General features: G+C 70.9%; 52 protein-coding genes and 1 riboswitch (2 of these 53 cut by a window edge). Of the genes, 25 read left to right on the forward strand and 27 right to left on the reverse strand.

Annotation, left to right across the window (positions count from 1 at the left end; translation table 11 throughout):
- From ACIBK3_RS02300 to ACIBK3_RS02315, 4 genes are all read right to left on the reverse strand, one after another.
- Positions 1-148 carry the start of an NlpC/P60 family protein gene (locus ACIBK3_RS02300; protein ID WP_399360983.1) on the reverse strand. It extends 875 nt beyond the left edge of the window, so only the first 148 of its 1,023 coding nucleotides appear in the window; it begins with the start codon at positions 146-148; its stop codon lies beyond the left edge, outside the window.
- A gap of 278 nt (positions 149-426) precedes the next feature.
- Positions 427-1,467, reverse strand: a complete 1,041-nt coding sequence (locus ACIBK3_RS02305; RefSeq protein ID WP_399360985.1) for an NlpC/P60 family protein — start codon at positions 1,465-1,467, stop codon at positions 427-429.
- A gap of 209 nt (positions 1,468-1,676) precedes the next feature.
- The gene (locus ACIBK3_RS02310) at positions 1,677-3,020 is read right to left on the reverse strand and encodes an NYN domain-containing protein (RefSeq protein WP_399360987.1); all 1,344 of its coding nucleotides are present in this window, start codon (positions 3,018-3,020) and stop codon (positions 1,677-1,679) included.
- A 33-nt stretch (positions 3,021-3,053) separates the two neighbouring features.
- Complete coding sequence (locus ACIBK3_RS02315; RefSeq protein WP_399360989.1) at positions 3,054-3,293, reverse strand: hypothetical protein; 240 nt, start codon at positions 3,291-3,293, stop codon at positions 3,054-3,056.
- Positions 3,294-3,479: 186 nt separating this feature from the next.
- Here ACIBK3_RS02315 and ACIBK3_RS02320 point away from each other — a divergent pair, with 186 nt between their 5' ends.
- Both ACIBK3_RS02320 and ACIBK3_RS02325 read left to right on the forward strand, forming a co-directional pair.
- A complete protein-coding gene (locus tag ACIBK3_RS02320; protein WP_399360991.1) occupies positions 3,480-4,223 on the forward strand; it encodes a rhomboid family intramembrane serine protease in 744 nt (247 codons plus the stop codon).
- Positions 4,220-4,501 carry an Lrp/AsnC ligand binding domain-containing protein gene (locus ACIBK3_RS02325; protein WP_030939387.1) on the forward strand — a complete coding sequence of 94 codons (282 nt, stop codon included), beginning with the start codon at positions 4,220-4,222 and terminating at the stop codon, positions 4,499-4,501. The genes ACIBK3_RS02320 and ACIBK3_RS02325 overlap by 4 nt, the downstream gene beginning before the upstream one ends.
- A 25-nt stretch (positions 4,502-4,526) precedes the next feature.
- On the opposite strand, the gene ACIBK3_RS02330 is transcribed toward ACIBK3_RS02325, so the two are convergent.
- The 6 genes from ACIBK3_RS02330 to ACIBK3_RS02355 form a co-directional block, all read right to left on the reverse strand.
- The gene (locus ACIBK3_RS02330) at positions 4,527-5,888 is read right to left on the reverse strand and encodes an aminotransferase class V-fold PLP-dependent enzyme (RefSeq protein WP_399360993.1); all 1,362 of its coding nucleotides are present in this window, start codon (positions 5,886-5,888) and stop codon (positions 4,527-4,529) included.
- A gap of 177 nt (positions 5,889-6,065) precedes the next feature.
- Positions 6,066-6,182, reverse strand: a riboswitch (SAM riboswitch).
- 74 nt (positions 6,183-6,256) lie between these two features.
- Complete coding sequence (trpD, locus tag ACIBK3_RS02335) at positions 6,257-7,321, reverse strand: anthranilate phosphoribosyltransferase (protein WP_399360995.1); 1,065 nt, start codon at positions 7,319-7,321, stop codon at positions 6,257-6,259.
- 135 nt (positions 7,322-7,456) lie between these two features.
- Positions 7,457-9,115: a cytochrome bc complex cytochrome b subunit gene (locus tag ACIBK3_RS02340; protein WP_399360997.1), complete on the reverse strand. Its 1,659-nt coding sequence runs from the start codon at positions 9,113-9,115 to the stop codon at positions 7,457-7,459.
- On the reverse strand, positions 9,112-10,170 hold the full coding sequence (locus ACIBK3_RS02345; RefSeq protein WP_399360999.1) for a Rieske 2Fe-2S domain-containing protein: 1,059 nt from the start codon (positions 10,168-10,170) through the stop codon (positions 9,112-9,114). The genes ACIBK3_RS02340 and ACIBK3_RS02345 overlap by 4 nt, the downstream gene beginning before the upstream one ends.
- A complete protein-coding gene (locus tag ACIBK3_RS02350; protein ID WP_399361001.1) occupies positions 10,167-10,976 on the reverse strand; it encodes a c-type cytochrome in 810 nt (269 codons plus the stop codon). Before ACIBK3_RS02350 ends, ACIBK3_RS02345 begins: the two co-directional genes overlap by 4 nt.
- A gap of 62 nt (positions 10,977-11,038) precedes the next feature.
- A complete protein-coding gene (locus ACIBK3_RS02355) occupies positions 11,039-11,659 on the reverse strand; it encodes a heme-copper oxidase subunit III (RefSeq protein WP_030671261.1) in 621 nt (206 codons plus the stop codon).
- A gap of 190 nt (positions 11,660-11,849) precedes the next feature.
- On the opposite strand from ACIBK3_RS02355, the gene ACIBK3_RS02360 reads away from it, so the two are divergent.
- On the forward strand, positions 11,850-12,251 hold the full coding sequence (locus ACIBK3_RS02360) for a hypothetical protein (protein WP_399361003.1): 402 nt from the start codon (positions 11,850-11,852) through the stop codon (positions 12,249-12,251).
- Between the two features lie 23 nt (positions 12,252-12,274).
- Here the strand turns inward: ACIBK3_RS02360 and ACIBK3_RS02365 are convergent, their stop codons facing one another.
- The 4 genes from ACIBK3_RS02365 to coxB all read right to left on the reverse strand — a co-directional run bounded on the left by ACIBK3_RS02365 (position 12,275) and on the right by coxB (position 16,762).
- Positions 12,275-13,537 carry an Ig-like domain-containing protein gene (locus ACIBK3_RS02365; RefSeq protein ID WP_399361005.1) on the reverse strand — a complete coding sequence of 421 codons (1,263 nt, stop codon included), beginning with the start codon at positions 13,535-13,537 and terminating at the stop codon, positions 12,275-12,277.
- Between the two features lie 131 nt (positions 13,538-13,668).
- A complete protein-coding gene (locus ACIBK3_RS02370; protein WP_399361007.1) occupies positions 13,669-14,067 on the reverse strand; it encodes a cytochrome c oxidase subunit 4 in 399 nt (132 codons plus the stop codon).
- Positions 14,064-15,806 carry a cytochrome c oxidase subunit I gene (ctaD, locus tag ACIBK3_RS02375; RefSeq protein ID WP_398656932.1) on the reverse strand — a complete coding sequence of 581 codons (1,743 nt, stop codon included), beginning with the start codon at positions 15,804-15,806 and terminating at the stop codon, positions 14,064-14,066. Before ctaD ends, ACIBK3_RS02370 begins: the two co-directional genes overlap by 4 nt.
- On the reverse strand, positions 15,803-16,762 hold the full coding sequence (coxB, locus tag ACIBK3_RS02380; protein ID WP_399361009.1) for a cytochrome c oxidase subunit II: 960 nt from the start codon (positions 16,760-16,762) through the stop codon (positions 15,803-15,805). The genes ctaD and coxB overlap by 4 nt, the downstream gene beginning before the upstream one ends.
- 257 nt (positions 16,763-17,019) lie before the next feature.
- Here coxB and ACIBK3_RS02385 point away from each other — a divergent pair, with 257 nt between their 5' ends.
- Entirely contained in the window at positions 17,020-18,396 is a 1,377-nt protein-coding gene (locus ACIBK3_RS02385) for a cysteine desulfurase/sulfurtransferase TusA family protein (protein ID WP_399361012.1), read from the forward strand.
- A gap of 1 nt (position 18,397) precedes the next feature.
- Here the strand turns inward: ACIBK3_RS02385 and ACIBK3_RS02390 are convergent, their stop codons facing one another.
- Positions 18,398-19,372, reverse strand: coding sequence for a carbohydrate kinase family protein (locus tag ACIBK3_RS02390; RefSeq protein ID WP_399361014.1), 975 nt, complete (start codon positions 19,370-19,372; stop codon positions 18,398-18,400).
- 158 nt (positions 19,373-19,530) lie between these two features.
- Here ACIBK3_RS02390 and ACIBK3_RS02395 point away from each other — a divergent pair, with 158 nt between their 5' ends.
- Complete coding sequence (locus ACIBK3_RS02395; RefSeq protein ID WP_399361016.1) at positions 19,531-19,764, forward strand: hypothetical protein; 234 nt, start codon at positions 19,531-19,533, stop codon at positions 19,762-19,764.
- Positions 19,765-19,936: 172 nt separating this feature from the next.
- Positions 19,937-22,084 carry a hypothetical protein gene (locus ACIBK3_RS02400; RefSeq protein ID WP_399361018.1) on the forward strand — a complete coding sequence of 716 codons (2,148 nt, stop codon included), beginning with the start codon at positions 19,937-19,939 and terminating at the stop codon, positions 22,082-22,084.
- Between the two features lie 124 nt (positions 22,085-22,208).
- Here ACIBK3_RS02400 and ACIBK3_RS02405 read toward each other — a convergent pair whose 3' ends face one another.
- Positions 22,209-22,565, reverse strand: a complete 357-nt coding sequence (locus ACIBK3_RS02405; RefSeq protein WP_030582488.1) for an iron-sulfur cluster assembly accessory protein — start codon at positions 22,563-22,565, stop codon at positions 22,209-22,211.
- Positions 22,566-22,863: 298 nt separating this feature from the next.
- Between ACIBK3_RS02405 and nadA the strand changes: the two genes are divergently transcribed.
- Both nadA and ACIBK3_RS02415 read left to right on the forward strand, forming a co-directional pair.
- Positions 22,864-24,048, forward strand: coding sequence for a quinolinate synthase NadA (gene nadA / locus ACIBK3_RS02410; RefSeq protein WP_399361020.1), 1,185 nt, complete (start codon positions 22,864-22,866; stop codon positions 24,046-24,048).
- 447 nt (positions 24,049-24,495) lie between these two features.
- Positions 24,496-25,230, forward strand: a complete 735-nt coding sequence (locus ACIBK3_RS02415) for a pectate lyase (protein WP_399362072.1) — start codon at positions 24,496-24,498, stop codon at positions 25,228-25,230.
- Positions 25,231-25,297: 67 nt separating this feature from the next.
- Here the strand turns inward: ACIBK3_RS02415 and ACIBK3_RS02420 are convergent, their stop codons facing one another.
- From ACIBK3_RS02420 to ACIBK3_RS02440, 5 genes are all read right to left on the reverse strand, one after another.
- Entirely contained in the window at positions 25,298-28,396 is a 3,099-nt protein-coding gene (locus tag ACIBK3_RS02420) for an efflux RND transporter permease subunit (protein WP_399361023.1), read from the reverse strand.
- Between the two features lie 162 nt (positions 28,397-28,558).
- On the reverse strand, positions 28,559-29,242 hold the full coding sequence (locus ACIBK3_RS02425) for a response regulator (protein ID WP_399361024.1): 684 nt from the start codon (positions 29,240-29,242) through the stop codon (positions 28,559-28,561).
- Positions 29,239-30,468, reverse strand: a complete 1,230-nt coding sequence (locus ACIBK3_RS02430) for a sensor histidine kinase (protein WP_399361026.1) — start codon at positions 30,466-30,468, stop codon at positions 29,239-29,241. Before ACIBK3_RS02430 ends, ACIBK3_RS02425 begins: the two co-directional genes overlap by 4 nt.
- A gap of 144 nt (positions 30,469-30,612) precedes the next feature.
- Entirely contained in the window at positions 30,613-30,891 is a 279-nt protein-coding gene (locus ACIBK3_RS02435) for a hypothetical protein (protein WP_399361028.1), read from the reverse strand.
- 33 nt (positions 30,892-30,924) lie between these two features.
- Entirely contained in the window at positions 30,925-31,692 is a 768-nt protein-coding gene (locus tag ACIBK3_RS02440; protein WP_399362075.1) for a PspA/IM30 family protein, read from the reverse strand.
- Positions 31,693-31,933: 241 nt separating this feature from the next.
- Here ACIBK3_RS02440 and ACIBK3_RS02445 point away from each other — a divergent pair, with 241 nt between their 5' ends.
- Positions 31,934-32,566 carry a DUF3043 domain-containing protein gene (locus ACIBK3_RS02445; RefSeq protein ID WP_399361030.1) on the forward strand — a complete coding sequence of 211 codons (633 nt, stop codon included), beginning with the start codon at positions 31,934-31,936 and terminating at the stop codon, positions 32,564-32,566.
- An 83-nt stretch (positions 32,567-32,649) separates the two neighbouring features.
- Positions 32,650-33,351, forward strand: a complete 702-nt coding sequence (locus ACIBK3_RS02450; protein WP_399361032.1) for a class I SAM-dependent methyltransferase — start codon at positions 32,650-32,652, stop codon at positions 33,349-33,351.
- 80 nt (positions 33,352-33,431) lie between these two features.
- Here the strand turns inward: ACIBK3_RS02450 and ACIBK3_RS02455 are convergent, their stop codons facing one another.
- Positions 33,432-33,647 carry a hypothetical protein gene (locus ACIBK3_RS02455; RefSeq protein WP_030939433.1) on the reverse strand — a complete coding sequence of 72 codons (216 nt, stop codon included), beginning with the start codon at positions 33,645-33,647 and terminating at the stop codon, positions 33,432-33,434.
- 191 nt (positions 33,648-33,838) lie between these two features.
- Here ACIBK3_RS02455 and ACIBK3_RS02460 point away from each other — a divergent pair, with 191 nt between their 5' ends.
- Entirely contained in the window at positions 33,839-35,041 is a 1,203-nt protein-coding gene (locus ACIBK3_RS02460; protein WP_399361035.1) for a bifunctional adenosylcobinamide kinase/adenosylcobinamide-phosphate guanylyltransferase, read from the forward strand.
- Positions 35,042-35,219: 178 nt separating this feature from the next.
- On the opposite strand, the gene ACIBK3_RS02465 is transcribed toward ACIBK3_RS02460, so the two are convergent.
- Positions 35,220-35,963: a class I SAM-dependent methyltransferase gene (locus ACIBK3_RS02465; protein ID WP_399361036.1), complete on the reverse strand. Its 744-nt coding sequence runs from the start codon at positions 35,961-35,963 to the stop codon at positions 35,220-35,222.
- Positions 35,964-36,101: 138 nt separating this feature from the next.
- On the opposite strand from ACIBK3_RS02465, the gene cobT reads away from it, so the two are divergent.
- From cobT to ACIBK3_RS02480, 3 genes are all read left to right on the forward strand, one after another.
- On the forward strand, positions 36,102-37,271 hold the full coding sequence (gene cobT / locus ACIBK3_RS02470) for a nicotinate-nucleotide--dimethylbenzimidazole phosphoribosyltransferase (RefSeq protein ID WP_399361038.1): 1,170 nt from the start codon (positions 36,102-36,104) through the stop codon (positions 37,269-37,271).
- Between the two features lie 217 nt (positions 37,272-37,488).
- Positions 37,489-39,231 (forward strand): phosphatidylglycerol lysyltransferase domain-containing protein, encoded by a 1,743-nt coding sequence (locus ACIBK3_RS02475; protein ID WP_399361040.1) that lies wholly within the window; start codon positions 37,489-37,491, stop codon positions 39,229-39,231.
- Positions 39,228-39,926 (forward strand): hypothetical protein, encoded by a 699-nt coding sequence (locus tag ACIBK3_RS02480; RefSeq protein ID WP_399361042.1) that lies wholly within the window; start codon positions 39,228-39,230, stop codon positions 39,924-39,926. The genes ACIBK3_RS02475 and ACIBK3_RS02480 overlap by 4 nt, the downstream gene beginning before the upstream one ends.
- On the opposite strand, the gene ACIBK3_RS02485 is transcribed toward ACIBK3_RS02480, so the two are convergent.
- Positions 39,866-40,630 carry a hypothetical protein gene (locus ACIBK3_RS02485; RefSeq protein WP_399361044.1) on the reverse strand — a complete coding sequence of 255 codons (765 nt, stop codon included), beginning with the start codon at positions 40,628-40,630 and terminating at the stop codon, positions 39,866-39,868. The two genes, ACIBK3_RS02480 and ACIBK3_RS02485, sit on opposite strands and share 61 nt — an antisense overlap.
- A 131-nt stretch (positions 40,631-40,761) precedes the next feature.
- Here ACIBK3_RS02485 and ACIBK3_RS02490 point away from each other — a divergent pair, with 131 nt between their 5' ends.
- From ACIBK3_RS02490 to ACIBK3_RS02530, 9 genes are all read left to right on the forward strand, one after another.
- Positions 40,762-41,538: an adenosylcobinamide-GDP ribazoletransferase gene (locus ACIBK3_RS02490; RefSeq protein ID WP_399362077.1), complete on the forward strand. Its 777-nt coding sequence runs from the start codon at positions 40,762-40,764 to the stop codon at positions 41,536-41,538.
- Between the two features lie 201 nt (positions 41,539-41,739).
- Positions 41,740-43,278, forward strand: coding sequence for a leucyl aminopeptidase (locus tag ACIBK3_RS02495; RefSeq protein WP_399361046.1), 1,539 nt, complete (start codon positions 41,740-41,742; stop codon positions 43,276-43,278).
- 451 nt (positions 43,279-43,729) lie between these two features.
- Complete coding sequence (lpdA, locus tag ACIBK3_RS02500) at positions 43,730-45,118, forward strand: dihydrolipoyl dehydrogenase (RefSeq protein ID WP_399361048.1); 1,389 nt, start codon at positions 43,730-43,732, stop codon at positions 45,116-45,118.
- A 60-nt stretch (positions 45,119-45,178) separates the two neighbouring features.
- Complete coding sequence (gene sucB / locus ACIBK3_RS02505) at positions 45,179-46,981, forward strand: 2-oxoglutarate dehydrogenase, E2 component, dihydrolipoamide succinyltransferase (RefSeq protein ID WP_399361050.1); 1,803 nt, start codon at positions 45,179-45,181, stop codon at positions 46,979-46,981.
- Between the two features lie 225 nt (positions 46,982-47,206).
- Entirely contained in the window at positions 47,207-47,830 is a 624-nt protein-coding gene (locus ACIBK3_RS02510) for a GntR family transcriptional regulator (protein ID WP_399361052.1), read from the forward strand.
- A 263-nt stretch (positions 47,831-48,093) separates the two neighbouring features.
- Positions 48,094-50,805 (forward strand): pyruvate dehydrogenase (acetyl-transferring), homodimeric type, encoded by a 2,712-nt coding sequence (aceE, locus tag ACIBK3_RS02515; protein WP_399361054.1) that lies wholly within the window; start codon positions 48,094-48,096, stop codon positions 50,803-50,805.
- A 100-nt stretch (positions 50,806-50,905) separates the two neighbouring features.
- On the forward strand, positions 50,906-51,886 hold the full coding sequence (locus ACIBK3_RS02520; RefSeq protein ID WP_399361056.1) for a helix-turn-helix transcriptional regulator: 981 nt from the start codon (positions 50,906-50,908) through the stop codon (positions 51,884-51,886).
- Between the two features lie 56 nt (positions 51,887-51,942).
- A complete protein-coding gene (locus ACIBK3_RS02525) occupies positions 51,943-52,461 on the forward strand; it encodes a DUF4240 domain-containing protein (protein ID WP_399362079.1) in 519 nt (172 codons plus the stop codon).
- 81 nt (positions 52,462-52,542) lie between these two features.
- The gene (locus ACIBK3_RS02530; protein ID WP_399361057.1) at positions 52,543-53,103 is read left to right on the forward strand and encodes a carboxymuconolactone decarboxylase family protein; all 561 of its coding nucleotides are present in this window, start codon (positions 52,543-52,545) and stop codon (positions 53,101-53,103) included.
- Positions 53,104-53,106: 3 nt separating this feature from the next.
- Here ACIBK3_RS02530 and ACIBK3_RS02535 read toward each other — a convergent pair whose 3' ends face one another.
- Together ACIBK3_RS02535 and ACIBK3_RS02540 are read right to left on the reverse strand one after the other, a co-directional pair.
- A complete protein-coding gene (locus ACIBK3_RS02535) occupies positions 53,107-53,307 on the reverse strand; it encodes a hypothetical protein (RefSeq protein WP_399361059.1) in 201 nt (66 codons plus the stop codon).
- 89 nt (positions 53,308-53,396) lie between these two features.
- Complete coding sequence (locus ACIBK3_RS02540) at positions 53,397-54,212, reverse strand: peptidoglycan recognition protein (RefSeq protein ID WP_399361061.1); 816 nt, start codon at positions 54,210-54,212, stop codon at positions 53,397-53,399.
- A 203-nt stretch (positions 54,213-54,415) separates the two neighbouring features.
- On the opposite strand from ACIBK3_RS02540, the gene ACIBK3_RS02545 reads away from it, so the two are divergent.
- A complete protein-coding gene (locus ACIBK3_RS02545; protein ID WP_399361063.1) occupies positions 54,416-55,600 on the forward strand; it encodes a MarP family serine protease in 1,185 nt (394 codons plus the stop codon).
- Positions 55,601-55,726: 126 nt separating this feature from the next.
- Here the strand turns inward: ACIBK3_RS02545 and ACIBK3_RS02550 are convergent, their stop codons facing one another.
- Positions 55,727-56,215 carry a GNAT family N-acetyltransferase gene (locus ACIBK3_RS02550; RefSeq protein ID WP_399361065.1) on the reverse strand — a complete coding sequence of 163 codons (489 nt, stop codon included), beginning with the start codon at positions 56,213-56,215 and terminating at the stop codon, positions 55,727-55,729.
- Positions 56,216-56,285: 70 nt separating this feature from the next.
- Here ACIBK3_RS02550 and ACIBK3_RS02555 point away from each other — a divergent pair, with 70 nt between their 5' ends.
- Positions 56,286-56,381, forward strand: partial view of a TIGR01777 family oxidoreductase gene (locus ACIBK3_RS02555; RefSeq protein ID WP_399361067.1) — the beginning only. The gene runs 801 nt beyond the window's last position; the window shows 96 of its 897 coding nt (coding positions 1-96); the start codon lies at positions 56,286-56,288; its stop codon lies beyond the right edge, outside the window.

The raw sequence follows: 56,381 nt of genomic DNA on the forward strand, positions 1-56,381 counted from the left end.
CCTCGGCACGGGTGTCCTCGTGCGGTGCGGCGACGGCCGAGGTGGCCGGCAGGCCCCCGAGGGCCGCGGCCGCGGCTGACATGACACAGAGCGCTGCACTGGCGCCCCGGTCGAACCCGGACGGTGCAAGGCGGCGATGGGACCCCACGGGAAGCCGCACTCCTTCCGCTGGCGGACAAGGAAACGCGGCAGACAGTAGCCCCGCGGAGGGGCCCTCACCAACGACCTCCGTGGGCGCGCAAACGGGACGCCCCGCCTCTGACGCAGGTCACGGGCGGGGCGCGGGCTCAGCTCAGCTTGTCGTGATTCGCCCGTTCGGGCGGTACGGTGTCCTGATCTTGGACTCGGACCGAGATCTGGCGGACCGTGATCCTGGGCTGCGATCCTGGGACCGAGATCCTGGACCGCGATCCTGACCGACCGGGGTCAGACGCGGACGCCGAACATGAACGGGCCGCCGATCGTGCCCATCGACTCGTAGCGGACGACCGTGCCGGTGCGCGGGGCGTGGATGATCTGGCCGTTGCCCGCATAGAGACCGACATGGTGCAGGTCGTTGAAGAAGAACACCAGGTCGCCGACCTTGAGCTGACTCTGGGAGTAGATCCGCGTTCCTATGGTGGCCTGGGCCTCCGAGGTGCGCGGGATGCCCACGCCGGCCTGGGCGTAGGCCCAGGAGGTCAGGCCCGAGCAGTCGTAGGAGGCGGTGCCGGTGGCGCCGTAGAAGTACGGCTTGCCGAGCTGGCTCTGGGCGGCCTGGAATGCGGCGGCGGCGCGACCGGAGCCGGCGGGGACGTTGCCGAGGTCCACACGCTGGGCCGCGTCGCGGCTGGCGCGGTTCTGCTCGGCGGCGAGGCGGGCCTTCTGAGCGGCCGTCAGCGAGTTGAGGAGCTTCCGCGCCTCGGCCAGCTTGCTCTGGACCTGCTGCTTCTTCTTACCCAGCTCGGTGCGGGTGGAGGCGAGGTCCTTGAGCTTCTCGGACGCCTCGGAGCGCTCCTGGGCGAGCTCGCGCTGCTTCTCCTGGATCTTCTTCAGCGCCTCGACCTGCTGGGCGCTGAGCTGGTCGGCGGTGGACGCCTTGTCCAGGTAGTCGTCCGGGTTCGACGACAGGAAGAGCTGGAGGGAGGAGTCGATGGAACCGGTGCGGTACTGGGCGGCGGCCGCCAGGCCCATGGAGTCGCGCAGCTCGTTGAGCTCGCCCTGGCCGCGGGCGACGTTGTCCTGGATGGTGGAGATCTCCTTCTGGAGCTTCTCCTGCTTCTCCTTGGCCCCGTTGTACTTCTCGGTGGCCGCCTCGGCGTCCTCGTAAAGCTTGTCGACCTTGGACTTGACCTCGTCCATGCTCGGCTTCTCGCTCGGCGCCGCGTTGGCGGCGTTGGCGCTGAAGGCGACAGCAGCAGCAGCGGCAGTGGTGAGCACGGTCACACGAGTACGGCTCGGCTGCTTGGGTCGACGGTGGGACGCCACGGAGGTGAACTCCTTCTTTTAAGTGATCACCTGCTCGGAGGTTCGAGGCGACCTTAGTGACCTTCCTGTGATCAGATCAAATCCTCACAGGAAAAATCTCGTCACACCCTGCATTCTTTGCACTCAAGTCACAGGAGGTGATGACCGCTTGACGCTGCGCTGCGCGACAGTTCAGTCAAATCGGGCATTGAACCTCTGTGTTGGTGTTTTCAGGACAGTCGCTTGAGAAGCACCGCAGAAGCGACCGGCCGCGCCCCCGCCCTGGCCACCCCGTCGGCGACCTCTCGGTCGGTCGACGCGACGATCACCGGACGACCCGGGGGCTCCGCGCGCACCAACTGGCGGATCAACTCGTCGGCGGTGATGCCCGGTTTCGAGAACAGCACCCGCACTCCGCGCGGCGGCGCCAGCAGCACCGGCGCGACCAGCTCGGCCCCGTCGAAGACACACGTCACCTCGGCCCCGGTCTGCGCGGCGAGCTGCGAGAGCTGCCCGAGGAGCCTCAACCGCTGCTTCTCCAGCGGCATTTGAGGATAGCCGGTCTTGGTCACGTTGTAGCCGTCGACGACCAGATGGGCCTGGGGCAGCACGAGCAACTGGTCGAGGATGGCGGGGTCGTTCTCGGACAACGCCCGTGTGGCGATGTCCTTCGGGGTCATTCGTCCCGGTTCGACCGCGTCCACGGTCTGGGCCGGCCGTACGGAGACGGGCGGCAGCGCGAGTTCCCGGCGCAGCCCTTGCGTCGCGTCGAGCAGGGTGTCCAGGAGCAGCCGTACGCGCATGTCCTCGACGCTGCGTCCCTCGCGGGCCGCCCGGCGGGTGGCCTCCAGGGAGGACTCCACCTCCCCGAGACGCGCCTTCAGCCGCCGCGACTCGCTCTCGGCGGCCGAGATCTGGGCCTGCCCCTCGGAGCGGACGGTCTCCATCTCGGCGTGCAGCTTGCGCAGCGCCGCCTCGCCGCGCTTCACGTCACTCAGGGCGGCGCGCAGCTTGCGATGCAGCGACTCGGCTTCCTTCCTGGCCGAATCCAGCTCACCGCGCAGCCGCTCGGTCTCGCCGCGGGTCTGCTCACGGGCCCGGTCGAGTTCCTCGCGCAGCCGCTCCAGTTCGGCCCGGCTCTCCTCGTCGGCGCGCTCGGCGTCGGCCCGCAGGGCCTCCTCGCCGGCCGCCGTCACCAGCTTCACCCAGCCCGTGGGCCGCAGTACGTAGGCCGCGGCCGCCACGTCGAGCGGGTCCGCGGCCGGGGGCGGCGAGCCGGAGTCCAGGGCGCCGGAGAGTTCCGGCTGGGCCTCTCTGAACTTCTCGCCGATCCGCTGCCGGAACAGCGGATCGGTCTCCAGAGCGGCCGCCATCGCGTTGCCGGCGAACTTGGCCCGCCGGTTCGGCGCGAACCGGGCGTACTGCCGCAGCTGCGCGGGCAGTTCGACGAGGGTCAGCCCGCCGAAACCGTCGGAGACGATCTGTACCACCCTGCGGCGCACTCCGTCGGGCAGCGGACGGTCGAGCACCTCAGCGGCGCCGTCGCCCGGCTCCCCGCCTGTGGTCTCCACCATCCTCACCCCATCGCCTCAGCGGGGCCCGCTCCCTCAGGAGCCGGCGCCCGGCCTGTCCACGAGTTCCACCTGGTCCACGGCATTGCACCAGCGGCAGCGCACCGAGTCGATGGTCTCACTGACCACCTCGCGCTCCTCGACCTTCGGCTCTCCGGCCAGGTCGAGGTGGACGTACTCGACGACCTTCGACGAGCGCGTCACATCGAAGCGGGTGAGGTTGCCGCAGAGGGTGCAGCGCCACCGCGTCGTGGCGGTCGGCAGGGGAACCGTCATCGTGACTGTTCGCTTCCTTCTGGTCTCGGTACCGCTGGTGCCGGTACTTCCAGTGTCGAGGACGCCCAGGGCTCCGCGACGCATATGGCTCGTTACCCTACGGCCTGGCGAGGACTCGCCGCTCGGCCGTCCACGGCGGCGAGGCGGTCTGTGTCGCTGCGTCCCCTTACGTCATGCTCTGTGTTCATGATCAGCAACTGGAGCGAGACGATCGGCAGGGCGAGCAGATCGGTCCGGAGGTCGCCGGCGCCGGTGACGTACGGGCTGATCGCCCTGTGCTCCCTGATCTTCCTGATCGGTCCCGCCTCGGGCCTCGATCCGGCGTACGGCTCCGGCGAGGCGCTGCTCACTGCGCAGCGGGCCTATTTCCACCGCTGGGGCGTGGTCCCGGCCGAACTGTTCGAGGGCTCGGCGCGCGCCGCGCTCACTCCCGCCACGGCCCTCTTCGTCCACGGGAGCTGGGTGCACCTGCTGGGCAACATGCTCTTCCTCTACGTCTTCGGGGTGATGACCGAGGAACGGATGGGCCGCGTCCAGTTCACCCTCTTCTACGCCGGCTGCGGCTACCTCGCCCTGCTGGGGTACGCCGCCGCCAACGCGGGCTCCGAGCAGTCCCTGGTGGGCGCGTCCGGGGCGATCTCGGCGGTCCTCGGCGCGTTCCTCTACCTGTTCCCCGGGGCCCGGGTGACCAGTCTTCTGCCGTTCCTCTTCTTCCTGCCGCTGCGCTTCCCGGCGTGGGTGGTGCTGCCGTTCTGGGCGGCGCTGCAGTGGCTGGCGGCCGGGCGGGCGTCCCAGGGGCCGGGAGTGGCCTACCTGGCCCACCTGGTGGGCTTCGGGGTGGGCTTCGGCTACGCGTGGGTGCGTTTCGGGCGTGGGACTAAAGTGAGGACCGCCCCAGCTCCGGCCCCCGAGGGAGAGAACCAGCCGTGATCACCGCGATCGTGCTCATCAAGACCAGCGTGGACCGGATTCCCGAGATCGCCGAGTCGATCGCCGCGCTGGACAGCGTCAGCGAGGTCTTCTCCGTCACCGGTACCTACGACCTGATCGCGATGGTCCGGGTGAAGCGGCACGAGGACCTGGCGGAGATCATCCCCGGCCGGATCAGCAGGATCCCGGGCGTGGAGGCGACGGACACGCACGTGGCGTTCCGTACGTACTCACAGCACGACCTGGAGGCGGCGTTCGCGATCGGGCTGGACTCGTGAACACCGCCTCACCAGCAGGTTCCGCTCAGACCGCGGGGACGCAGCGGCCGTCCTCGGTCCGGTAGCTCCACCGCGCGCCGTCGGTCACCAGTTCCCGCACGGCGTTCACGAACCGCTCCACGTGCTCGTCCGGCGTTCCCGCGCCGAAGCTCACACGGATGGCGTTCAGGGACTTCTCGCCCGGGGCGGCCTCGGGGGCACCGCACTCGCCCTGGGCCTCGGGGCCGGTGCCGAGGAGGGTGCGGACCAGCGGGTGGGCGCAGAACAGACCGTCGCGCACCCCGATGCCGTACTCGGCGGACAGGGCGGCGGCGAAGTGGGAGCTGTTCCAGCCGTCGACGACGAAGGAGATCACGCCGACGCGCGGGGCCTCGTCGCCGAAGAGGGACAGGATCCGGACCTCGGGCACCGCGGCAAGGCCGGCCCGCACCTTCCCGATCAGGTGCTGCTCCCGGGCTACCAGGGTGTCGAAGCCGGCCTCGGTGAGCGCCTTGCAGGCGGCGGCGATGGAGTAGGCGCCGATGACGTTGGGCGACCCGGCCTCGTGCCGCGCGGCGCTCTCGTGCCACTCCACGTCCACTCCCCCGTCCTCGCGCCGGGCGACCTTGCGGCTGGCGCCGCCGCCCGCGAGGTACGGCCGGGCCTCGCGCAGCCAGTCGGCCCGGCCGGCCAGGACGCCGGAGCCGAAGGGGGCGTACAGCTTGTGTCCGGAGAAGGCGACCCAGTCGACGTCGAGGTCCCGGACCGAGACCGGGTGGTGCGGGGCCAGCTGGGCCGCGTCCAGGACGATCCGGGCGCCGTGCGCGTGGGCGGCGGCGGCCAGTTCCCGTACGGGCCACAGCTCCCCGGTGACGTTCGAGGCGCCGGTGACGCAGACCAGGGCCGGGCCGTGCGGGTCCCGGGCGGCGAGGGCGCGCTCCAGGGTCGCGACCGCCTGGCGCGGAGTGCGCGGGGCGTCGAGGTAGGTGACGTGGGCGTCCTGCCACGGCAGCAGCGAGGCGTGGTGCTCGGTCTCGAAGACGAAGACCTGGCAGTCGGCGGGGAGCGCGGCGGCGAGGAGGTTCAGGGAGTCGGTGGTGGACCGGGTGAAGACCAGCTGGTCGTCGGCGCGGCAGTCCAGGAACTCGGCGACCGTCCGGCGGGCGTTCTCGAAGAGGTCGGTGGACAGCTGCGAGAGGTACCCGGCACCGCGGTGGACGCTGCCGTAGTACGGGGCGTACGCCGCCACGTCGTCCCAGACGCGCTGGAGGGCGGGGGCGCTGGCCGCGTAGTCGAGCGCCGCGTAGGTGACCTCGCCACCGGTGACGAGCGGGACGGTGACATCCCGGCCCAGAACGGGCAGCGGGGCACAAACAGTCTGAGCGGCGGCAGCGGTGGAGACGGACATGGCTGAACTCCCGTACGAGGCAGGCGTATTCACCACGCGAGCGACTGAGGCTCAAGCGCGGGAAGGATGAAGGGGGATGCGGAGGCGGGGCTCTGCGGCCCTATCGCATTCGCTGGCTCACGGAAAGCTCCTCGACGACCAGGACCCCTGGCCGCGCTCACTCAAACGAGTGCGAGGGGTCCGCGCTTGCCGTAGACCTCGCTGCCTACGGCCTGGTCTTCACCCGGGGCACCCCGCCACGGACGGAGGGTTGCCGGACAGTCGGCCGGGGCCTCATGACTGTCACTCATGACCTGGTCAGAAAAAGTACGTGAGTGATCGCTGTCCCGCAACCCGTGTCCGGATGGCGGGACATGCGCGCGCGGTCGTCAGGCGTTACTGGCGGACGCCCAACGCTCCAGCGTCCGCTTGGCCGCGCCGGAGTCGATGGCCTGGGCCGCCTTCTCCATCCCGGCCCGGATCTGCTCGGTCAGCGGCGCCCCGGTCGGCTCCAACGCCGCAAGACCGGCCGCCGAGTTCAGCAGGACGGCGTCCCGCACGGGGCCCTGCTCCCCGTCCAGGAGGCGGCGGGCGACCTCCGCGTTGTAGGCGGCGTCGGCCCCTCTGAGCGCCTGGACGGGAACCAGGTCGAGGCCGACGTCCCGCGGGTCGAAGGCCTCCTCGGCGACCTTGCCGTCGCGGACGATCCACACTCGGGAGGTGGCCGTGGTGGTCAGCTCGTCGAGGCCGTCGTCGCCGCGGAACACCAGCGCGGACGAGCCGCGTTCGGCCAGTACGCCGGCGATCAGCCCCGCCATCCGGGTGTCGAAGCAGCCGACCGCCGAGGCGGTGACCCGGGCCGGGTTGGTCAGCGGACCGAGCAGGTTGAACGAGGTCGGAATCCCCAGGTCCCGCCGGACCGCGCCGACGAACCGCATCGAGGGATGGAACCTGGCCGCGAAGCAGAAGGTGATCCCGGCCTCCTCCACCACCCGCGCCACGCCCTCGGGCGACAGCTCCAGGTTGATGCCGAGCTGCTCCAGCACGTCGGAGGAGCCGCTCGCCGAGGACGAGGCCCGGTTGCCGTGCTTGACGACCTTCGCCCCGGCTCCCGCGATCACGATGGCCGACATCGTGGAGATGTTCACCGTCCTGGCCCGGTCGCCGCCGGTACCGACGATGTCGACGGCCGGACCGGGGATGTCCAGTGGCTGCGCGTGCGCGTACATCGCCTCGACCAGGCCGGTGATCTCCTCGACCGTCTCGCCCTTGGCCCGCAGCGCCACCATGAAGCCCGCGATCTGGGCGTCCGTGGCCTCGCCGCTCATGAAGCGGTCCATCGCCCACGCCGTGTCGGCGGCGCTCAGGTCCCGCCCGCCGAGCAGCGCGCTCAGTACCTCGGGCCAGGAACGGTCCGCCGCGGTGTCGCCTCCAGCGGGGGTCACAGCGCTCATAAGCCGCTCCTGGCTCAGTCCCGGACTGCGGGACACGGTTCTCGTCGGCTCCACCCTATCCAGCGCCGGGCACGGCGAAGGGCCCCCGTCCGAAGACCGGACGGGGGCCCTTGCCGTGGTGTGGCGACGCGGTGATCAGTGGTGGCCGTGGCCGCTCGTGATCTCCTTGTACTCCTCGACGGTGGGCTTGGGGATCTGGGCCTCTTCGCCGTAGTACGCCTCGCTGAGCTTGGCGCGCAGCTTCTCGGAGCCCTTCGCCTTGCGCTCGACGCCGTTCTCGTCGACCGTCGGGCCGATCTCGGCCGGACGGTACTGCTCGTGCGCGGTGAGCGTGTGCAGCTGCTCCTGGCTGAGCGGCTCGTGCACCTCGATGAACTCACCGTGCGGCAGGCGCTTGATGATGCCCGACTCGCGGCCGTGCAGCACCGTCTCCCGGTCGCGGCGCTGCAGACCCAGGCAGATCCGCTTGGTGACGACGAACGCGATGACCGGTGCGACGAAGAACGCGATGCGGACGAACCAGGTGATGGAGTTGATCGACAGGTGGAAGTGGGTGGCGATGAGGTCGTTGCCACCACCGATCAGCAGCACCATGTACCAGGTGATCCAGGCGACACCGAAGGCGGTACGCGTCGGGGCGTTGCGCGGGCGGTCCAGGATGTGGTGCTCGCGCCTGTCGCCGGTGACCCAGGCCTCGATGAACGGGTAGACCGCGATCGCGACCAGGACCAGCGGGAAGATCACCAACGGGACGAAGACGCCCAGGACGAGCGTGTGACCCCAGAAGTTGATCTCCCAGCCCGGCATGACACGGATCAGGCCCTCGGAGAAGCCCATGTACCAGTCGGGCTGGGCGCCGGTGGACACCATGTCCGGACGGTAGGGGCCCATGGCCCAGATCGGGTTGATCGAGGCGATCGCCGCGATGGCCGCGATGACACCGAAGACCAGGAAGAAGAAGCCTCCGGCCTTGGCCATGTAGACCGGCAGCAGCGGCATGCCGACGACGTTGTTGTTCGTCTTTCCGGGGCCCGCGAACTGCGTGTGCTTGTGGTAGAAGACCAGGATCAGGTGGCCGACGACCAGGCCGAGCATGATGCCCGGCAGCAGCAGCACGTGGATCGAGTAGAAGCGGGCCACGAAGTCGCCGCCCGGGAACTCGCCGCCGAAGAGGAAGAACGACAGGTACGTGCCGACGATCGGCACGGACAGGATCGCGCCCTCCATGAAGCGGACACCGGTGCCGGAGAGCAGGTCGTCCGGGAGCGAGTAGCCGGTGAAGCCGGTGAACATACCCAGGACGAACAGCAGGAAGCCGAACAGCCAGTTGACCTCACGCGGCTTGCGGAAAGCGCCCGTGAAGAAGACGCGCATCATGTGCACGAACATGCCGGCGAGGAAGATCAGCGCCGCCCAGTGGTGGATCTGCCGGATCAGCAGACCACCGCGCACATCGAAGGAGATGTGCATGGTCGAGTTGAACGCCTCGGACATCAGCTGGCCCTGCAGCGGGATGTAACTGCCGTGGTACTCCACCTCGTTCATCGACGGGTGGAAGAACAGCGTCAGGTACACACCGGTGAGGATGATGATGATGAAGCTGTAGAGGCAGACCTCGCCCAACATGAACGACCAGTGGTCGGGGAAGATCTTGCGCATGTTGGACTTGGCCAGGGAGTAGATCCCCAGGCGGCCGTCGGCCCAGTCGGCGACCTTCTCGCCGGCCGGTGCCTTCCCGCGAGAGCGGCCCGTCGCGTCCGCGGACGGGGTCGTGTTGCTGGCTGAAGTGCTCATCCGCGCTCCCAGAATGCAGGACCGACGGGCTCTTCGAAGTCGCTGAGCGCCTCGAGGTAGCCATCGTCATTCACGCCGATCCGCAGCTGCGGCAGGGCGTGACCGGCGGGGCCGAAGATCACCCTGGCACCGTCGGACAGGTCGAAGGTGGACTGGTGGCAGGGGCAGAGCACATGGTGCGTCTGCTGCTCGTACAGGGAGATCGGGCAGCCCACGTGGGTGCAGATCTTCGAGTACGCGACGATGCCCTCGTGCGACCACTCGAGCTCGCGCTTGTCCTTGATGTTGTCCGGCTGGATCCGGACGATCATCAGGGCGGCCTTGGCGATCTCGGTCTGGAAATCCTCGTCGTGCTCCTCCAGGCCCTCGGGCTTGGCGAAGGTCAGCGAGCCGACCGCGACGTCGGAGGCACGCAGCGGCTCGTTGGTGTTCATGTTGACGAGCAGCAGGCCCTTGCGCCACATCGTGTGCCGGAGCTTGGTCCCGGGCAGCGGGCCGAGGTCGCGCAGCAGCATCACGCCGGAGAGCGGGAACAGGGCCAGCGCGCCGAACATCGTGTTGCGGATCAGCTTGCGGCGGCCGAGCGCGGACTCCTTGGCGCCCTCCTTGAAGTCGGCCATGACCTTGGCCTTGACCTCGGGGGATGCCTCGATCGGGTGCCGCTCGTCGGCGATCTCCACGTCGGACATCAGGGTGCGGGCCCAGTGGACCGCGCCCGCGCCGATGGTGAACAGCGCGATGCCCAGGGTCAGGCCGAGCGCGAAGTTCAGCGCGTTGATGTGCCCGATCGGGAAGACGTAGATCGCCCGGTTGTGCGGGATCGACACGTACGAGGCGATGAAGCCGACGGTGGCCAGCATCGACACCGTGAACAGCAGGGCGACCGCGCGCTCGGACCGCTTGGCGGCCCGCTCGTCGATGTCCTGGATCCGGTGCTCGTGGGGCGGCAGACCGGGATCCGCGAACGGGTCCTTCTCGTCCGCGACGCCTACCGCGCCGTGCGCGTGCTCCTGCTCTGCGGGCAGGTTCTCTTCTGGAATGTCTTGGCTACTCATGACTTCTTGGCCTTTGCGGTCCGAGCGGCGACCCACACGGCGACCGCGATCAGCGATCCGAGGCCGAAGATCCAGCCGAACAGGCCCTCGCTGACCGGACCGAGTCCGCCCAGCTCAAGACCGCCGGGGCTCTCGGTGTCGTCACCGTTGACCGCGTCGAGGTACGCGATGATGTCCTTCTTGTTCTGCTCCGACAGCGTGCTGTCGGGGAAGGAGGGCATGTTCTGCGGGCCGGTCTGCATGGCCTCGTAGATGTGCTTCGGGGAGACACCCTCGAGGTCCGGTGCGAACTTGCCGTGCGTCAGCGCGCCACCCTTGCCGGTGAAATTGTGGCACTGCGCGCAGTTGGTGCGGAAGAGTTCGCCGCCCTTGGCGATGTCGGCGCCCCCGGGGCCGTACTCCCCCTTGGTCGGGACGGACGGACCGGCACCCAGCGAGGAGATGTACGCGGCCAGCTGGTCGATCTCGGGCTGCGTGTAGATGACCTTTTTCTTCGGGATCTGCGCGCCCGGCTGCTGGGCCGGCATCCGGCCGGTGCCCACCTGGAAGTCGACGGCTGCGGCGCCCACACCCACCAGGCTCGGACCGTCGGAGGTGCCCTGACCGCCGGTGCCGTGGCAGCTGGCGCAACCGACGGCATAGAGCTTCTTGCCCTCGTCGATGGCGAGAGACTGGGCGGTTTCGTCGGCCGCAGCCTTGTCCGTGGGTGCGAACAGGACGTACAGCCCCCCGGTGCATGCCAGCGCGAGGAGTAGTACGACGACCGCCGCCAGCGGATGGCGTCGTCGTGCGGAGAGCTTTTTCACGGATTACCCCGGTGTCAGGATCTTCTGCGTCGATGCTTCTGGAATTGCGGGAGCGGTCCCGGCTACTTGATCAGGTAGATCGTGGCGAAGAGGCCGATCCAGACGACATCGACGAAGTGCCAGTAGTAGGACACGACGATCGCGGCGGTCGCCTGCTCGTGCGTGAACCTCTTCGCCGCGTAGGTGCGGCCGAGGACCAGCAGGAAGGCGATGAGGCCACCCGTCACGTGCAGGCCGTGGAAGCCGGTGGTCAGGTAGAACACCGAGCCGTACGGGTCGGAGGACAGGGAGAGCCCGTCCTTCTTCACCAACTCCGTGTACTCGAAGATCTGACCGCCGATGAAGATCGCACCCATGATGAAGGTGACGATGAACCAGCCCCGCAGCCTCTTCACGTCACCGCGCTCGGCGGCGAAGACACCGAGCTGGCAGGTGAGGGAGGAGAGCACCAGGATCGTGGTGTTCACCGACGAGAAGGGGACGTTGAGGGACTCCGCCATCTCCTTCCAGTGATCAGGACCCGTCACCGATCGCAGGGTGAAGTACATCGCGAAGAGGGCCGCGAAGAACATCAGCTCGGAACTCAGCCAGATGATGGTTCCGACGCTGGTGAGGTTCGGCCGGTTGACCGACGGGTGCGCGTGCCCGGTATCTACTGTCGTTGCTGTCGCCACGACCGACATTATGTCGGTCGCTTATCCCGCCCTCACTCCCGGGGGTGCCGTTCGGAGTGTTCGCAGGTCGGGTGCGGCCCGGATGGCCCATCGAAGGGGTGTTCCGACAGGTGTTGACGGGCTGTTCAAGGGAGTAGCATCCGCGGCATCGGGCACCGCCCGTCTCACGTCCGTACGACGCCGATGTCACGGAGGAAGCATGCAGCCGACCGCCACGGTGCTGGTCTACAGCGACGACTCCAACACCCGCGAGCAGGTGCGGCTGGCCTCCGGCAGGCGGCCGGCTCCCGATGTGCCGCCGGTCGAGTATGTGGAGTGCGCCACCCCCGCCGCCGTGATCAGTGAGCTGGACAAGGGCGGGATCGATGTCTGCGTCCTCGACGGCGAGGCCGTACCCATGGGGGGCATGGGGCTCTGCCGGCAGATCAAGGACGAGATCTTCAACTGTCCGCCGGTGCTGGTGCTCATGGGCCGGCCGCAGGACGCGTGGCTGGCCACGTGGAGCCGGGCGGAGGCGGCGGTGACGCTGCCGGTGGATCCGGTGGAGTTCGCGGCGGCGCTGGCCGCGTTGCTGCGGGACCGGAAGGCGTTGAACGCCTGAGCGCTTGAGCGCCAGGAGGAGCTCTAGACGCTCTGCGGCCTCAGCCGTGCCACTTCCTCCGGGCCCGGACCCTCCGGGTCGCCGGCGACCAGGGCACTGCCGCCGCGCCAGTTCTTCCAGGCGAGGTTCCAGTCGCCGAAGCCGTTGCCGAAGGGCTCCATGGTGTTGCCGTTGGAGTTGATGACCTGCACCACATCGCCCTCGCGGACGGTGTCGAAGAACCACGCGGCGTTGTCGGTGCTCATGCCGGTGCAGCCGTGGCTGACGTTGGCGTAGCCCTGGGAGCCGACGGACCAGGGGGCGGCGTGGACGTACTCGCCGCTCCAGGTGACGCGGGTGGCGTAGTAGACCGGCAGGTCATACGACTCCGAGGAGCCCGCGGCGATGCCGATGCTGGTACTGCGCATCCGTACGAAGCGTTCCTTGCCCAGGACCACCTTGACGCCGTTGCGGGTGTCGAAGCCGGGCTTTCCGGTGGTGACCGGGATCTGCTTGAGGACCTCGTTGTTCTTGTAGACCGTCATCTGGTGCGTGGCGGCGTCCGTCACCGCGATGACCCGGTCGCCCGTGGTCAGCCTGAGCGGCTTGGCCCGGCCGCCCCACAGCCGGTCGCTGATCTTGATGCCGTCCAGGTTGCTCCGGGCCTGGATGGTGGCGTGGGCGGGCCAGTACTCCTTGGGCCGGTAGTGGAGTTCCTTGTCGTCGACCCAGTGCCAGGCGCCGTCCACGGCCGGCATGGAGGACACCTTCAGGGCCCGTTCGACGACGGCCCGCTGAGCCTTGTCCTTGACCGGTTTGCTCAGCTTCGCGGTGATGGGCTGGCCGACGCCGTACTCGCCCGCCTTGGGCCCGAACGTCACGTCCAGGCGCTTCTGGGCGGTGGGCTTGCCGGTGTCGAAGGTGAGGACCTTGCGGCCGGGGGCGCCGTCCTCGTCCTCGGTGCTCACCCGGACCGTGTAGTGGGCGTTGGCGGCCAGCGGGGAGGTGCTGTGCCAGCGGGTGCCGTCGGCGGAGAGTTCGCCCGCCACATAGCGTCCGGTGCCATCTATGGCCGTCACGTCCGTGATGCGGCCGTCGTCGTCCTCGGCGGTGACTTCCAGGGGCTTGTCGGGGTCGGCCTTCTTGCCGTCGCCGGCGGGGCCTTTGAAGGCGATCTGGTCCGCCGCGTCGTACGGCTCGGCGGACAGCGGGTGGTCGCCGCTGCCGCAGGCGGTGACGCCCGCGCCAAGGGCGATCACCAGCAGCGTGCAGCCGGCGACGGTGCGGTTGCGGGGTGCGTGGTTCATGAGCTCACGCTAGGAAGCCCCGTCAAGCATGGCGCGCTGAGTGACTCGAACGAGGGACAGCATGTGCTGCAAAAGCACGAGCCCGGACGCTCCTGACGGAGTGTCCGGGCCCTTGGAGAGCTCGCCTTGTGCTACTGGGTGCGGTTCTCACCGCGGTAGTACTCGAAGACCCAGCCCCACAGGCCGACCAGGATCACCGGTACCGAGAAGTACATCAGCCACCAGCCGATCGCCACCGAGAAGAAGGCCAGCGCGCCGCCGATCGCCAGGAAGAACGGCTGCCAGCTGTGCGGGCTGAAGAACCCGACCTCACCGGCGTCGTCGGCGACGTCGGCCTCCTTGTTGTCCTGCGCGCCGGCGTCCACCCGCTTGGCGGTGAAGCCAAGGTAGAAGCCGATCATGACGGACAGACCGAAGGCCAGGAAGAGGGCCGTCGTGCCGGCCGGCTCCTTCGACCACACGCCATAGACGATCGCCATGGCGAGGATGAAGACGCTCAGCCAGATGAACATCCTGCCCTGGATCTTCACTTGCCGGCCTCCTTGTCGCCGTTGCCGGCCAGCGCCTTCTCACCGTGACCGGCGTTCTCGAGCTGGTCGAGAGCGGCGATCTCGGGGTGGTGCAGGTCGAACGCCGGGGATTCGCTGCGGATCCGCGGCAGGGTGAGGAAGTTGTGCCGCGGGGGCGGGCAGGAGGTCGCCCACTCCAGCGAGCGGCCGTAGCCCCACGGGTCGTCGACGCCGACCGGCTTGCCGTACTTGGCCGTCTTCCACACGTTGTAGAGGAACGGCAGGATCGACAGACCGAGCAGGAACGAACTGATCGTCGAGATCGTGTTCAGGGCGGTGAAGCCGTCGGCCGCGAGGTAGTCCGCGTACCGGCGGGGCATGCCCTCGGCGCCCAGCCAGTGCTGGACCAGGAAGGTGCCGTGGAAGCCGATGAACAGCGTCCAGAAGGTGATCTTGCCGAGGCGCTCGTCGAGCATCTTGCCGGTCCACTTCGGCCACCAGAAGTGGAAGCCGGAGAACATCGCGAAAACGACGGTGCCGAACACCACGTAGTGGAAGTGCGCCACCACGAAGTACGAGTCCGAGACGTGGAAGTCCATCGGCGGCGAGGCCAGGATGACACCGGTCAGACCACCGAAGGTGAAGGTGATCAGGAAGCCGGTGGCCCACAGCATCGGGGTCTCGAAACTCAAGGACCCCTTCCACATCGTTCCGATCCAGTTGAAGAACTTCACGCCCGTCGGCACGGCGATGAGGAACGTCATGAAGGAGAAGAACGGCAGCAGGACACCGCCGGTGACGTACATGTGGTGCGCCCACACCGTCACGGACAGACCCGCGATCGCGATCGTGGCCGCGATCAGGCCCATGTAACCGAACATCGGCTTACGGGAGAACACCGGGATCACCTCGGAGATGATCCCGAAGAACGGCAAGGCGATGATGTACACCTCTGGATGGCCGAAGAACCAGAAGAGGTGTTGCCAGAGCAAGGCTCCGCCGTTGGCCGCGTCGAAGACGTGGGCGCCGAACTTGCGGTCCGCCTCCAGCGCGAACAGCGCGGCCGCCAGCACCGGGAAGGCCAGCAGGACCAGCACACCGGTCAGCAGCACGTTCCACACGAAGATCGGCATGCGGAACATGGTCATGCCCGGGGCGCGCATGCAGATGATGGTGGTGATGAAGTTGACCGAGCCGAGGATGGTGCCGAAGCCGGAGAAGGCCAGGCCCATGATCCACATGTCGGCGCCGATGCCCGGCGAACGGACCGCGTCCGACAGCGGGCTGTAGGCGAACCAGCCGAAGTCGGCCGCGCCCTGCGGGGTGAGGAAGCCGCCCACCGCGATGAGCGAGCCGAACAGGTACAGCCAGTAGGCGAACATGTTCAGCCGGGGGAACGCCACGTCCGGCGCGCCGATCTGCAGCGGCATGATCCAGTTCGCGAAGCCGGCGAACAGCGGCGTCGCGAACATCAGCAGCATGATCGTGCCGTGCATCGTGAACGCCTGGTTGAACTGCTCGTTCGACATGATCTGCAGACCCGGACGGGCCAGCTCGGCGCGCATGAGCAGCGCCATCACGCCGCCGATCAGGAAGAACGCGAACGACGTACCGAGGTACAGCGTCCCGATGGTCTTGTGGTCGGTGGTCGTCAGCCACTTGATGACCACGCTGCCGCGACTCTGGCGCCGGACCGGCAGCTCGTCCTCGTAGTGGGACCCTGCTGCGGCGGCACCCTGGGGTTCGTTGAGGATGCTCACAGGTTGTTCGTCTCCCGGTTCTTCTCATGGGCGGTCTGCTCGATGCCCGCGGGAACGTAACCGGTCTGCCCCTTCTTGGCGAGGTCCTTGAGGTGCTGCTCGTAGCGCTCGGGGGAGACGACCTTCACGTTGAACAGCATCCGGGAGTGGTCGACGCCGCAGAGCTCGGCGCACTTGCCGCGGAAGGTGCCCTCCCTGTTGGGGGTCACCTCGAAGGCGTTGGTGTGGCCCGGAATGACGTCCTGCTTCATCAGGAACGGCAGCACCCAGAACGAGTGGATGACGTCGCGCGAGGTGAGGACGAAGCGGACCGTCTTGCCCTTGGGGAGCCAGAGGGTCGGGCCGGGGTTGCCGTTCTGCGGGTTCCGGGTGCCGGGTGTGCCGACGTCGTAGACGCCGCCGGCGTTCGCCGGGAAGTCCTTCGTGAACCGGTCCGGGATCGCGGCCAGGTTCTTGTCGGTCTTCGCGTCACCGGTGGAACCGGCCACGGGCTCGATGTAGTTGAACGCCCAGCTCCACTGGAAGCCGACGACGTTGATGGTGACGTCGGGCTCCTTCTTGAGGCTGAGGAGCTTCGATTCGTCACGGGCCGTGAAGTAGAAGAGGACCGAGACGATGATGAGCGGGACCACCGTGTACAGCGCCTCGATGGGCATGTTGTACCGGGTCTGCGGAGGGACCTCGACCTTGGTGCGGCTGCGCCGGTGGAAGATCGCACTCCAGATGATCAGACCCCACACCAGCACGCCGACGGCGAGCGCGGCAGCCCAGGATCCCTGCCACAGGGAGAGGATCCGCGGAGCCTCTTCCGTGGTGGGGGTGGGCATACCAAGGCGGGGGAAGTCCTCGTATGTGCAACCGGTTGCGGTCGCCAGGACCAGGCCCGCGGTCAGTGCCTGCAGCAGCTTCCGCCGCATCGGGCGCCGCGGCGAGCGGTCGGAGCCGTTGGGACTCACGTAGCGCCTTCCCGAGAGTCTCGCCCGCGCGGTCGGCTGCGGCCTTCTCGCTGGTCGGTCGCCGCCCTGCGTCGGGCAGGGGTTTGGATGTTTATGCGGACCAAACCCTAGCCGACGCTCTCCGAGGGTCCGCGAGGAGGGGTGCCTACTCACTCCATGGGTTCGCTTGTTTGGCGGCTGCGAGTTGTTCGTGGCTGGTCGCGCAGTTCCCCGCGCCCCTTGGGACGCTTCCCTTACTGGCGGTTTAGCGTTGCCGCATGGCCTACTTCGACGCCGCTTCCGCCGTTCCTCTCCATCCCGTTGCCCGTCAGGCACTGTTGGCCTCTCTGGACGAAGGGTGGGCCGATCCCTCCCGGCTCTATCGGGAAGGCCGGCGGGCCCGGATGCTGCTCGATGCGGCTCGAGAGGCTGCCGCCGAAGCCGTCGGGTGCCGGGCCGACGAACTCGTCTTCACCTCGTCCGGGACCAGGGCCGTGCACACGGGGATCGCGGGGGCGTTGGCGGGCCGGAGGCGGGTCGGACGTCACCTGATCGTGTCATCGGTCGAACACTCCTCGGTCCTGCACATGGCCGACGCGCACGAGGCCGACGGCGGGACGGTGACCCAGGTCGCGGTGGACCGTACGGGCGCGGCGGCCGTGGAGTCGTACGCCGACGCCCTGCGCCCCGACACCGCCCTGGCCTGTCTCCAGTCGGCCAACCACGAGGTGGGGACCGAGCAGCCGGTGGCCGCCGTCGCCGAGGTGTGCCGGGCGGCCGGGGTGCCGTTGCTGGTGGACGCGGCGCAGTCGCTGGGGTGGGGGCGGGTGGCGGGTGACTGGTCGATGCTGGCCGCCAGTGCCCACAAGTGGGGCGGGCCCTCGGGGGTCGGGCTGCTCGTCGTACGCAAAGGGGTGCGGTTCGCTCCGCGAGGGGCCGTGGACGAGCGGGAGTCTGGGCGGGCTGCCGGGTTCGAGAACATTTCGGCGATCGTGGCGGCGGCGGCCTCGCTGCGGGCCGTGCGGGCCGAGGCCGCTCAGGAGGCCGTACGACTGCGGGAGCTGACGGCGCGGATCCGGGCGCGGGTGCCCGAGGCGGTGCGGGATGTGGAGGTGGTCGGCGATCCGGAGCGGCGGCTGCCGGGGATCGTCACCTTCTCCTGTCTCTATGTCGACGGGGAGACACTGCTGCACGAGCTCGACCGTGCCGGTTTTTCCGTCTCGTCCGGATCGTCCTGCACGAGCAGCACGCTGACGCCCAGCCATGTGCTGAAGGCGATGGGGGTGCTGAGTGAGGGAAATGTGCGGGTGTCGTTGCCGCCGGGGACGGCGGGGGAGGACGTCGAGCGGTTCCTTCAGGTGCTGCCGGGGGCGGTGGCCGGCGTGCGGGAGAAGCTGGGGGCGCCGGTCGCCGAGACCGTCGTACGCGAGGACGTCCTGGTCGTGGACTCGCTCGGCAAGCGGTGCCCGATCCCGGTGATCGAGCTGGCGAAGGTCATCGGGGAGGTGCCGGTGGGCGGCACGGTGCGGGTGCTCTCGGACGACGAGGCGGCCCGGCTGGACATCCCGGCGTGGTGCGAGATGCGGGGTCAGGAGTACGTGGGTGAGGAGCCGGCGGAACGGGGCTCGGCCTACGTGGTCCGCCGGCTCTCCTGACTCAGCGCAGGTACGCCTGGACCTCTACGGCGGCGTCGTCGCCGTACGCCTTGGTGAAGCGCTCCATGAAGTGGGCGCGCTGCAGCTGGTACTCCTGGGTGCCGACCGTCTCGATGACGAGGGTGGCGAGCATGCAGCCGACCTGGGCGGCGCGCTCCAGGGAGACGCCCCAGGCCAGACCGGAGAGGAAACCGGCGCGGAAGGCGTCGCCGACGCCGGTGGGGTCGGCCTTGAGCTCCTCGTCCGGGGTGCCGACCTCGATCGGCTCGTCACCGGCGCGCTCGATGCGCACGCCGCGCGCGCCGAGGGTGGTGACGCGGTGGCCGACCCGGTCGAGGATCTCGGCCTCCGTCCAGCCCGTCTTGGACTCGATGAGGCCCTTCTCGTACTCGTTCGAGAAGAGGTACGTGGCGCCGTCCAGCAGTATCCGGATCTCGTCGCCGTTCATCCGGGCGATCTGCTGGGAGAAGTCGGCGGCGAACGGGATGGACCGGGAGCGGCACTCCTCGGTGTGGCGGAGCATCGCCTCCGGGTCGTCGGCGCCGATCAGGACCAGGTCGAGACCGCCCACCCGGTCGGCGACGGTCTTCAGCTCGATCTGCCGGGCCTCGCTCATCGCGCCGGTGTAGAAGGAGCCGATCTGGTTGTGGTCGGCGTCCGTGGTGCACACGAAGCGGGCGGTGTGCAGGGTCTCGGAGATACGCACCGAGTCCGTGTCGACGCCGTGCCGGTCCAGCCAGGCCCGGTAGCCGTCGAAGTCGAAGCCGGCGGCGCCGACCAGGATCGGCTTGGTGCCGAGCTGGCCCATGCCGAAGGCGATGTTCGCGCCCACGCCGCCCCGGCGTACGTCGAGGTTGTCGACCAGGAAGGAGAGCGAGACCGTGTGCAGTTGGTCCGCGACGAGCTGGTCGGCGAAGCGGCCGGGGAAGGTCATGAGGTGGTCGGTGGCGATGGAGCCGGTGACTGCGATGCGCACGGCGGTGACTCTCCTGTGGGGAGACGGGAGGGCGGGCTGACGGTTCACGCTATCGGGTCGGCATGGGGCACTGCGAGGATGCGGGCCGCACTGAAGTGGGGAAAACTACCTGATAGTAGATCTTTCTTCACCGACTCGACCGTGCCTACGGTGCCGCTATGACGAACTTCGATCTTTACGCCCCCGCTCCGGCCGGCTTGGAAGACGATATCGAGGGTGACTTGGAGGGCGACCTGGCGTCGCTGCGCGGCGACTGCGCCCGGATGGTCCCCCACTGGTCGCCTCCCGCCCGGATCGCTTCCCGCCCGGTCTCCCCGTCCCTCATCCACGGCGTGTCCGTGCCCGCGGCGTCCGCCCGGCTGCTGGACGCGATGTCGGAGTACGGCGACTGAGAATGACGGACCAGGGCGACTGAGGCAGCGCTTTTCAGGGAACCGTGCGCTCCCCCGCTGCGTCCCATCGCTGTCCCCCGTAAAGGGGATGCGGGATACGACCCGGTAGCCGACCTTTTGACAGGGTCGGGTCAGGGTCATGGGACAGACGCGCGGCCGAAGGAGCGATGCGGTGAACACCGAACGACCCGACAACGACGACGCCGACCGCTCCGTGGAGGAGCGGGGCGCCGGTGGCTCCGCCGAGGAGCCGGGCGCGGCGGGGAGGAAGGGCGTTTCGGGGGGACCGGGTGCCGCCTCTGCCGGGGCTTCCGCCGACGAGCGGGGGTCCGGTGCCGGGGAGGTTTCCGGTTCCGAGGGGGTTTCCGGTGCCGAGGAGGATTCCGGTGCCGCCTCTTCCGCTGTGAGCAGCCGTTCCGGCGCTTCCGACTCCGCCGAGGCGGACGCCGATGCCGGTCCGGGGGAAGCGGCCGACGCCGAACGAGAGGCCGCCGCCGCACCCGGGCCGGCCGCCGGCCCGGCGTCCGCCGCCGCTCACCAGGCCGCCGCAGGTGAAGCGCCCGCCGCCACCCCCGAGGCCGATTCCCACCCCGGCCCGGCCGCCACCAGGCCCCTCGCCGAAGAAGGTCCCGCCCCCGAACCCGAGGCCACCGCCGACGAACGGACCGCAGCCGCCCCCGAAGCCGGCGCCGGCGCCGGCGAGCAGCCCGATGCCGCGGCCGAGGGCGCCCAAGAGCCTTCCACCGCCCCCGAACCGTCCGCTTCCCAAGCTCTCACCGCCCCTCCCGGCGGCCCTCCCGCTGGCCCTCCCGCCACCGAGATCCTCCGGGACGAGCACGGTGAGGAGCTCGGCGGCCGTAGGATCCGGCGCCGCTCTCCCGCCGTCGTCGTCGCCGTCGCTGCCGCCGTGCTGGTCGTCGGGGGTGGTGGGGCGTACTTCGCGACGACCGCCGCCGAGGAATCCGCGGGGCCGGGCGGGCGTACGACGGGCGGGGCGTCCGGGACTCCCGGTGACGGCACTCCCCCGCCGCTCGCCCTGGACGGCTACTCCCAGGGCGGCGGTACGAACGGCATCGCGCCCGGTGAGCCCAACCCCTACGGCGTGACGTACCGCGCCGCCGGTGCGCTCCCGGACGGACCGGACTCCGCGCCCGTGTACCGGACCGGGGGCCAGGTGACCAAGGACGAGGCGGCCGGCCTGGCCGCGGCGCTCGGGGCCGACGGGGCGCCCGTCGCGGCGGGAGACGCCTGGACGGTCGGGGTGGGAGACGGTACGGGGCCGAGCCTCCAGGTGAACATGCGGGCGCCCGGCAGCTGGACCTTCCACCGCTACTCCCCCGGTACGGACAACTGCCAGAGCCAGACCGTGTGCGCGAAGACACCCGCCGACCCGGGCGGCGACCCGGTGAGCGAGGCGGTGGCGAGGAAGGCCGCCGCGCCGGTGCTGAAGGCGGTGGGTCAGGACGACACGAAGGTGGACGCGAGCCGGACCCTGGGCACCCAGCGCATCGTGAACGCGGACCCGGTGATCGGCGACCTGCCCACGTACGGCTGGACGACCGACGTGATCGTCGGCGCGCAGGGCGAAGTGGTCAGCGGGAACGGCCGGCTGACGGCGCCGGTGAAGGGTGACACGTACCCCGTGCTGGGCGCCGAGGAGACGCTGGCGCTGCTGAACGCGGCGCCCGGGACCGGCCACCGCATGGGCATCGGCGGCTGTGCCACCCCCGTACCCCTGAAGGACCGGCTGGAGGCGCCCTGCGGGTCGAGGGGTTCGGCCACCGCCACCCCGGCGAAGGAGACGCTGACCGTCGAGAAGGCCGTCTTCGGGCTGGCCTCGCACACGGTGGCCGGGCGGCCCGCGCTGGTGCCCTCCTGGCTGTTCGACGTGCGGGCGGCCGGTGCCCCGGACGACTACACGGTGACGTATCCGGCCGTCGACCCGCGGTACCTCACCTCGCCGTCCCCGCAGCCGACCGAGCCGGGCGGTCGGCCGACGGCGGCTCCGGCCCCGCGGGACGTCCAGGTGGACGGCTACACGGCCGCGGGCCGGGAGCTGACCGTGAGCTTCACGGGCGGGATGTGCGCCGACTACAAGGCGACCGCGAGCGAGAGCGGGGACAAGGTGACCGTGAAGGTGACCGAGACCCGGTGGCCGGACAAGATCTGCATCCTGATCGCCAAGGTGTACGAGAAGACCGTGCAGTTGGACGAGCCGCTCGGTGACCGGACGGTCGTGGGCTCGGACGGCAAGCGGATTCCGCTGGAGAAGTCGGGGGCGCGGCTGCCTCAGGCTCCGGAGACATCCGGGGCGCGGTAGCCCATCCGGGCGTCCGGGGCGGGACGTGACGCGACGACCCCGCCCGGACACGCACGAAGGCGGCGACCCTGTCGGAGGGGGCCGCCGCCTTCTCGCTGTTCAGCTACCGGTCGTACCAGGGGTACTAGCTGAAGGAGTCACCGCAGGCGCAGGAGCCGGTCGCGTTCGGGTTGTCGATCGTGAAGCCCTGCTTCTCGATGGTGTCGACGAAGTCGATGGAGGCACCGCCCAGGTACGGGGCGCTCATGCGGTCGGTGACGACCTTCACACCACCGAAGTCCTTGACCACGTCGCCGTCGAGGGACCGCTCGTCGAAGAAGAGCTGGTAGCGCAGGCCGGAGCAGCCGCCGGGCTGAACGGCGACGCGCAGCGCCAGATCGTCACGGCCTTCCTGGTCGAGCAGGGCCTTGACCTTCGCCGCGGCGGCGTCGGACAGGATGATGCCGTCGGTGACGGTGCTGGTCTCGTCCGATACGGACATCTACATCTCTCCCGGGTTGTACGGAGACTGCTTGCCGACGGTTGCAACCGACGGGGCCGCGGATTCATTCCGGGCCGAGGACTTGAGTTCCGTGGTTCGTGCTGTCACGGGTCGCGGGTTTCCTCTTCCTGCCTTTCATGCTCGCACACCCGCGCCGGAGCGAACAGCGACCGCCTGAGCCGCCGCGGGACGGTTTCGGGATTCACGTCACATCGACGTTATGACCGTCGTCAAAGTGACATGAAGCGGGTTATGATAAATAACGTCAGTTCGACGAAAAGTAGAAAGGGTGCGTGCCGTGACCACCGCCCAGACCCAGGAGCTCGACGTACAGCCGACTCCCCTCGCCCTGCTGCTCCTCGGCCGTGAGGCCGACCCGAGGAGCGAGCGCGGTGTCGAATGCCCAGGCGACCTGCCCTCGCCCTCCGACCCGGACCTGGTCGAGCGCGCCCGTGCGGCCAAGGAGAAGCTCGGTGACAAGGTGTTCGTCCTCGGCCACCACTACCAGCGCGACGAGGTCATCCAGTTCGCCGACGTCACGGGTGACTCGTTCAAGCTGGCCCGGGACGCCGCCGCGCGTCCGGAGGCCGAGTACATCGTGTTCTGCGGTGTTCACTTCATGGCGGAGTCCGCGGACATCCTGACCTCCGACGACCAGAAGGTCGTCCTGCCCGACCTCGCGGCCGGCTGCTCGATGGCCGACATGGCGACGGCCGAGCAGGTCGCCGAGTGCTGGGACGTACTGACCGAGGCCGGCATAGCCGAGCAGGTCGTGCCCGTGTCGTACATGAACTCCTCCGCGGATATCAAGGCGTTCACCGGCAAGCACGGCGGCACCATCTGCACCTCGTCCAACGCCAAGAAGGCGCTCGAGTGGGCCTTCGAACAGGGCGACAAGGTGCTCTTCCTGCCCGACCAGCACCTCGGCCGCAACACCGCGGTACGGGACATGGGGATGACGCTGGAGGACTGCGTCCTCTACAACCCGCACAAGCCGAACGGCGGCCTGACCGCCGACCAGCTGCGGGCCGCGAAGATGATCCTGTGGCGCGGCCACTGCTCGGTGCACGGCCGCTTCAGCGTGGAGTCGGTGGAGGACGTCCGCGCCCGCATCCCCGGCGTGAACGTGCTGGTCCACCCCGAATGCAAGCACGAGGTCGTCGCGGCGGCGGACTACGTCGGCTCGACGGAGTACATCATCAAGACGCTGGAGGCGGCTCCGGCCGGCTCCAAGTGGGCCATCGGGACCGAGCTGAATCTCGTACGACGGCTGGCGAACCGTTTCGCGCCCGAGGGCAAGGAGATCGTCTTCCTCGACAAGACGGTCTGCTTCTGCTCGACGATGAACCGCATCGACCTCCCCCACCTGGTGTGGACCCTGGAATCCCTCGCCGAGGGCAACCTGGTCAACCGCATCGAGGTCGACAAGGAGACCGAGGCGTTCGCGAGGCTGGCGCTGGAGCGGATGCTCGCCCTGCCGTAGCCGGCACGTGCTCAGGGCGGGGCGGGCGCCAGGCGCCCGTCGCCGCCGGGCCTGGATTTTGCCGACGCTTTCCGGCCACCACGGCAACCTTCGTGTCCCCGGTGGCGACACGGAGGAAACCGGGCCTGCAAAGGGAACCACGTGAGCAAGAGAACAGCCGCCCCGCGCCACCGGCGGGGCGCATCGGCCGGTCGCGGTCGGCCTGTCCTGATCGCCGTACTGGCCACCGTGCTGACCGGAGGGGTGGTACTCGGCGCGGCCCTGTGGTCGCGCCCCGGTGCCGCACCGGCCGTCGGGGCGTCCTCGCCCTCACCGACGACGTACCGCGCGCACCCGTCGCCCACCGCAGCCACGTCGGCGTCCCCGTCCGTGTCGCCGTCGGTCTCCGCGTCCCCGTCGGTCTCCGCGTCGGCGTCGAAGCCCACGAAGAAGCGGGCCCCGGTCGCGGTGAAAGCCTCCGCCGGGACCGGGACCACACCCCGCACCTCGTACGGAGCCTGGCCCACCGCCACCGGCGAGCGCGCCGTGACCGCGACCATCGAGGTCACGGGCACCTACGACGGAGGTCTGAAGCGCTTCCGCGGCTCCGGCAGCCTCGGCACCGACGGCCAGTCCGAGGACCAGGGCCCTCTGTTCGAACTCGCCGACGGTGCCGTGCTGGAGAACGTCGTCCTCGGCGACCCGGCCGCCGACGGCGTGCACTGCCTGGGCAGCTGCACCCTCCGCAACGTCTGGTGGGAGGACGTCGGCGAGGACGCGGCCACCTTCAAGGGCACGTCCGCCTCGGCCACGTACCTGGTCGACGGGGGCGGTGCGCGGCACGCGGACGACAAGGTCTTCCAGCACAACGGCGCCGGCACACTGACCATCAGGAACTTCCAGGTCGCCGACTTCGGGAAGCTCTACCGCTCGTGCGGCAACTGCGCCACCCAGTACGAGCGCCACGTCGTGATCAGCGGCGTGCGGGCGACCGGCCCCGGCAAGGTCCTGGCCGGCGTCAACGCCAACTACGGGGACACTGCCGTCATCTCGGGTGTGACGCTCACGGGCGGCGACAGCCGGGACATCACCGTGTGCGAACGCTTCCGGGGCAACAGCAGCGGCGCGGAACCGACCGAACTGGGCAGCGGCCCCGACGGCACGCACTGCCGCTACAGCACCTCGGCCGTCACCTACCGCTGATCCGCGTCGGGAGCGCGCGCACCGGACGAGGGGGGCCGGGTCCCGTACGAGACCCGGCCCCCGTCACTCACACCCCGGCCGGCTCCAACTCCTCCGTCCGCACCTGCCTCTTCGCCGCCCGCTTCCGCGCCCGGCGCTCCTTGCGGAGCTCCAGCATCGCGTACAGCGTCGGGACGAGGAGCAGGGTGAGCAGGGTCGACGTGATCAGGCCGCCGATCACGACCACCGCGAGCGGCTGGGCGATGAAGCCGCCCTCGCCGGTGACGCCCAGGGCCATCGGGAGCAGGGCGAAGATCGTGGCCAGGGCCGTCATCAGGATCGGGCGCAGCCGGTGGCGGCCGCCCTCGACGACCGCCTCGACGACGCCGTAGCCCTGCTTGCGGTACTGGTTGATCAGGTCGATCAGCACGATCGCGTTGGTGACCACGATGCCGATGAGCATCAGCATGCCGATCATCGCGGGGACGCCCATCGGGGTGCCCGTCGCCACCAGCAGGCCGATGGCGCCGGTCGCCGCGAACGGGATGGAGACCAGCAGGATCAGCGGCTGGGCCAGCGAGCGGAAGGTCGCCACCAGCAGCATGAAGACGATCGCGATGGCCGCGAGCATCGCCAGGCCCAGGTTCTTGAAGGCGTCGTCCTGGTCCTGGGAGACACCGCCGATCTCGGCGGTGGCGCCCGCCGGGAGCTTCAGCGAGTTGAGCTTCGACGTCAGGTCCGCGCTCACCGCGCCGGTGTTGTCGCCGGTCGGCTTCGCGGTGATGGTGGCCGCGCGCTGACCGTCGATACGGGTCATCGCCACCGGTCCGTCGACCAGCTTCACGGTGGCGATGTCACCGAGCTCGACCGGGCCGAGCCGCAGGTTCCTCAGCTCGTCGAGGGTCCGGGCCGGCTTCGCGGACCTGATCACGACGTCCCGCTCGGTGTCGTCGAGGATCGCCTTGGCCGCGGTGGTGCCGCGGACGGCCTCGCCGACAGCCGCGCCGAGCGTCTGGTCGTTGAACCCGGCCGCCGCGGCCTCGGAGTTGGCCTTGACCGAGATGCGCGGGACGCTCTGCGAGAGGTCGCTGGTGACGTCCGTGACGTCGTCCAGGCCGGCCACGGTCTTGCGGACCTGCTCCGCGGCCCGGCGCAGGACGTCCCCGTCGGCGGCCTTCACGACCACGCTCAGGTCCTGGCTGCCGAAGCCGTCGCCGGCGGAGACGGTGGTGGTGCCGATGCCGGACAGCTTGTGCAGGCCGTCCTCGATGCTGTCCTGGACATCGTCGGACGACGCCGAGTCGTCCAGCATCACCTGGTACGAGGCCTGGTTGGTGTCCGTGCCGCCGCCGAAGGCCGCCATGAACCCGGAGGAGCCGATGGTGACCTGGTAGTCCTTGACGCCCTCGGTGTCGCCGAGCAGCTTCTCGACCTTCTTCGCCTGTTCGTCCGTCGCCGCCAGGCTGGCGCCGGGCTTCAACTCCTGCTTGACGGTGAGGACTTCCTGCTCGCCCTGGTCGAAGAAGTTGGTCTTGAGCAGCGGGGCCATGCCGAAGGTGCCGACGAGGATGACGACCGCGATCGCCAGGCTCGTCAGACGGCGCCGGGTGGCGAACCGCAGGACGGGGACGTACAGGCGCTGGAGCCTGCTCCTCGCCTCCTTCTCCTCGGCCTCGCGGCGGGCCTCCTCGGCGTCCTCGGGGGTGCCCTTCGGGGCCCGCAGGAACCAGTACGACAGGACCGGGACGACCGTCAGGGAGACCAGGAGCGACGCCAGCAGGGCCGCCGTCACCGTCAGGCTGAACGCGCCGAACAGTTCGCCCACCATGCCGCCGACCAGGCCGATGGGCAGGAAGACGGCGACCGTGGTGAGGGTCGAGGAGGTGACCGCGCCGGCCACTTCCCGGACCGCGCTCAGGATCGCCGGCCGGCGCTCCTCGCCGTAGCCGAGGTGCCGCTTGATGTTCTCCAGGACCACGATCGAGTCGTCCACGACCCTGCCGATGGCGATGGTCAGCGCGCCCAGCGTGAGCATGTTCAGGGACAGGTCACGGGTCCACAGCACGATCAGGGCGAGGACCACGGACAGCGGGATGCTGACCGCCGTGACCAGGGTCGAGCGGACCGACGCCAGGAAGACCAGGATGACGAGGACCGCGAAGAGCAGTCCGAGGCCGCCCTCGGTGGTCAGGCCTTCGATGGCCTTGGAGACCGCCGGGCCCTGGTCGCTGACGACGGTGACGCTCGCGCCGGAACCGAGGTCCTCGCGCAGGCCGGGCAGCTTGTCCTCGACCGCGTTCGAGATGGCGACCGCGCTGCCGTCGTGGTCCATGGTGACCGTGACGGCGAGGCTGGGCCTGCCGTCGGTGCGGGTGATGGAGTCGGCGGTGGCCTCCTGTTGCTCGACCGTGGCCACGTCTGCGAGGCGTACGGGCTTCTTGACGCCCTCCCCCGTGACCATCAGGTCCTGGATCTGCCGCAGCGAGGTGAAGCCGCCGCCGACCTGGACGGTGCGGTTGCCTCCGTCCTCGTCGAAGGAGCCGGCCGGCACGGTCGCGCCGCCCGCCTGGAGCGCCTGGCCCAGCGCGGCCGTGGTCAGACCCGCGTCGGCCAGCTCGGCGTCGTCGGGGGTGACGGTGACCTGGAGATCCCGTACGCCGTCGACGGTGACCTGGCCGACGCCGTCGATGTCCTTCAGCGCCGGTACGACGGTCCGGTCGAGCCGGTCGGACAGCGCCTGCTGGTCCTGGTCGGAGGTGACGGCGAGGACGACGGTCGGGATGTCGTCCGTCGACCCGGCGACGACCTGCGGGTCCACGTCGTCCGGGAGCTGGGCGCGGGCCCGGTTGACGGCCTGCTGGACGCCGGCGACGAGCTGCGCGGTGTCGTTGCCGTACTCGAAGGACGCCATGATCACGGCGTTGCCCTCGCTCGCCGTGGAGGTGACGCCGGAGATGCCGTCGACGGCCTCCAGGTTGTCCTCGATGGGCTCGACGACCTGCTTCTCGACGACGTCGGGCGACGCGCCCTGGAAGGGCGCCACCACGGACACCACCGGCAGTTCGATGGTGGGCAGGAGCTGCTGCTTGAGCTGCGGGATCGCGATCGCGCCGAACGCGAGCGCGATGAGGGACATCAGGCCGATCAGGGCCCGTTGCGCGAGGCTGAATCTCGACAGCCAGGACATGGGTCAGGGTTCTCTCTTCTGTGAGCGGCAGAAGTTCAGGAGCGGTCGCACATGTGAGCGCCCGCCCCTTCACCCTGAGCCATGAAGAGGCGCTGATCCGTAGCCCCCAGGTCCATTTCCGTATCCGGCGCCTACTCCGCGCGCAGTACGGCCGGGTTGAGCTCACTCCACCCTTGGACGTACCAGCCCGGACTCGTACGCGATCACCACGAGCTGCGCCCGGTCCCGCGCGCCCAGCTTGGCCATGGCCCGGTTGACGTGCGTCTTCACGGTGAGCGGACTGACCTCGAGGCGCTCGGCGATCTCGTCGTTGGAGTGGCCCCCGGCGACCTGGACCAGCACCTCGCGCTCCCGGACGGTGAGGGCGGCCAGGCGCTGCGCGCGGGCCGGGTCGTGCTCGTCGCCGGCCGCGTCGCCCTGGGCGAGGAAGCGGGCGATCAGGCCCTTGGTCGCGGCCGGGGAGAGCAGGGCCTCGCCGCCGGCGGCGATCCGGATCGCGCTGAGGAGTTCCTCGGGCTCGGAGCCCTTGCCGAGGAAGCCGGAGGCGCCCGCGCGCAGCGACTGCACGACGTAGTCGTCGACCTCGAAAGTGGTCAGGATGACCACCCGGACATGGGCAAGGGACGGGTCGGCGCTGATCATGCGGGTGGCGGCGAGGCCGTCGGTGCCCGGCATCCGGATGTCCATGAGGACGACGTCGGCGCGCTGCTCCCTGGTCAGCCGCACCGCCTCCGCGCCGTCGGACGCCTCGCCCACGACCTCCATGTCGGGCTCGGAGTCGACGAGCACCCGGAAGGCGCTGCGCAGCAGTGCCTGGTCGTCGGCGAGCAGGACACGGATGGTCATACGGGATCCCCCGGCTGTGCGGTGACGGTGGTGCGGGTCTTGACCGGCAGGATCGCATGGACGCGGAAACCGCCCCCGTAGCGGGGACCTGTGGTGAGGGTGCCGCGCAGCGCGCCCACGCGCTCCCGCATGCCGAGCAGGCCGTGGCCGCCGCCGGTCACGGGACCGTCGTCCTCGCCGGCGCCGTCGTCGAGGACGGTGATCTCGATGTTCGGTCCCACGCGGACGACGCTGACCTCGGCCTTCGCCTGTGTCCCGGCGTGCTTCTGGACGTTGGTGAGGGCCTCCTGGATGACCCGGTAGGCAGCCAGGCCGACGGCGGCGGGCAGGGTGATCCCGTTGTCGGCGCGGGCCACCTCGACGTGCAGTCCGGCGTTGCGGAAGGTGCCGACGAGTTCGTCGAGCCGGTCCAGGCCGGGGGCGGGCTCGGTCGGCGCCTCCGGGTCGCCGGACTGCCGCAGCAGGCCGACGGTGGCGCGCAGCTCGTTGAGCGCGGAGCGGCTGGCCTCCCGTACGTGGGCCAGGGCCTCCTTGGCCTGGTCGGGCCGTTTGTCCATGACATGGGCGGCGACTCCGGCCTGGACGTTGACCAGGGCGATGTGGTGGGCGACGACGTCGTGCAGATCGCGGGCGATGCGCAGGCGTTCCTCGGCGACCCGGCGACGGGCCTCCTCCTCACGGGTGCGCTCGGCCCGTTCGGCGCGCTCCCTGATGGCGTGGATGAAGGCGCGGCGGCTGCGGACCGCGTCGCCGGCGCTGGCGCCGATGCCGGTCCAGGCGAAGATCGCGAGGTTCTCCTGGGCGTACCACGGGAGGGGGCCGGCGAGCATGGACGCGCCGGTGAGGACGGTCATGGTGAGCAGGCCGGCCCGCAAGGCGGTGGGGCGGTCGGTGGTCGACGCGACGGTGTAGAGGGCGATGACCGCGGTCATGGCGACGGGGGCGCGGGGGTCGCTGGTGACGGCCTCGACCAGGGAGAAGCCGCCGGTGAGCGCGAGGATCACCAGGGGGGCGCGGCGGCGGAAGACGAGGGCGGCGGCGCCGAGGGTGATGAGGACCAGGCTGAGGGGGTCGGGGGTGCGAAGCGACCAGCTGACGCCCCGGTGTCCGCCCGGGTCCACGAACGAACCGGCGACCATGCAGGCGAGGACGCCGGCGGCGAGGATGGCGTCCAGCGCGAGGGGGTGCGCCTTCAGCTGACGCCGGGCACGGTCGAGGGGGTTCACGTTCGTCCACGGTACGGGGGCCCTGGCCGGGGCGGAACGGGGGGCGGCCGGCCCGTGCGGTCCCCGGGGTGCGCGCGCAGCCCTCCGCGCGGCCGGTCGGGCGGGAAGGGCCCGTGCCTGAACCAACCCTTGGATCAGCTTGGCTCAGCCCGGGATCAGCCCGTCGTCGCTCAGCAGCTCCCGTACCTCCTCCAGCGTCGCGTCCGGCGACGGGAGGATGAGTTCGGACGGTTCCAGGGAGTCGTCCGGCAACGGTTCGCCCAGTTCACGGACCTTGGACAGCAGGGCCGTCAGGGTGGCGCGGAACCCGGGGCCGTCGCCGTTCTCCATCTCCCTCAGGAGTTCGTCGTCGAGCTTGTTCAGTTCGGTGAGGTGGCCGTCGGCCAGCCTCACCTGCCCCTCCCCCATGATCCGTACGATCATGTCGCCCTCCTCGGCGTGGGCCTCAGCTGCTTGTCACTGCTTGTCGAAGCGTGGGGTGTCCTGCGGCTGCTGCTGGGACTGCTGCTGGCCCGTGCCACCTTCGATGGCCTGCTGCCCGGCGCTGCCGCCGGCCAGCTCCGCCTTCATGCGCTGCAGCTCCAGCTCCACATCCGTACCACCGGAGAGCCGGTCCAGCTCGGCCTGGATGTCGTCCTTGTGCATGCCGGACTGGTCGTCCAGGGCGCCGGAGGCGAGCAGTTCGTCGATCGCGCCGGCCCGGGCCTGCAGCTGGGCGGTCTTGTCCTCGGCGCGCTGGATCGCCAGGCCGACGTCGCCCATCTCCTCGGAGATGCCGGAGAACGCCTCGCCGATCCGGGTCTGCGCCTGGGCCGCGGTGTACGTGGCCTTGATCGTCTCCTTCTTCGTGCGGAAGGCGTCGACCTTGGCCTGGAGCCGCTGGGCCGCGAGGGTGAGCTTCTCCTCCTCGCCCTGGAGCGTGGCGTGCTGGGTCTCCAGGTCGGTCACCTGCTGCTGGAGCGCCGCCCGGCGCGAGAGCGCCTCACGGGCCAGGTCCTCACGCCCCAGCGCGAGCGCCTTGCGGCCCTGGTCCTCCAGCTTGCCCGACTGGGACTGCAGCTGATTGAGCTGGAGCTCCAGGCGCTTGCGGCTGGTCGCCACGTCGGCGACTCCGCGGCGCACCTTCTGCAGCAGCTCCAACTGCTTCTGATACGAGTAATCGAGGGTTTCGCGCGGGTCCTCGGCCCGGTCAAGGGCCTTGTTCGCCTTCGCGCGGAAGATCATCCCCATACGCTTCATGACACCGCTCATGGGCTTCGCGCGCCCCCTTCTGACGGACTCCAGCTCAGCGACTGCAACAGAACCCACAGTACGGGCCCTGCATCCATTACCGCACTGTTCGGGGACCGATGCGCTCATCCCCAAGGACGACTGGCGAAGGCGCTGCTCCGGCGTAAGGAGTAGGTGACCTTCAGGGTTACAGACGACTGGTGTTGCCGGATCGTTCCCCACCTGACTGCGGTCCATGCCCTCGCACCCCGTACCCTTGGGTTTTGTGTTCCGTAGCCGTGCCACCAAGGAAGAGAAGGCCACCGTCGCCGCCAAGGCGTCGCTGACCGACTCCAAGCAGATCCGTGACCCACAGGCCAAGAAGGGCCGGCCCACGCCCAAGCGCAGTGAGGCCCAGTCCCAGCGCCGCAGCGTGGCCAACACGACCACCTCGCGCAAGGAGGCCTCCAAGCGACAGCGCGACGAACGCCGCGCGCAGCTGGAAAGGCAGCGCCAGGCGCTGGCCACCGGCGACGAGCGGTACCTGCCCGTGCGCGACAAGGGCCCGGTCCGCAAGTTCGCCCGCCAGTTCATCGACTCACGGTTCAACGTGGCGGAGTTCTTCCTGCCGATGGCCGTGGTCATCCTCGTGCTGAGCATGGTGCGGGTGGGTTCGCTGCAGAGCATCGCGCTGCTGCTGTGGCTGGTCGTGATCGTGCTGATCGTGCTCGACTCGATCGTCTCCGGCTTCCGCCTGAAGAAGAAGCTGGCCGAGCGGTTCCCGGACGAGAACCGGCGCGGCGCGGTGGCCTACGCGCTGATGCGCTCCCTCCAGATGCGCCGGCTCCGGCTGCCGAAGCCGCAGGTCAAGCGTGGAGAGCGGCCCTGAGCACGACGCCGTTCACCGGGGGCGCGGCGGATGCCTGGCTGAACAGGCTGGGCGGACTGCGGGATGTCGTACGCCAGGAGCTGGTGGCCCGGCAGCTCGACGAGCAGATAGTCGGCCGGTTCCCGGTCGGGCGGCGGCTGCGGGTGCTCGACGTGGGGATGGGCCAGGGCACGCAGGCGCTGCGGCTTGCCCGGGCCGGGCATAAGGTCACCGGCCTGGAGCAGGACGCCAGGATGATCGCCGCGGCCCGTGAGGCCCTGTCCGGGGAGCCCGAGGGCATCCGGGAGCGGATGCGGATCATCGAGGGCGACGGGCGGGACACGGGGGTGCACTTCCTGCCGGGCAGCTTCGACGTGGTCCTGTGCCACGGTGTGCTGATGTACGTCGAGGAGCCGGATCCGCTGCTGGCGGGGCTGGCCCGGATGCTCGCCCAGGGCGGCCTGCTGTCGCTCCTCGTGCGCAACGGGGACGCGCTGGCGATGCGGCCGGGACTGTCCGGCGACTGGGCCGGGGCGCAGGCGGCCTTCGACACCACCGCCTACCGGAACCGGCTGGGCCTGGACGTCCGGGCCGACCGCCTGCACACACTGACCGCGACCCTCGCGGGGATCGGGGCACCCCTGCACGCCTGGTACGGCGTGCGGGTCTTCACGGACACGGCGACCGACGGAGCGGCGCCCCCGGCCGACCTGGAGACGCTGCTCGCGGTCGAGGAACGGGCGGGGCGGACGGATCCGTACCGCGGGGTGGCGGCCCTGCTGCACCTGTGCGGAGTGCGCGGCTGAGCCCGTTCGGGCATCTCCCGGGCATCTTTCAGACATGTGAGGGTGAGGGGGCGGCCTGCTTCCCGGCCGCCCCGCCCCTCCTACGCCTCCTCGGCCGCGCGCAGGCTCATCGGGCCGTAGATCTCCGTGGAGTCCTCGAACAGCCGCACCTGCTCGGCGCCGCCGGCCAGCAGCTCCTTCCAGTACTCCCCGAGCCAGGACTCCGCGTCCCCCTGCGTGGTGAACTCCTCGGGCTGCACCGCGGGCTGGACCTCCGTCCCGTCGGCCTTCTCGAACCGCCACGTCCATGCCGCCATGTACGCCTCCCACGTATGAACACGAGCAGAACAGAAGCCGGATCTTGGTCCGGCTCCTGCTCCGAGCCTATGCGCTCCGCGGGGTGCGCCGTGAGGAACGACGTCGGCCGAGGCGCACATCGCCACGGCCCCACGCCTCTTTGAGGCGCCCCGGTCGCGCGGGACCAGGGGTGAGCGGCGAAAATCGGTTCGTGGAACTCACTCTGCTCGGTACCGGTGCCCCCGCGGGACTGCCCCGCCCCGACTGTCCCTGCGCGGCCTGTGCCGAGTCGCTCGGCGCGGACGCGCGGGCCGCCACCGCGGCGCTCGTGGACGGCACGCTGCTGCTCGATCTGACACCCGGGGCCGCGTTCGCGGCGGCGCGGGCCGGGCAGTCGCTGGGCGGCGTACGGCAGGTGCTGTTGTCGCATCCGCACGACGGGCCCGCGGTCGAGGTGCCGGCGGGACTGCCGCAGCCCGGACGGGTGCCGGACGGGCGGGAGTTGGCGCTGCTGACGGGGCATCGGGTGCGGGCCGTGGCGCTGGACGCGCCCGGCACCGGGTACGCCGTGACCGGACCGGACGGACGGCGGCTGCTGTACCTGCCGCCCGGGGGCGCGCCGGCCGGGCTGGAGGGGGCTGCCACGGAGACGTACGACATGGTGCTCGCCGATGTCGTGGGGCGGCCGGACGCGCTGGCCCGGCTGCGGGCGGTGGGGGCGGTCGGGCCCACGACGGACGTGGTCGCCGTGCACCTCGACCACGATGTGCCGCCCGGGCCCGAGGTACGGCGGCGGCTGGCCGCGGCGGGGGCGCGGGCGGTGCCGGACGGGACGGCCCTGGTGGTGGGCGTGTACGAGGACGTACCCGATGTGCCGCGGCGGTCGCTGGTGCTGGGCGGCGCCCGGTCCGGGAAGTCGGTGGAGGCCGAGCGGCGGCTGGAGGCGTTCCCCGACGTGCTGTACGTGGCGACCGGCGGGTCCCGCAACGGGGACGGGGAGTGGGCCGCGCGGGTCGCCGTGCACCGGGAGCGCCGGCCGGGGTCCTGGCGTACGGCCGAGACGTGCGACCTGGTGCCGTTGCTGAAGGACGACGGGCCGCCGCTGATCGTCGACTGTCTGTCGCTGTGGCTGACGGACGCGATGGACGCCGTCGGCGCGTGGGACGACGCGGAGTGGGCCGACGGCGGGGAACGGGCGCTGCGGGCGCGGGTGCGGGAGCTGACGGAGGCGGTACGGGGCACCCGGCGGACCGTGGTCGCCGTGTCCAACGAGGTGGGGTCGGGCATCGTGCCGGCCACCGCGTCCGGACGGCGCTACCGGGACGAACTCGGGCGCCTGAACGCGGCGTTCGCGAACGAGTGCGAGCAGGTGCTGCTGGTGGTGGCGGGCCAGGCGCTGGTGCTGCGGGGCTGACCGGTGCGGCGCTGCGGGGCTGACCGCGGCGTCGCGGAGCTGACCGGTGCGGCGCTGCGAGGCTGACCGCGGCGTCGCGGAGCTGACCGGTGCGGCGCTGCGGGGCTGACCGCGGCGTCGCGGAGCTGACCGGTGCGGCGCTGCGGGGCTGACCGCGGCGTCGCGGAGCTGACCGGTGCTACGGGGCTGACGTCTCGCGGCGGGCGATCAGCCGGTAGGCGTTCGAGAAGCGGGTGTGTCTGAGCAGCGGGGCCAGGGCGTGGTCCAGTGCCCTGGCCGGGGCCAGCAGGGGGGCGGCCAGCCAGGAGGGCAGGGACGCGGGGAGGATGAGGGCGAGGGCGTCCGACAGGTCCTGGGGAACGTGCGCGGCCCGGCGGTCCGTCACCACGACGGCGCAGCCCTGCGACTCCAGTTCCGTGCGGAGTTCGTCCAGAGGCAGCAGGCGCAGACCGCGGGCCCGCGGGAGCCACCGCTTGCCGAGCAGCGCCGCGAACGCGCACCGCGGGTCCGGGGCTTCGAGCAGGAGGTGGCCGCCGGGACGCAGGACGGCGAGGGCCGCGCGGAGTTCGGCGCGGGGATCCGGGGTGTACGGCAGGTGGTGGAGCATGCTGACCACGTCGTAGCGGGCGCGCAACCGGGCGGTGATCCGCGGGTCCGTCAGAAGTCCGACGTGGGCCTCCTCCACGCGTTCGACCAGACGCGCCCACTCGACGTGCAGGGTGGCGTCCAGGCCGTCGAAGGACGTGTAGGGGAAGAGTTCCTTCGCCGTCCGGGGGAAGTGGGCCTCACCCGTGCCCACGTCCAGCCAGCTCTCCGGCTCCGGGAAGCACAGCATGGCCCGGGCCGTGGAGCGCAGACGCCGCGGGGAGGGGGCGGGAGACGCGGAAGGGGTGAGGGACAGAGGGGCGGACGGTGCGGACATGGGCGGCTCCCGGAGGCGTACGACAATCCGCTGCAAAACGGAACGTATGGGATGCCGATCTTGCACGCAACGACGTCGCCCCGTCGTCGTGGCGATGTGGCGCCGTCCCGTTCGATCGGGGCCGGTACTGTTCGGCGAATGAGCTCGCTTAATCTCGACGACTTCACCGATCTGATCGAGCGCCCCGACGGTGGTGTGCGCCGCGACGCCGAGGCGCGCCGGGAACGTCAGATCGTGCCGCCCGGAGCACTGGGCCGCCTCGACGAACTGGGTGAGTGGCTGGCGGCGGCGCAGTCCGCCGTGCCGGTGCGGCCGATCGAACAGCCGCGGGTCGTGCTGTTCGCCGGGGACCACGGCATCGCCGAACTCGGCGTCTCCGCGCGGCCCGCGGGCACCGCCGGGGACCTGGTGCGAGAGGTCCTGGAGGGCGGCCGTCCGGTGTCGGTGCTCGCCCGACGGCTCGGGGTGCCGGTACGGGTGGTCGACATGGCGCTGGACTGCGCGCCGGAGTCTTTGCCGGGTGAGATCTCAGGACGCCGGGTACGCCGGGGCAGCGGACGCATCGACATCGAGGACGCGCTGACCCTGGACGAGGCGGAGGCGGCCTTCCGGGCCGGGATGGCGGTGGCCGACGAGGAGGCCGACTCCGGTACGGATCTGGTGGTCCTCGGCGATGTGAGCGTGGGCGGGACGACGGCGGCGGGCGTCCTGATCGCCGCGCTGTGCGGAACCGACGCGTCCGTGGTGACCGGGCGGGGCGGACAGGCCATCGACGACCTCGCCTGGATGCGCAAGTGCGCGGCGATCCGCGACGCCCTGCGGCGGGCCAGGCCGGTGCTCGGCGACCAGTTGCAGCTGCTGGCGACGGTGGGCGGCGCCGACCTCGCCGCCATCACCGGATTTCTGCTGCAGAGCGCGGTACGGAAGATGCCGGTCATCCTGGACGGCGTGGTCGTGGCCGCCTGTGCGCTGGTCGGTCAGCGGATCGCCTTCCGGGCACCCGACTGGTGGCTGGCCGGACAGAACAGCGGGGAGCCGGGCCAGAACAAGGCCCTGGACCGGATGGCCCTGGAGCCACTCCTCGACCACGGAGTGACGGTCGGTGAGGCGGCGGGCGCACTGCTCGCCCTCCCACTGGTCCAGGCCGCGGCGGCACTGGCGGCCGAACTGCCGGAGAAGGCGGAGAAGGCGGACCTCTCGGAGGCGCCAGAGGCGGCCGAGAAGCCGGAGGACTCGGAGGGACCGGGCGAGTCGGGGGGACTGGGGGATTCGGAGGAACTGGGGGATTCGGAGAGGCCGGGGAACTGAGAGAGGCCGGGGGGACTCGGAGAACCGGGGAACTCGGAGAACCGGGGAACCGCGGCGAAAAGAGAACGTGCGTGCCGTTGCGCTGGGAGGGAAACGCTCAACAGCGCCCCTATGATCCCGCCTCATGGGATATGCCCGAATTGCCGCCGAGCAGGACCGGCCCCCGGCCCGGCAGGGTGCGGCTGCCCAGCCTGGTACGGCGGGTCGGAACGGAACGGTGGGTCAGCGAACCCCGGCGCCCCGGAAGTCCACCCCCTCCTCCCGGCGGGCCGCCGCGTTCGCCGTCTGGTACGTGCGGGGTGTCGCGTTCGTCAACTTCCTCAGTGCGGTGTGGGTTTCGCTGGGGCAGGACGTGCGGCGGCACAACCAGGAGAACTACTTCACGCCCTGTCTGCTGACCGCCGGATTCGCCTCCGGGGTGTTCACGGTGTTCCTCGCCCTCACCATGCGGCGGCGCAAGCGGGCGGCCTGGATCCTGAACCTCGCCCTCGCGGGGCCGTTCCTGGGGCTGCTCGGTCTCGCGATGGCGTTTCCGGAGGTCCGGCAGTACCCGCAGAACTGGGTCTCCCTCGGCCTCACCGCCGCGTTCGTCGCCGCGCTGCTGGCCGGGCGGCGGGAGTTCTACGCCAAGGGCGACCGGTCCAACCCGAAGCTCGCCGCGGCCGTCGCCGTCGGCGGGCTGCTGGTGTCCTCCCTGCTGGCCGCGCTGCTCGTGACGGTGACCAACCGGGCACCCGGCCCGTCGGCCTTCCCGGACCGCTGGAGTTACGGCACCCTGCGACTGGTCTCGGTCGCCGCCGACGACTTCCGCTTCCCCGGGATCGACCCGCCGAACTGGGTGAACGTCGCCATCAACGTCCTCAGTACGGCCCTCGTCCTGGCCGTCCTGTACGCCGCCTTCCGCTCCCGGCGCGCCGTCGACCCGCTCACCCCGGTGGACGAGCAACGGCTGCGGGCGCTGCTGGAGCGGCACGGCGAGCGCGACTCACTCGGGTACTTCGCGCTGCGGCGGGAGAAGAGCGTCGTCTGGTCGCCGACCGGCAAGGCGGCCGTCGTCTACCGGGTCGTCGGCGGGGTGTCGCTGGCCTCGGGCGATCCGATCGGTGACCCGGAGGCCTGGCCGGGGGCGATCGAGCCCTGGCTCGCCGAGGCGCGGGCGCACGGCTGGATCCCGGCGGTGATGGGCGCGGGCGAGGAGGCGGGGACCGTGTACGCCCGGCACGGTCTCGACGCCCTGGAGCTCGGGGACGAGGCCGTGGTCGAGGTGGACGGATTCACGCTGGAGGGGCGGGCCATGCGGACCGTGCGGCAGGCCCACAACCGGGTCACGAGGGCCGGTTACCGGGTGCGCGTCCGGCGGCACGAGGACATCCCGGCCGGCGAGATGACGTATCTGGTCAAGCGTGCCGACGACTGGCGCGACGGGGCCACCGAGCGCGGGTTCAGCATGGCGCTGGGGCGGCTCGGGGATCCGGCCGACGGACGCTGCGTGATGCTCGAATGCACGGATACCCGGGGCGAGTTGAGGGCGTTGCTGTCCTTCGTGCCGTGGGGGCCGCACGGGCTGTCGCTCGATCTCATGCGGCGCGACCGGGACTCGGACAACGGGCTGATGGAGTTCATGGTCATCGAACTGCTGCGCCGCGCCGACGAGATCGGGATCACTCAGGTCTCACTCAACTTCGCCATGTTCCGCTCGGTCTTTGAACGTGGCGCACGTCTTGGTGCCGGGCCGGTGCTGAGGCTGTGGCGGTCGCTGCTCAGCTTCTTCTCGCGCTGGTGGCAGATCGAGTCGCTGTACCGCGCCAACGCCAAGTACCGGCCCATCTGGGAGCCGCGGTTCCTGCTCTTCGAGAAGAGCGCGGACCTGCCGCGCATCGGCCTCGCGTCGGCGCGCGCCGAGGGGTTCCTGGAGGCGCCGGGACTGCCGAAGCCGACGGGGACGAGGACCACTGGATGAACACGCTCACCCGCTGGGCCCGCGCCGAATGGGGGCTGCTGTACGTCACCGTGCGCGAGCCGCTGCTCAGGCGGGGGTGGCGGGTGGTCCCGATGACGATCGGGGCGGTGTGCGTGACGGCGTTCCTGCACTACGCGCAGAACCAGTCGTGGGGCAGTCGGCTCGTGCGGGACCTGGGGGCCGTGCGCGCCGAGGACCCCCTGTGGATCGCGCTCCTGCGCACCCCCTTCTCCCTCTTCGTGCCCGCGCTCGACCTGCCGGTCTGGGGCGCCCTGACACAGATCCTGCTGGTGTTCGGGATCGCCGAGATCTGTCTGGGCTGGTGGCGGACCCTCACCCTCGCCTACGCCGCCACGCTCGCCGGAACCCTGTACGCCCGCCTCGGCATCTGGCTCGGCCCCGCCCATCCACTGGGCCTGCCGGGCTCGGACGCGCACGTCGTGGACACCGGCCCGTCGGCCGCCGTGGTGGGCCTCGCCGTCTTCCTCGGCCGGCGCTACGGCGCGTCTGTCACCGCAGCCGGGGTGATCGCGGCGATGGCGGTGGAGGTGGCGCTGAAGGAGAACCTGGCCGGCAAGGAGCACCTGGCGGCGATCGCGGTGGTCCTGCTGCTGTGCGGGGTGCCGGCACTGCGTCACCGGCGGGCGGCGGCCACCGGGGTCGCCGGGTCGGGCCTGCCGCCGATGAGGTCCTGAAATCTGCGGCGGGGACCCGCCCAGCGGCGGTCGTGGCGGTAGGCGCGCAGGATGGCGCGGGCGCGGGCGCGCGGGCGGCGGCGGTACAGACGCTTGGCCCACGGCGAGCCGGGCCGGGCCAGACGCACGAACCCGATCAGGCCGACCAGCGGGACGATCACACTGAAGATCGCCATACGGGCCTTGCCCTTGCTCAGGACCAGCAGGGCGAAGAAGAAGTTGACCGCCGCGGTCAGGATGACACCGGCGCGGTCCTGGAGCTCCTCCTGGGACATGCCGTTGACTCCGAAGGGCGTGAACCCGCCGAGGACCAGTCCGACCAGCGCCGCCGTGAGCACCACGACCTCGACGCTCTGGCGACCGGCCTCGGTCCAGTAGACGTCGGCGAGGTGCAGGATCAGCGCGAACTCGTCCAGGACCAGGCCGGCGCCGATGCCGAAGACGACGGCGAACGCGGACGCCCCGAAGCCGAACCGGCTGCTGGCGACCGCCCCGAAGCCGCCGAGGACGGTGAGGACGACACCGGGGACCACGTGGTGGATGTGCGTTCCGCCGGCGCTGACGTTGCCGAAGGGCCCCCTGCCAGCCCGGATCATGCGGGTGACGACCCGGGTGATGAGGAACGTGAGGACGAACGCGGTGAGCGCGAGAAGCAGCGGCAGCTTGCCCGGCTCGATGATGTTCCGCTGCAACCAATGTCCCATATGGCCACTTTATCCAGGGCCGCTGTCGACGCCCTCTGGGCGCCCTGACGACCGCCGGGTAGCCTGCGCCGGTGTCCACGCCCCCGCCGTCCTCGCCGCCCCCGCCGCCCCCGGAGCCCGCGGAGCCCGCAGTGTCCTGTCCGGACGGCCTCCGTTTCGCCTTCGGCACGCTCACCGCGTTCCCGGTCGAGGTGAGCCGCTGGGACCGGAAGGCGGCCCGTGCGGGCATGCTCTGCGCCCCGGTCGCCGGGGCGGCGGTCGGCGTGTGCGCCGCCGCCGTGGGACTGTTCCTGCTGTACATGGGCGCGGGCCCGTTCCTGGCCGCGGTCGCCTCCACCGCCGTGCCCGCCGTCCTGACCCGGGGCCTGCATCTGGACGGCCTCGCCGACACCGCGGACGGTCTCGGCAGCGGCAAGCCCGCCGCGGACGCGCTGCGGATCATGAAGCAGTCGGACATCGGCCCGTTCGGTGTACTCGCCCTCGTCTTCGTGCTGCTGGCCCAGGTGGCCTCGCTGGCACAGCTCTACGGCGCCTCCTGGACCCGGGGCGCGCTGGCCGCCGTCGTCGCCGCGACCGCCGCCCGCCTCGCCCTCACCCTGGCCGCCCGCACCGGGGTGCCGGCGGCCCGGCCGGAGGGGCTGGGGGCGGCGGTGGCGGGCGTGGTGCCGGTGCGGGGCGCGGTGCTCACGACGGCCGTCGTCCTGGTAGCCGCCGCGGGCGCGGGCGCGCTCCTCGGGGCGTACGACATCATCCGTACGTCCTTCGCGGTCGCCGCCGCCGTCGGGGTGGCCGAGCTTCTTCTGGGGCGCTGCACACGGCGGTTCGGCGGGGTGACCGGGGACGTGTTCGGGGCGCTCGCGGAGACGGCGGCGACGACCACGCTCGTGGTGCTGACCCTCGGCCCCTGACAGGCCCGGCACTGGGCGGCGTACCGTGAAGGCCCGCGCCAGGAATGATCGCGAGCGGCGCCGAGCGTAGGCTCGGGCCGGGGATTTACCCACCTGGGTAAAGACCGTTGCGCAGGAGGGGCCTAGGGTCGTTCGTCGGGCCCGGTCGACCCACCCGCATTCGGCCACAGCATTTTTCAACGGAAGCGAGATTTCACCACCGTGACTGCTCTCACTCTCAGCACCGCCGCGGCGCCCGGCCTGCGGGCCGACGCGATCGTGATCGGTGTTGTCAAGGGTGCCGAAGGCCCGGTCGTCGCACCGGGCGCCGAGGCCGTGGACAAGGCGTACGACGGCTCACTCGCCGGCGTCCTGGAGACCCTCGGCGCCGCCGGTGCCGAGGGCGAGGTGACGAAGCTGCCCGCACCTGCCGGCTTCAAGGCGCCGCTCGTGGTGGCGGTGGGCCTGGGCGCCGAGCCCGAGAAGGACGCCGGCTTCGACGCGGAGGCGCTGCGCAAGGCGGCCGGGGTGGCGGCGCGTGCCCTCACCGGCACCAAGAAGGCAGCGTTCGCGCTGCCGCTCACGGACGCCGCCGACGCCGGCGCGGTCGCGGAGGGCGTGCTGCTCGGGGCGTACAGCTTCGACGCGTACAAGGAAGGCGCCGCCGCGAGCGGCAGGGGCGCCAAGGCGAAGAACGGCAAGGCGCCGCTGGCCGAGGCCGCGCTGCTGGGCGGCAAGCCCCGCGACCGCGCGTACAAGGCGGCCGTCGAGCGCGCGACCGCCGTGGTCGAGGAGCTCAACCGCGCCCGTGACCTCATCAACACCCCGCCGAACGACCTGAACCCGGAGGCGTTCGCCGCCATCGCGCAGGCCGCGGCCAAGGAGCACGGCGTCAAGGTGCAGGTGCTCGACGAGAAGGCCCTGGTCAAGGGCGGCTACGGCGGCATCCTCGGGGTCGGCGCCGGGTCGGCGTCGGGGCCGCGGCTGGTGAAGCTCTCGTACACCTCCTCCAAGGCGGACAAGCACCTCGCGTTCGTCGGCAAGGGCATCACGTACGACTCGGGCGGCATCTCGCTGAAGCCGGCCGGCCACAACGAGACGATGAAGTGCGACATGAGCGGCGCGGCCGCCGTGTTCGCCGCGGTCGTCGCCGCCGCGCGGCTCGGCCTGGAGGTCAATGTCACCGGCTGGCTGGCGCTGGCCGAGAACATGCCGTCCGGCTCCGCGACCCGGCCCGGTGACGTGCTGCGCATGTACAGCGGCAAGACCGTCGAGGTCCTCAACACCGACGCGGAGGGCCGGCTGGTACTGGCCGACGCGCTGTGGGCCGCCTCCGAGGAGAAGCCGGACGCGATCGTGGACGTGGCGACGCTGACCGGCGCGATGATGCTGGCGCTGGGCAGCCGGACGTTCGGGATCATGGCGAACGACGACGCGTTCCGCTCCGCGGTGCACGAGGCCGCCGAGGAGGTGGGCGAGCCGGCCTGGCCGATGCCGCTGCCGGAGCACCTGCGCAAGGGGATGGACTCCCCCACCGCCGACATCGCGAACATGGGCGAGCGGATGGGCGGCGGGCTGGTCGCCGGTCTGTTCCTGCGGGAGTTCGTGGGCGAGGGGATCACCTGGGCGCACCTCGACATCGCCGGTCCCGCGTTCAACGAGGGCGGGCCGTTCGGATACACGCCGAAGGGCGGTACGGGGACGGCTGTGCGGACGCTGGTGCGGCTGGCGGAGCTGACGGCGGCCGGCGACCTCGGCTGATCGTCCGGTGAGGGTGACGGGGCCTCGCGCGCGGGTAGGGCCAGGGCCTGTTGCGAAAGTGGCCCCGTCGCCCGGAGGGCGGCCGCGCGGCGTCCGGTGCGTGCTCTGGGGGTCCCCCCGGCCGAAGGCTGGGGGAGTGCCGCCCGGAAGCCCTCGTACTGGGCGTACTCGGGCTTTCGGGCGGTGCGGCGAGAGTGCGTGCCGGGCGTCGCGCGGCAGAGGCCACTTTCGCAACAGGCCCTGGGCCCCGTCGCCGTCCCCCAGCGGCGCGCTCAACTGAACGTGCGACGTCTCACACACCGGCCCGGCGTCCCGTCCTGTGCTGACAGGTGCGAAGATGGGGCTCGGCAGGACAGGGCCCCCACCGAAGGGCCGAAGAACGAGCGGCCGGACACCAGCCGCCGACCGGTCGCCGCAGACCGGCGTGGCGCACATGCATGGAGGACGTGACGTGGCGAACGACGCCAGCACCGTTTTCGACCTAGTGATCCTCGGCGGTGGCAGCGGTGGTTACGCCGCGGCCCTGCGCGGGGCTCAGCTGGGCCTGGACGTCGCCCTGATCGAGAAGGACAAGGTCGGCGGTACCTGCCTGCACCGGGGGTGCATCCCCACCAAGGCCCTGCTGCACGCGGGCGAGATCGCCGACCAGGCCCGCGAGAGCGAGCAGTTCGGTGTGAAGGCCACCTTCGAGGGCATCGACATTCCCGCCGTGCACAAGTACAAGGACGGCGTCGTCGCCGGCCTGTACAAGGGACTGCAGGGGCTGATCGCCTCTCGCAAGGTCACCTACATCGAGGGCGAGGGCCGGCTGTCCTCCCCCACCTCCGTCGACGTGGGCGGCCGGCGTGTCCAGGGCCGCCACGTGCTGCTGGCGACCGGCTCCGTGCCGAAGTCGCTGCCGGGCCTGGAGATCGACGGCGACCGGATCATCTCCTCCGACCACGCCCTCGTCCTGGACCGCGTGCCCAAGTCCGCGATCATCCTGGGCGGCGGTGTCATCGGCGTCGAGTTCGCCTCCGCGTGGAAGTCCTTCGGTTCGGACGTCACGATCATCGAGGGCCTCAAGCACCTCGCCCCCCTCGAGGACGAGAACTCCTCCAAGCTTCTTGAGCGCGCGTTCCGCAAGCGCGGCATCAAGTTCAACCTGGGCACCTTCTTCTCGAAGGCCGAGTACACCCCCGACGGTGTCAAGGTCATCCTCGCCGACGGCAAGGAGTTCGAGGCCGAGGTCCTGCTCGTGGCCGTCGGCCGCGGCCCCGTCTCCCAGGGTCTGGGATACGAGGAGCAGGGCGTCGCCATGGACCGCGGCTACGTCCTGGTCGACGAGTACATGCGCACCAACGTCCCGACCATCTCCGCCGTCGGCGACCTCGTCCCGACGCTCCAGCTCGCACACGTCGGTTTCGCCGAGGGCATCCTGGTGGCGGAGCGTCTGGCCGGTCTCAAGACCGTTCCGATCGACTACGACGGTGTGCCCCGGGTGACGTACTGCCACCCCGAGGTGGCCTCCGTCGGTATCACCGAGGCCAAGGCCAAGGAGATCTACGGCGCGGACAAGGTCGTCGCTCTGAAGTACAACCTCGCGGGCAACGGCAGGAGCAAGATCCTGAACACCTCGGGCGAGATCAAGCTCGTCCAGGTCAAGGACGGTGCCGTGGTCGGCGTCCACATGGTCGGCGACCGCATGGGCGAGCAGGTCGGCGAAGCCCAGCTGATCTACAACTGGGAGGCGCTGCCGGCCGAGGTCGCCCAGCTCATCCATGCCCACCCGACGCAGAACGAGGCGCTCGGCGAGGCACACCTGGCCCTCGCGGGCAAGCCCCTCCACGCCCACGACTGACCCTCGGTCGACGAACGCGACGAACCAGACTTCCGCAATTCGTAAGGAGCAACCGAAACCATGGCGGTTTCCGTAACCCTTCCGGCGCTCGGCGAGAGCGTCACCGAGGGCACCGTCACCCGCTGGCTGAAGGCCGAGGGTGAACGCGTCGAGGCCGACGAGCCGCTGCTCGAGGTGTCGACCGACAAGGTCGACACCGAGATCCCCTCGCCCGCCGCCGGTGTCCTCGCGTCCATCAAGGTCGCCGAGGACGAGACCGTCGAGGTCGGCGCCGAGCTGGCCGTCATCGACGACGGCACGGGCGCGCCCGCTGCCGCCCCGGCTCCGGCCGCCGAGGAGGTCGCCCCGCCGGCGCCCGAGCCGGCCCCGGCCGCCCAGCCGTCCACCGAGCAGGCCGCCCCGGCGCCCGCTCCCACCGCCGAGGCCGCTTCCGGCGGCGGCAGCGCCGAGGGCACGGACGTCGTCCTGCCCGCACTCGGCGAGTCCGTCACCGAGGGCACCGTCACCCGGTGGCTGAAGGAGGTCGGCGACTCCGTCGAGGCCGACGAGCCGCTGCTCGAGGTCTCCACGGACAAGGTCGACACCGAGATCCCGGCACCCACTTCGGGTGTACTGCTGGAGATCACGGTCGGCGAGGACGAGACCGCGGAGGTCGGCGCCAAGCTGGCCGTCATCGGTGCCCCGGGTGCGGCTCCGGCCGCCGCTCCGGCCCCCGCCGCCCCGGCTCCGGCGCCCGCCGCCGAGGCCCCCGCTCCGGCTCCGGCGCCCGCCCCGGCCGCCCCCGCGGCTCCGGCTGCCCCGGCCCCGCAGGCGCCCTCGGCTCCGGCCCCGCAGCAGCAGACCACCCCGGCTCCCGAGCCGGCCCCGTCCGCTCCGGCGCCCGCCCCGGCTCCGGTCACCCCGGCCGCTGCTCCGGCCGCGACCTCCGGTGGCGACGGCGCGTACGTGACCCCGCTGGTGCGCAAGCTCGCCGCCGAAAACGGCGTCGACCTGGCCACCGTGAAGGGCAGCGGCGTCGGCGGCCGGATCCGCAAGCAGGACGTCACCGCCGCCGCCGAGGCCGCGAAGGCCGCCGCGGCCGCTCCGGCTCCGGCTGCCGCCGCGGCTCCGGCGAAGAAGGCGCCCACCCTGGAGGCCTCCCCCCTCCGTGGCCAGACCGTCAAGATGCCGCGCATCCGCAAGGTCATCGGCGACAACATGGTCAAGGCGCTGCACGAGCAGGCCCAGCTGTCCTCGGTCGTCGAGGTCGACGTCACCCGCCTGATGCGCCTGCGCAACCAGGCCAAGGACTCCTTCGCCGCGCGCGAGGGCGTCAAGCTCTCCCCGATGCCGTTCTTCGTGAAGGCGGCGGCCCAGGCGCTGAAGGCCCACCCGGTCATCAACGCCCGGATCAACGTGGACGAGGGCACGATCACCTACTTCGACACCGAGAGCGTCGGTATCGCGGTGGACTCCGAGAAGGGCCTGATGACCCCGGTCATCAAGCACGCCGGTGATCTCAACATCGCCGGTATCGCGAAGGCCACGGCGGAGCTCGCCGGCAAGGTCCGCGCCAACAAGATCACCCCGGACGAGCTGTCCGGAGCGACCTTCACCATCTCCAACACCGGGTCGCGCGGCGCGCTCTTCGACACGATCATCGTGCCGCCGGGCCAGGTCGCGATCCTCGGTATCGGTGCCACGGTCAAGCGTCCGGCGGTCATCGAGACCGAGGAGGGCACGGTCATCGGCGTCCGCGACATGACCTACCTGACCCTCTCCTACGACCACCGCCTGGTGGACGGCGCCGACGCGGCCCGTTACCTGACCGCGGTCAAGGCGATCCTGGAGGCGGGCGAGTTCGAGGTCGAGCTCGGCCTGTAAACCCCGCTCAGTGCATTACGTCGGTGCCCTCGCCCGGAATCTCCGGGCGAGGGCATCTGCGTCAGAGGCGCAGTGCTGTAGCCGAAGGGGCATAACGAACATGTAAGTCTCGTCTCACCTGCACGAAAGCGCCCCCACGCGCCCCTCCCACGGAGCGGACCGGTCGTATTGTCTAAACGTCAAACGCCCCGGGGCCGATGGGCGGCCCCTCCCTAAGGAGCCCTCATGACCGCGCCCGTCGTCCACTCGCTGCGCGAGCAGATCCGCGAGCACATCGTGGAGGGGATCGTCAGCGGGCGCTGGCAGCCGGGCGAGCGGATCGTGGAGCGGCGGATCGCGACCGAGCTGGAGGTCAGCCAGACCCCGGTGCGGGAGGCGCTGCGGGAGCTGGAGTCGCTGCGACTGATCGAGTCCGCGCCGAACAAGGGCGTACGGGTGCGGAACCTGACGGCGGCCGACCTGGAGGAGAGTTACCCGGTCCGGGCCGGCCTGGAGGCGATCGCCGCGGAGCTGGCCGCTCAGAGGCTGGCGGAGGACTGCTCGGCACTGGAGCCGCATGTCGCCGCCCTGTACGAGGCCGACCGCGACGCCGACGGCACGGGCCAGGTGCGGCACACGGTCGCCTTCCACCGGGAACTGGTCCGCGCGGCCGGCAACTCGGTGCTGCTGCACACCTGGGAGGGCCTGGGCATCGAGGTGTTCACGGCCCTGTCGATCCGGTGGCTGGGGACGGTGCAGCAGTCGTACGCGGAGGAGCACGACGAACTCGTGCAGGCCTTCCGCAGGCGGGACCCGAGGATCGCGGAGCTGGTGAAGGCGCACGTGCTGGGCTGTGCGCCGCGCGCCTGAAGCCCGTCCGCCAACCGAGCGCACCCGAGCTCACCTGCGGAAACCCTTCGAAAATGCGGCACCCGGTGCCCATCGGGAAGGCACCGCGTGCCGACTTTCTCGGAATCGAGAAGTTTTGCCCTTCAACCCTTTGATCGATCATCGATCAGGGAGTTACAGTCACCGACGGACCTCCACCGAGGTCTCAGCCCTGTCCTGCCAAAGACCAAGGGCACCCCATACAACCCCATAGGGAACCCCCTTCGACTGAGGAAGGCGGCGACATGACCGACCCCCACGCCATCCAGCCGAGCGCGCTCGACCAGCTCCCGGACCGGGACCCGGAGGAGACCGCCGAATGGCAGGCCTCGCTGGACGCGGTCGCCAAGGCGGCCGGGCCGCACCGTGCCGCGTACCTGATGCGGCGCACGCTGGAGCGGGCCGAGGGCAACGGCATCGCGCTGCCCAAGCTGCTCGAGACGGACTACGTCAACACCATCCCCACCGCCGCCGAGCCGGGCGTGCCCGGTGACGCGGAGATGGAGGCCCGGATCACCGCGTGGAACCGCTGGAACGCGGCCGCGATGGTGACCCGGGGCGCGAAACACGGCGTCGGCGGCCACATCGCCACCTTCGCCTCCGCGGCCTGGCTCTACGAGACGGGCTTCAACCATTTCTTCAAGGGCAAGGAATCCCAGGAGTCGCCCGGCTCGGGTGACCAGCTCTACATCCAGGGCCACGCCTCCCCCGGTATCTACGCCCGCGCCTTCCTCGACGGCCGGCTGACCGAGCAGCACCTCGACAACTTCCGCCAGGAGGCGGGCGGCAACGGCCTCCCGTCGTACCCGCACCCGCGGCGCCTGCCCTGGCTGTGGGAGTTCCCGACGGTGTCGATGGGGCTCGGCCCGCTCTCCGCGATCTACCAGGCGCGCTTCAACCGGTACCTCACCAACCGCGGCATCAAGGACGTCTCCCAGTCCCACGTCTGGGCGTTCCTCGGTGACGGCGAGATGGACGAGCCCGAGTCGACGGCGGCTCTCGCGCTCGCGGCCCGCGAGGAGCTCGACAACCTCACCTTCGTCATCAACTGCAATCTGCAGCGCCTCGACGGCCCGGTCCGCGCCAACTTCAAGATCGTGCAGGAGCTGGAGGCCCAGTTCCGCGGCGCCGGCTGGAACGTCATCAAGACGCTGTGGGGTTCCGCCTGGGACGAGCTGTTCCAGCTGGACACCACGGGCGCGCTGGTCCGCCGGCTGCGCGAGGTGCCGGACGCCCAGGTGCAGACGTACCAGACGCGTGACGCGGCCTACATCCGCCAGGACTTCTTCGGCTCGGACCCGGCCCTCGTCGAGATGGCGAAGCTGCTGAGCGACGACAAGATCCTGGAGTGTTTCCACCTCTCGCGCGGTGGCCACGAGGCGAGCAAGGTGTACGCGGCGTACAAGGCGGCCGTCGAGCACACGGGCGCGCCGACCGTGATCCTGGCCCAGACCGTCAAGGGCCACACCCTCGGCGAGGGCTTCGCGTCGAAGAACGCCAACCACCAGATGAAGAAGCTCTCGGTGGACGAGTTCAAGGCGATGCGCGACCGCCTCGACCTGCCGATCAAGGACAGCGACTTCGTCGACGGCGTGGTCCCCTACGGCCACCCCGGCGCCGACTCCCCCGAGGTCCGCTACCTCCAGGAGCGCCGCGCGGCCCTCGGCGGTCCGGCCCCGGCCCGCCGGACGCACGCCCTCGCGCCGCTGCCCGCCCCCGCCGAGAAGGCCTTCGCCTCCTTCGACAAGGGCTCCGGCTCGCAGAACGTCGCCACCACCATGGCTTTCGTCCGCCTGATCAAGGACCTGGTCCGCGACAAGGAGACGGGCAGGCGCTGGGTGCCGATCGTCCCCGACGAGGCGCGCACCTTCGGCATGGAGAGCCTGTTCCCCTCCCTCGGGATCTACTCCCCCAAGGGCCAGACGTACGAGCCGGTCGACCGCGACCAGCTGATGTACTACAAGGAGGCCAAGAACGGCCAGATCCTCAACGAGGGGATCACCGAGGCCGGTTCGATGGCCGACTTCATCGCCGCTTCGACGTCGTACGCGACGCACGGCGAGGCGATGATCCCGTTCTACATCTTCTACTCGATGTTCGGCTGGCAGCGCACGGCCGACCAGATGTGGCAGCTCGGCGACCAGCTCGGCCGCGGCTTCCTCGTCGGCGCCACGGCCGGCCGCACCACCCTGACCGGTGAGGGCCTGCAGCACGCCGACGGCCACTCCCCCGTCATCGCGGCGACCAACCCGGCCGCGCTGACGTACGACCCGGCGTTCGCGTACGAGGTCGCGACCATCGTCAAGGACGGCCTGCGCCGCATGTACGGCGAGGCGGCCCCGGGTGAGGACCAGAACGTCTTCTACTACCTGACCGTCTACAACGAGCCGATCCCGCAGCCGGCCAAGCCGTCCGTCCCTGGCATCGACGAGGGCATCGTCAAGGGCCTGTACCGCTTCAACACGGCGGAGTCGGCGGGCCTGGCCCCGGTCGCCAACGCCCCGCGCATCCAGCTGCTGGGCTCCGGCACGGCGATCCACTGGGTTCTCGAGGCGCAGAAGCTGCTCGCCGAGGAGTGGGGCGTGGCCGCCGACGTGTGGTCCGCGACTTCCTGGACCGAGCTGCGGCGGGACGCGCTGGAGGCCGACGCGGGCCTCCTGCGCGGCGAGGAGCGGATCCCGTACGTCCGACAGGCGCTCCAGGGTGCCGAGGGTCCGGTGCTGGCGGTCTCCGACTACATGCGCCAGGTCCCGGACCAGATCGCGCAGTGGGTCGAGCAGGACTGGTCCTCGCTGGGCGCCGACGGCTTCGGCCTCTCGGACACCCGTGAGGCGGCCCGCCGCCACTTCGGCGTCGACGCCCAGTCGGTCGTCGTGGCCGCCCTCGCCCAGCTGGCCCGCCGCGGCGAGGTCAAGGCGACGGCCGTGAAGGAGGCGCGGGAGCGCTACGGCCTGTAGGGCCTGTAGGTCATCGCTCTTGTACTGAGCGTGTGTTGAGGGGGGCACGGCTTTCGCCGTGCCCCCCTTCGCTGTCAGTGAGCCCCGGCATCATGGCCGTATGCGTGCTGCCCGCCTGATCAAAATGGTGCTGCTGCTCCAGTCCCGGCCGACCATGACCGCCGCCGAGCTGGCGCGGGAGCTGGAGGTGTCCGAGCGGACCGTCACCCGGGACGCGCAGGCGCTGTCGGAGGCGGGCGTGCCGGTGTACGCCGACCGGGGGCGGGCCGGGGGGTACCGGCTGATCGGGGGGTATCGCACGCGGCTGACCGGGCTGGCCCGCGGCGAGGCCGAGGCGCTGTTCCTGTCGGGGCTGCCGGGGGCGCTGCGGGAGATGGGTCTTCAGGACGCTGCCTCGGCGGCCCGGCTGAAGGTGTCCGCGGCGCTGCTGCCGTCGGTGCGGGACGCCTCGCGTACGGCGGCGCAGCGGTTCCATCTGGACGCGCCGAGCTGGTTCAAGGAGCCGCAGACACCCGAGCTCCTGCCCGCCGTCGCCGACGCGGTGTGGGACGACCGGCGGATCTGCGCGCGCTACGTGCGCAAAGAGGGCGAGGGCGAGGTCGTGCGGGAGCTGGACCCGTACGGGCTCGTGCTGAAGGCAGGGGTCTGGTACCTGTGCGCGCGGGTGACGGAGGACGGCTCCTACCGGGTGTACCGGATCGACCGGTTCACCGCGGTGGAGACGGGCGAGGAACGGTTCGCGCGGGACGAGGAGTTCGACCTGCCGGGCTTCTGGGAGGAGCGGGCCGAGCAGTTCGCGCGCTCCATCCTGCGCGCCGAGGCCGTCGTACGGCTGTCCCGGGAGGGGGCGCGGGCGCTGCCGTACGTCGTCGACGCCCCGTCCACGCGGGAGGCGCTGGAGGCCGCGGGCGCCCCGGACGCGGACGGGTGGGTGACGGTGACCCTCCCGGTGGAGTCCGAGGAGGTCGCCCGCAGCCAGCTCGCGGCGCTCGGACCGGAGGCAGAGGTGCTGGCTCCGGAGAGTCTGCGGGCGCGTTTCCTGCGGGACGCGGCGCGACTGGCCGCGCTGTACGGGACATAACAATCCGTCTCACTCCACGTGCGCCCCACCCGTCCAGGGCCGATGCTGGACCCGTGATGGACGAGACGGAGTTCTGGGAGCTGGTGGACGCCAGCCGCGAGGCCGCCGAGGGCGACCCCGAGGAGCAGGCGGACCTGCTCGTGGACCGGCTGCTCCAGCTGGACCCGGAGATGGTGCTGGACTTCGCCCGTCACTTCGAGGCCCGCTACAACCGCGCGTACACCTGGGACTTGTGGGGCGCCGCCTGGGTCCTGCTGGACGGGGCGAGCGACGACGCGTTCGACTTCTTCCGGTGCTGGCTGATCGGCCAGGGCCGCGAGGTCTACGAGGGCGGTGTGCACGACCCCGACTCGCTGGCCGACCTCCTGGACGACTTCGACGAGGAACTCGACGGCGACGGCGAGGAGCTCGGCTACGCCGCGGACGAGGCCTACGAACAGCTCACCGGCGTCGTAGCCCCCGACCTGGGCATCCCGCCCGCGCCCTCGGAGCCGGCCGGGACCCCCGTCGACTTCGAGAACGAGCGGGTGCTGGCGGAGCGGTACCCCAAGCTGTGGGCGCGGTTCCGGGAGTGACTTCCGGGGTGACCGGGGAGTGACTACGATCACGAGTTCGTCTCTCTCGTCTCCCTTTCCCGTCTTGCCCAGCGAGGGTCCATGGCGCGTATCCCCTACCCGGAGCGTCCCGCCGACGCCGTCGCCAGGCTTCCGGTGCCACTCAACGCCTTCCGCATGCTCTCCCACGCCCCGCCGCTGACGGGCCCGGCGATCGACCTGGGCCTGGCCGTGCTCGGCGCGTCCACGCTTCCGGTCCGGCTGCGCGAGCTGGTGGTCATGGCGGTCGCGGCCGGTACGGAATGCGCCTACGAGGCCGTCCAGCACCGCCCGATCGCACTGGCCGCGGGGGTGACTCCCGAGCAGCTCACGGCGGTCGCGCAACGGCGGGCGACCGGCCCGGAGTTCGACGCGGCGGAGTCGGCGGCCGTTACCGCCGTGCACGAACTGGTGTCCCGGCACACCCTCGCCGAGGACACGTTGGGAGCACTGCGCGCCGCTTTCACCGACCGGCAGGTCGTGGAGCTGATCACGACGATCGGCTACTACGGCATGCTGGCGGGCCTCATGAACGGGCTCGGGGTGGACGTCGACCCGTCCGGGGAGCGGTTCCTGGGGCTGACCGACCGGGGCGAAGGGAGCGAAAGGGGCGAGGAGGTATAGGCGTCAGGCTGCCGTCGTGCGGCGGCGGGCCGGGTCCGACGGGAGGTACGCCTGGGTCTGGTCGGCCCGCGCCGTGTGGTGCAGCGGTGCCTTGTTGGCCTGGTCGAGCGCGGACGCCGTGACGGCGGCCGGTCCCAGGACGACGGCCGCGACCGTGCAGAGCACCGTCCACATCCGGCTGTTGCCCCTCACGCTGCTGCTCATGATCCCCACCTCCGGTCGGCTTGTGACGCAGACCGTAGGCCACGGGAATCTCAGGGCCCTGCGCACCCGCTGTGGCGTACCTGTGAGCCTCACGCCCGGCCCTGCAGCCGTGCCGCCAGCTTCCTGATCTCCGGCAGCCGGGCGGTCAGGGCCACGCCGGGGCACCTCGTCATGTACGCGTCGTCGTGACCGGCCACGGCGGGCAGCAGGACGGCCATACCGGCCGGGTACCGGCTGAGGCTGTTGCTGGAGATCAGGCGGACCTTCGCGCGGGGGTCGATGCCGGCCAGTCCCAGCTTCCAGGCGACGAGGGCGGCGATGGACTCGGTCATCGCCTTCGGGACGGGGAGGCCGGCGGTGAAGGTGCCGAGGGCGGCGATGCCGGCCGTGCGGTGGTTGAAGCCCTGGGCGTGGGCGCCGGTGACGGGCCGGTCGATGCCGCCCGCGCGGCCCTCGTAGACGGTGCCGCAGCGGTCGACGAGGAAGTTGTAGCCGATGTCGTCCCAGTCCCGGTTCCGGGTCTGTCCCGTGTACAGGTCGCGGATGATGCGGGGCGCCTCGGCGCAGGCGTAGGCGTTGGGCGAGTCGGTGTGGTGGATGAAGACGGCGACCACCTTGTCGTCGTAGCGCGGGGGCGGCTGGGGCCGCCGGGTGTCGTCGTCCAGCCAGGCCGAGCGGGGCACGATGCGCGGTCTGGTCGCGACGTGCGGGGTGGCGGCGGGGCGGGCGGGGGCGGTCTGCCGGGAGGCACGGGCCGCGACCGTGTGCTCGGCCCCGTTCACGTACAGCACCAGCGCGACGACGGCGGCCAGTCCGGGCAGAGTGCCGAGCAGCACGAGCGCGGCGCCCGGTATCCGTACCGGACGGCGTCTCCGTGCCCGTCGCTGCCTTCGCGGGACACACATGTTCCCACTGTCCGACGGATCCGCCGCGCCCGCGATGTGTGCTGTGCCACCCGGTGGAACCATCGTCCCTGTGCGCGACGTTTTTCCAGGTGCACGCACACGTGGCCGGTTCCGGTGGCCACGCGTGCGCGCGGCTGATCACTGGGAGCGTCTGGCGCGTACTAGGAGACGCCCCCTGAGGGGTCCGACAGAAAGGCGGCTCCGTGGACCTGCTCGACATCCTGCTGTTGCTGGTGATCCTCGCCTACGCGGCGTCCGGCTACCGGCGCGGGCTGGTGGCCGGCTGTGTCTCGTTCGCCGGTTTCGTCGGCGGCGCGGCCGTCGGCGTATGGGTGCTGCCGTGGACGATGGACATGGCGTCGCCGGCGACCACCGCGGCGACGGTGACCGCCGTGCTGACGGTGCTGGTCCCGGCCGCCGTGGGACACGAGCTCGCCGGGCGGCTGGCGCTCACACTGCGGCGGGAACTGGACCGGGGGCCGCTCAGGGTGGCCGACGGCGTCGGCGGGGCCGCGGCCAACTCGGTGGCCGTGCTGATCGTGGCCTGGGTGGCCGCGAGCGTGCTCGGCGCGTCCTCGTCTGCGCTGGTCACCACCGCGATCCGGGACTCGGCCCTGCTGGGCGCCGTACAGAACACGATGCCGGACACCACCCCGGCCTGGTTCTCCCGGGCCACCTCCGCGCTCACCCAGGCGGGCTTCCCGCAGGTCTTCAACCCCTTCGAGAACGAGTCGACGGCCCAGGTCGCCAGGCCCACCGGCGACAGCGTCACCCCGAGCGCCACGAACGCGGCCAAGGTGAGCACCGTGAAGATCGAGGGCGTCTCGGGCACGCAGGGCCGCGAGGGCAGCGGCTTCGTGTACGCGCCGCGGCATGTGATGACCAACGCCCACGTGGTGGCCGGCATCGACGACCCGAGCGTGCGTGTCGGCGGTGTCGGGCGGGCGTACCCGGCACGCGTGGTGCTCTTCGACCCGGACAAGGACGTCGCGGTGCTGTACGTCCCCGAACTGAGCGCTCCGGTGCTGCGGTTCGACACCGGCGCCTCGCGCGGCAACTCGGCGGTCGTCGCCGGTTATCCGGAGGACGGCGACCTGAACCTCCAGGCGGCCACCGTGGCGAACCGGGTGCGGGCGACCGGGCAGAACATCTACAGCGACGCCACCGTCACCCGCGAGATCTACTCGATCCGCTCCACGGTCCGCCCCGGCAACTCCGGCGGCCCCCTGCTGACCACGGCCGGCAAGGTCTACGGCGTCGTCTTCGCCCGCTCCACCTCGGACAACGAGACGGGGTACGTGCTGACGGCCGACGAGGTCGCGCCCGACGCGCAGCGCGCGGCGAACGCGACGGCACGGGTGGACACGGGCGAACTGATCACGTCCTGAGCGGTGCTCGCCGGGCACGCCCCGGCCGCCGCGCCGGCCGGGTCCCGCTCTGCCCGGTGGAGCGCGGGCGTCGTACGACGGACCCGGCCGACCAGGTCAGTCGTACGACGGATCCGGCCGACCAAATCAGAGGGTGCGGCCCATGAGCACGTCGTCGACGTACTCGCCCTCCAGCAGGAACTCCTCGGGCAGGATCCCCTCCACCACGAACCCCTCGGACTCGTAGAGCCCCCGGGCGGGGGTGTTGTGCGCGAGCACGCGCAGGCTGATCCGGCGCGCCCCCTGCCGCCGCGCCTCCTCCAGCGCCCCCCGCAGCAGCGCCCGGCCGACCCCGGTGCCGCGCGCCTCCTCGGCCACGGCGAGGCCCTGGATCTGGCGGACGTGGGCGTTGCAGGCGAGGGATGTCGGGAAGCTCAGCCGGATGAAGCCGACGACGTTTCCGTCCAGCTCGGCGACGAGGTGGTCCCGGGGGCCGAACCGTTCGGTGTAGAAGGGCGGGTACGGCGGCTGGGGGCGCGGTTGGACGGCGTGCAGCGGGGACCAGGTCCGTCGGTCGATGCGGGCCAGCGTCTCCTCGTCGTCGAGGGTGGCGTGACGTATGCGGGGTACGGACATGCCGGTCACCCTATGACGGGCCACCGGGACCGGACCGGCGTTTTACCCACCGACCAGGCAGAATGAGCCCATGGAGCCTTCAAGGATCGCGGTGGCCGGTGCCTCCGGTCTGATCGGCGGCGCCCTGGTGCGGTCCCTGACCGCGGACGGGCACACGGTGGTGCGG

The organism is Streptomyces sp. NPDC050287, assembly GCF_044459385.1.
In the GTDB taxonomy this organism is placed as follows: domain Bacteria; phylum Actinomycetota; class Actinomycetes; order Streptomycetales; family Streptomycetaceae; genus Streptomyces.

Excerpts from the sequence above, each read along its gene's own strand:
- ACIBK3_RS02395 (WP_399361016.1), top strand. The coding sequence starts at position 19,531 with ATGACGAACTTCGATCTTTACGCCCCCGCTCCGGCCGGCTTGGAAGAC.
- ACIBK3_RS02535 (WP_399361059.1), bottom strand. The coding sequence starts at position 53,307 with ATGAGCAGCAGCGTGAGGGGCAACAGCCGGATGTGGACGGTGCTCTGC.
- ACIBK3_RS02520 (WP_399361056.1), top strand. The coding sequence starts at position 50,906 with ATGCGTGCTGCCCGCCTGATCAAAATGGTGCTGCTGCTCCAGTCCCGG.
- ACIBK3_RS02530 (WP_399361057.1), top strand. The coding sequence starts at position 52,543 with ATGGCGCGTATCCCCTACCCGGAGCGTCCCGCCGACGCCGTCGCCAGG.
- ACIBK3_RS02405 (WP_030582488.1), bottom strand. The coding sequence starts at position 22,565 with ATGTCCGTATCGGACGAGACCAGCACCGTCACCGACGGCATCATCCTG.
- ACIBK3_RS02455 (WP_030939433.1), bottom strand. The coding sequence starts at position 33,647 with ATGGCGGCATGGACGTGGCGGTTCGAGAAGGCCGACGGGACGGAGGTC.
- ACIBK3_RS02355 (WP_030671261.1), bottom strand. The coding sequence starts at position 11,659 with ATGTCGGTCGTGGCGACAGCAACGACAGTAGATACCGGGCACGCGCAC.
- ACIBK3_RS02360 (WP_399361003.1), top strand. The coding sequence starts at position 11,850 with ATGCAGCCGACCGCCACGGTGCTGGTCTACAGCGACGACTCCAACACC.
- ACIBK3_RS02310 (WP_399360987.1), bottom strand. The coding sequence starts at position 3,020 with ATGGTGGAGACCACAGGCGGGGAGCCGGGCGACGGCGCCGCTGAGGTG.
- trpD (WP_399360995.1), bottom strand. The coding sequence starts at position 7,321 with ATGAGCGCTGTGACCCCCGCTGGAGGCGACACCGCGGCGGACCGTTCC.
- ACIBK3_RS02445 (WP_399361030.1), top strand. The coding sequence starts at position 31,934 with ATGCCCTCGCACCCCGTACCCTTGGGTTTTGTGTTCCGTAGCCGTGCC.
- ACIBK3_RS02340 (WP_399360997.1), bottom strand. The coding sequence starts at position 9,115 with ATGAGCACTTCAGCCAGCAACACGACCCCGTCCGCGGACGCGACGGGC.
- ACIBK3_RS02315 (WP_399360989.1), bottom strand. The coding sequence starts at position 3,293 with ATGACGGTTCCCCTGCCGACCGCCACGACGCGGTGGCGCTGCACCCTC.
- sucB (WP_399361050.1), top strand. The coding sequence starts at position 45,179 with ATGGCGGTTTCCGTAACCCTTCCGGCGCTCGGCGAGAGCGTCACCGAG.
- cobT (WP_399361038.1), top strand. The coding sequence starts at position 36,102 with ATGAGCTCGCTTAATCTCGACGACTTCACCGATCTGATCGAGCGCCCC.
- ACIBK3_RS02550 (WP_399361065.1), bottom strand. The coding sequence starts at position 56,215 with ATGTCCGTACCCCGCATACGTCACGCCACCCTCGACGACGAGGAGACG.
- ACIBK3_RS02330 (WP_399360993.1), bottom strand. The coding sequence starts at position 5,888 with ATGTCCGTCTCCACCGCTGCCGCCGCTCAGACTGTTTGTGCCCCGCTG.
- ACIBK3_RS02525 (WP_399362079.1), top strand. The coding sequence starts at position 51,943 with ATGGACGAGACGGAGTTCTGGGAGCTGGTGGACGCCAGCCGCGAGGCC.
- ACIBK3_RS02425 (WP_399361024.1), bottom strand. The coding sequence starts at position 29,242 with ATGACCATCCGTGTCCTGCTCGCCGACGACCAGGCACTGCTGCGCAGC.
- ACIBK3_RS02385 (WP_399361012.1), top strand. The coding sequence starts at position 17,020 with ATGGCCTACTTCGACGCCGCTTCCGCCGTTCCTCTCCATCCCGTTGCC.
- ACIBK3_RS02465 (WP_399361036.1), bottom strand. The coding sequence starts at position 35,963 with ATGTCCGCACCGTCCGCCCCTCTGTCCCTCACCCCTTCCGCGTCTCCC.
- ACIBK3_RS02540 (WP_399361061.1), bottom strand. The coding sequence starts at position 54,212 with ATGTGTGTCCCGCGAAGGCAGCGACGGGCACGGAGACGCCGTCCGGTA.
- aceE (WP_399361054.1), top strand. The coding sequence starts at position 48,094 with ATGACCGACCCCCACGCCATCCAGCCGAGCGCGCTCGACCAGCTCCCG.
- ACIBK3_RS02345 (WP_399360999.1), bottom strand. The coding sequence starts at position 10,170 with ATGAGTAGCCAAGACATTCCAGAAGAGAACCTGCCCGCAGAGCAGGAG.
- ACIBK3_RS02510 (WP_399361052.1), top strand. The coding sequence starts at position 47,207 with ATGACCGCGCCCGTCGTCCACTCGCTGCGCGAGCAGATCCGCGAGCAC.
- ACIBK3_RS02480 (WP_399361042.1), top strand. The coding sequence starts at position 39,228 with ATGAACACGCTCACCCGCTGGGCCCGCGCCGAATGGGGGCTGCTGTAC.
- ACIBK3_RS02365 (WP_399361005.1), bottom strand. The coding sequence starts at position 13,537 with ATGAACCACGCACCCCGCAACCGCACCGTCGCCGGCTGCACGCTGCTG.
- ACIBK3_RS02435 (WP_399361028.1), bottom strand. The coding sequence starts at position 30,891 with ATGATCGTACGGATCATGGGGGAGGGGCAGGTGAGGCTGGCCGACGGC.
- ACIBK3_RS02420 (WP_399361023.1), bottom strand. The coding sequence starts at position 28,396 with ATGTCCTGGCTGTCGAGATTCAGCCTCGCGCAACGGGCCCTGATCGGC.
- ACIBK3_RS02440 (WP_399362075.1), bottom strand. The coding sequence starts at position 31,692 with ATGATCTTCCGCGCGAAGGCGAACAAGGCCCTTGACCGGGCCGAGGAC.
- ACIBK3_RS02320 (WP_399360991.1), top strand. The coding sequence starts at position 3,480 with ATGATCAGCAACTGGAGCGAGACGATCGGCAGGGCGAGCAGATCGGTC.
- ACIBK3_RS02485 (WP_399361044.1), bottom strand. The coding sequence starts at position 40,630 with ATGGGACATTGGTTGCAGCGGAACATCATCGAGCCGGGCAAGCTGCCG.